The sequence below is a fragment of the Streptococcus sp. OMI870 genome (assembly GCF_047460295.1).
Lineage (GTDB): Bacteria > Bacillota > Bacilli > Lactobacillales > Streptococcaceae > Streptococcus.
Window position 1 is genome coordinate 1 of record NZ_JASHGM010000005.1, and the last position, 57,671, is coordinate 57,671.

The 57,671-nt window shown below is 37.3% G+C and carries 53 protein-coding genes, 4 tRNA genes, 1 rRNA gene and 1 riboswitch (1 of these 59 running past the window's edge); of the genes, 30 read left to right on the top strand and 28 right to left on the bottom strand.

The genetic code is table 11. The features are described 5' to 3' along the window. From QM968_RS08340 to ychF, 13 genes are all read right to left on the bottom strand, one after another. Positions 1 to 351: ribosomal RNA gene (locus QM968_RS08340) — 16S ribosomal RNA — on the bottom strand; the annotation flags it as partial. Between the two features lie 247 nt (positions 352 to 598). Further along, complete coding sequence (locus QM968_RS08345; RefSeq protein ID WP_009731945.1) at positions 599 to 1,078, bottom strand: hypothetical protein; 480 nt, start codon at positions 1,076 to 1,078, stop codon at positions 599 to 601. 157 nt (positions 1,079 to 1,235) lie between these two features. Beyond that, positions 1,236 to 1,307: transfer RNA gene (locus tag QM968_RS08350), tRNA-Glu, on the bottom strand. An 87-nt stretch (positions 1,308 to 1,394) separates the two neighbouring features. Continuing rightward, positions 1,395 to 3,368, bottom strand: a complete 1,974-nt coding sequence (gene ftsH, locus QM968_RS08355) for an ATP-dependent zinc metalloprotease FtsH (protein ID WP_414383488.1) — start codon at positions 3,366 to 3,368, stop codon at positions 1,395 to 1,397. A gap of 10 nt (positions 3,369 to 3,378) precedes the next feature. Beyond that, positions 3,379 to 3,921, bottom strand: a complete 543-nt coding sequence (gene hpt, locus QM968_RS08360) for a hypoxanthine phosphoribosyltransferase (protein WP_009731943.1) — start codon at positions 3,919 to 3,921, stop codon at positions 3,379 to 3,381. Between the two features lie 4 nt (positions 3,922 to 3,925). Further along, positions 3,926 to 5,200 (bottom strand): tRNA lysidine(34) synthetase TilS, encoded by a 1,275-nt coding sequence (gene tilS, locus QM968_RS08365; RefSeq protein ID WP_414383491.1) that lies wholly within the window; start codon positions 5,198 to 5,200, stop codon positions 3,926 to 3,928. Next, positions 5,200 to 6,465, bottom strand: a complete 1,266-nt coding sequence (locus QM968_RS08370) for a serine hydrolase (RefSeq protein ID WP_414383493.1) — start codon at positions 6,463 to 6,465, stop codon at positions 5,200 to 5,202. Before QM968_RS08370 ends, tilS begins: the two co-directional genes overlap by 1 nt. Then, positions 6,458 to 6,586: an SP_0009 family protein gene (locus QM968_RS08375; protein ID WP_269596042.1), complete on the bottom strand. Its 129-nt coding sequence runs from the start codon at positions 6,584 to 6,586 to the stop codon at positions 6,458 to 6,460. The genes QM968_RS08370 and QM968_RS08375 overlap by 8 nt, the downstream gene beginning before the upstream one ends. A 3-nt stretch (positions 6,587 to 6,589) precedes the next feature. Continuing rightward, a complete protein-coding gene (locus tag QM968_RS08380) occupies positions 6,590 to 6,958 on the bottom strand; it encodes a septum formation initiator family protein (RefSeq protein WP_009731940.1) in 369 nt (122 codons plus the stop codon). After that, positions 6,951 to 7,217: an RNA-binding S4 domain-containing protein gene (locus QM968_RS08385; protein WP_003002258.1), complete on the bottom strand. Its 267-nt coding sequence runs from the start codon at positions 7,215 to 7,217 to the stop codon at positions 6,951 to 6,953. The genes QM968_RS08380 and QM968_RS08385 overlap by 8 nt, the downstream gene beginning before the upstream one ends. A gap of 68 nt (positions 7,218 to 7,285) precedes the next feature. Then, positions 7,286 to 10,780: a transcription-repair coupling factor gene (gene mfd, locus QM968_RS08390; protein WP_414383495.1), complete on the bottom strand. Its 3,495-nt coding sequence runs from the start codon at positions 10,778 to 10,780 to the stop codon at positions 7,286 to 7,288. A gap of 4 nt (positions 10,781 to 10,784) precedes the next feature. Continuing rightward, positions 10,785 to 11,354: an aminoacyl-tRNA hydrolase gene (gene pth / locus QM968_RS08395; RefSeq protein ID WP_009731938.1), complete on the bottom strand. Its 570-nt coding sequence runs from the start codon at positions 11,352 to 11,354 to the stop codon at positions 10,785 to 10,787. 69 nt (positions 11,355 to 11,423) lie between these two features. Further along, a complete protein-coding gene (gene ychF, locus QM968_RS08400; protein ID WP_009731937.1) occupies positions 11,424 to 12,539 on the bottom strand; it encodes a redox-regulated ATPase YchF in 1,116 nt (371 codons plus the stop codon). Between the two features lie 177 nt (positions 12,540 to 12,716). Here ychF and QM968_RS08405 point away from each other — a divergent pair, with 177 nt between their 5' ends. After that, a complete protein-coding gene (locus QM968_RS08405; protein ID WP_414326977.1) occupies positions 12,717 to 13,214 on the top strand; it encodes a DUF1307 domain-containing protein in 498 nt (165 codons plus the stop codon). A 35-nt stretch (positions 13,215 to 13,249) separates the two neighbouring features. Here the strand turns inward: QM968_RS08405 and QM968_RS08410 are convergent, their stop codons facing one another. The 5 genes from QM968_RS08410 to QM968_RS08430 all read right to left on the bottom strand — a co-directional run bounded on the left by QM968_RS08410 (position 13,250) and on the right by QM968_RS08430 (position 18,392). Continuing rightward, positions 13,250 to 13,441, bottom strand: coding sequence for a DUF951 domain-containing protein (locus tag QM968_RS08410; RefSeq protein ID WP_003002008.1), 192 nt, complete (start codon positions 13,439 to 13,441; stop codon positions 13,250 to 13,252). Between the two features lie 15 nt (positions 13,442 to 13,456). Then, complete coding sequence (gene dnaN / locus QM968_RS08415) at positions 13,457 to 14,593, bottom strand: DNA polymerase III subunit beta (protein WP_009731935.1); 1,137 nt, start codon at positions 14,591 to 14,593, stop codon at positions 13,457 to 13,459. 159 nt (positions 14,594 to 14,752) lie between these two features. Further along, the gene (gene dnaA, locus QM968_RS08420; protein WP_414326981.1) at positions 14,753 to 16,111 is read right to left on the bottom strand and encodes a chromosomal replication initiator protein DnaA; all 1,359 of its coding nucleotides are present in this window, start codon (positions 16,109 to 16,111) and stop codon (positions 14,753 to 14,755) included. Between the two features lie 266 nt (positions 16,112 to 16,377). Continuing rightward, positions 16,378 to 17,139 carry a ParB/RepB/Spo0J family partition protein gene (locus QM968_RS08425; RefSeq protein WP_009731933.1) on the bottom strand — a complete coding sequence of 254 codons (762 nt, stop codon included), beginning with the start codon at positions 17,137 to 17,139 and terminating at the stop codon, positions 16,378 to 16,380. Positions 17,140 to 17,210: 71 nt separating this feature from the next. After that, complete coding sequence (locus QM968_RS08430; RefSeq protein ID WP_414326983.1) at positions 17,211 to 18,392, bottom strand: S1C family serine protease; 1,182 nt, start codon at positions 18,390 to 18,392, stop codon at positions 17,211 to 17,213. 204 nt (positions 18,393 to 18,596) lie between these two features. On the opposite strand from QM968_RS08430, the gene rlmH reads away from it, so the two are divergent. The 6 genes from rlmH to QM968_RS08460 all read left to right on the top strand — a co-directional run bounded on the left by rlmH (position 18,597) and on the right by QM968_RS08460 (position 21,831). Further along, entirely contained in the window at positions 18,597 to 19,076 is a 480-nt protein-coding gene (rlmH, locus tag QM968_RS08435) for a 23S rRNA (pseudouridine(1915)-N(3))-methyltransferase RlmH (protein ID WP_009731931.1), read from the top strand. Between the two features lie 42 nt (positions 19,077 to 19,118). Further along, positions 19,119 to 19,192: transfer RNA gene (locus QM968_RS08440), tRNA-Arg, on the top strand. Between the two features lie 339 nt (positions 19,193 to 19,531). Then, positions 19,532 to 20,872: a sensor histidine kinase gene (locus QM968_RS08445; RefSeq protein ID WP_414326984.1), complete on the top strand. Its 1,341-nt coding sequence runs from the start codon at positions 19,532 to 19,534 to the stop codon at positions 20,870 to 20,872. After that, the gene (locus QM968_RS08450; RefSeq protein ID WP_414326986.1) at positions 20,869 to 21,627 is read left to right on the top strand and encodes a response regulator transcription factor; all 759 of its coding nucleotides are present in this window, start codon (positions 20,869 to 20,871) and stop codon (positions 21,625 to 21,627) included. The genes QM968_RS08445 and QM968_RS08450 overlap by 4 nt, the downstream gene beginning before the upstream one ends. 50 nt (positions 21,628 to 21,677) lie before the next feature. Then, positions 21,678 to 21,749: transfer RNA gene (locus tag QM968_RS08455), tRNA-Glu, on the top strand. An 8-nt stretch (positions 21,750 to 21,757) separates the two neighbouring features. Next, positions 21,758 to 21,831: transfer RNA gene (locus QM968_RS08460), tRNA-Asn, on the top strand. Positions 21,832 to 21,920: 89 nt separating this feature from the next. Here QM968_RS08460 and QM968_RS08465 read toward each other — a convergent pair. After that, complete coding sequence (locus tag QM968_RS08465) at positions 21,921 to 24,494, bottom strand: YfhO family protein (RefSeq protein WP_414326533.1); 2,574 nt, start codon at positions 24,492 to 24,494, stop codon at positions 21,921 to 21,923. A 52-nt stretch (positions 24,495 to 24,546) separates the two neighbouring features. Further along, positions 24,547 to 26,169, bottom strand: coding sequence for an ATP-binding cassette domain-containing protein (locus QM968_RS08470; RefSeq protein WP_414383498.1), 1,623 nt, complete (start codon positions 26,167 to 26,169; stop codon positions 24,547 to 24,549). Between the two features lie 205 nt (positions 26,170 to 26,374). On the opposite strand from QM968_RS08470, the gene trpS reads away from it, so the two are divergent. Then, positions 26,375 to 27,403 carry a tryptophan--tRNA ligase gene (gene trpS / locus QM968_RS08475; protein ID WP_414383500.1) on the top strand — a complete coding sequence of 343 codons (1,029 nt, stop codon included), beginning with the start codon at positions 26,375 to 26,377 and terminating at the stop codon, positions 27,401 to 27,403. A 144-nt stretch (positions 27,404 to 27,547) separates the two neighbouring features. Continuing rightward, positions 27,548 to 29,029: an IMP dehydrogenase gene (guaB, locus tag QM968_RS08480; protein WP_009731925.1), complete on the top strand. Its 1,482-nt coding sequence runs from the start codon at positions 27,548 to 27,550 to the stop codon at positions 29,027 to 29,029. A gap of 45 nt (positions 29,030 to 29,074) precedes the next feature. On the opposite strand, the gene recF is transcribed toward guaB, so the two are convergent. Then, positions 29,075 to 30,169, bottom strand: a complete 1,095-nt coding sequence (gene recF / locus QM968_RS08485) for a DNA replication/repair protein RecF (protein ID WP_414383502.1) — start codon at positions 30,167 to 30,169, stop codon at positions 29,075 to 29,077. After that, complete coding sequence (yaaA, locus tag QM968_RS08490; protein ID WP_009731923.1) at positions 30,169 to 30,531, bottom strand: S4 domain-containing protein YaaA; 363 nt, start codon at positions 30,529 to 30,531, stop codon at positions 30,169 to 30,171. Before yaaA ends, recF begins: the two co-directional genes overlap by 1 nt. Positions 30,532 to 30,687: 156 nt before the next feature. On the opposite strand from yaaA, the gene yfmF reads away from it, so the two are divergent. From yfmF to QM968_RS08530, 8 genes are all read left to right on the top strand, one after another. After that, entirely contained in the window at positions 30,688 to 31,935 is a 1,248-nt protein-coding gene (gene yfmF, locus QM968_RS08495) for an EF-P 5-aminopentanol modification-associated protein YfmF (RefSeq protein ID WP_009731922.1), read from the top strand. Positions 31,936 to 31,943: 8 nt separating this feature from the next. Further along, positions 31,944 to 33,218 (top strand): EF-P 5-aminopentanol modification-associated protein YfmH, encoded by a 1,275-nt coding sequence (yfmH, locus tag QM968_RS08500; protein ID WP_009731921.1) that lies wholly within the window; start codon positions 31,944 to 31,946, stop codon positions 33,216 to 33,218. A 26-nt stretch (positions 33,219 to 33,244) separates the two neighbouring features. Continuing rightward, positions 33,245 to 33,643, top strand: a complete 399-nt coding sequence (locus QM968_RS08505) for a helix-turn-helix domain-containing protein (protein ID WP_009731920.1) — start codon at positions 33,245 to 33,247, stop codon at positions 33,641 to 33,643. 40 nt (positions 33,644 to 33,683) lie between these two features. Beyond that, positions 33,684 to 34,223, top strand: a complete 540-nt coding sequence (gene pgsA / locus QM968_RS08510) for a CDP-diacylglycerol--glycerol-3-phosphate 3-phosphatidyltransferase (RefSeq protein ID WP_009731919.1) — start codon at positions 33,684 to 33,686, stop codon at positions 34,221 to 34,223. Next, positions 34,224 to 35,048, top strand: coding sequence for an energy-coupling factor ABC transporter ATP-binding protein (locus QM968_RS08515; protein ID WP_009731918.1), 825 nt, complete (start codon positions 34,224 to 34,226; stop codon positions 35,046 to 35,048). It begins immediately after the preceding gene. Further along, on the top strand, positions 35,033 to 35,875 hold the full coding sequence (locus tag QM968_RS08520; RefSeq protein ID WP_414383505.1) for an energy-coupling factor transporter ATPase: 843 nt from the start codon (positions 35,033 to 35,035) through the stop codon (positions 35,873 to 35,875). Before QM968_RS08515 ends, QM968_RS08520 begins: the two co-directional genes overlap by 16 nt. Then, entirely contained in the window at positions 35,868 to 36,665 is a 798-nt protein-coding gene (locus QM968_RS08525) for an energy-coupling factor transporter transmembrane component T family protein (protein ID WP_009731916.1), read from the top strand. The genes QM968_RS08520 and QM968_RS08525 overlap by 8 nt, the downstream gene beginning before the upstream one ends. Positions 36,666 to 36,822: 157 nt before the next feature. Beyond that, positions 36,823 to 37,476 carry a LysM peptidoglycan-binding domain-containing protein gene (locus QM968_RS08530; protein ID WP_009731915.1) on the top strand — a complete coding sequence of 218 codons (654 nt, stop codon included), beginning with the start codon at positions 36,823 to 36,825 and terminating at the stop codon, positions 37,474 to 37,476. A 27-nt stretch (positions 37,477 to 37,503) separates the two neighbouring features. On the opposite strand, the gene QM968_RS08535 is transcribed toward QM968_RS08530, so the two are convergent. Genes QM968_RS08535 through sdaAB form a run of 3 tightly spaced genes read right to left on the bottom strand, consistent with a single transcriptional unit; the run spans position 37,504 to position 39,688 of the window. Further along, the gene (locus tag QM968_RS08535) at positions 37,504 to 38,133 is read right to left on the bottom strand and encodes an HAD hydrolase-like protein (protein ID WP_009731914.1); all 630 of its coding nucleotides are present in this window, start codon (positions 38,131 to 38,133) and stop codon (positions 37,504 to 37,506) included. Position 38,134: 1 nt separating this feature from the next. After that, entirely contained in the window at positions 38,135 to 39,007 is an 873-nt protein-coding gene (sdaAA, locus tag QM968_RS08540; protein ID WP_414383508.1) for an L-serine ammonia-lyase, iron-sulfur-dependent, subunit alpha, read from the bottom strand. Between the two features lie 9 nt (positions 39,008 to 39,016). After that, complete coding sequence (gene sdaAB, locus QM968_RS08545) at positions 39,017 to 39,688, bottom strand: L-serine ammonia-lyase, iron-sulfur-dependent subunit beta (RefSeq protein WP_003002135.1); 672 nt, start codon at positions 39,686 to 39,688, stop codon at positions 39,017 to 39,019. A 227-nt stretch (positions 39,689 to 39,915) separates the two neighbouring features. Between sdaAB and QM968_RS08550 the strand changes: the two genes are divergently transcribed. The 12 genes from QM968_RS08550 (at position 39,916) to rpsD (ending at position 52,139) form a co-directional block, all read left to right on the top strand. After that, a complete protein-coding gene (locus tag QM968_RS08550) occupies positions 39,916 to 40,458 on the top strand; it encodes a LysM peptidoglycan-binding domain-containing protein (RefSeq protein ID WP_414383510.1) in 543 nt (180 codons plus the stop codon). A 203-nt stretch (positions 40,459 to 40,661) separates the two neighbouring features. Beyond that, positions 40,662 to 41,783, top strand: coding sequence for a tRNA 2-thiouridine(34) synthase MnmA (gene mnmA / locus QM968_RS08555; protein WP_414383512.1), 1,122 nt, complete (start codon positions 40,662 to 40,664; stop codon positions 41,781 to 41,783). 137 nt (positions 41,784 to 41,920) lie between these two features. Continuing rightward, positions 41,921 to 42,376 (top strand): NUDIX hydrolase, encoded by a 456-nt coding sequence (locus QM968_RS08560; protein WP_414383514.1) that lies wholly within the window; start codon positions 41,921 to 41,923, stop codon positions 42,374 to 42,376. 8 nt (positions 42,377 to 42,384) lie between these two features. Continuing rightward, positions 42,385 to 44,286 carry a tRNA uridine-5-carboxymethylaminomethyl(34) synthesis enzyme MnmG gene (gene mnmG, locus QM968_RS08565; protein WP_009731909.1) on the top strand — a complete coding sequence of 634 codons (1,902 nt, stop codon included), beginning with the start codon at positions 42,385 to 42,387 and terminating at the stop codon, positions 44,284 to 44,286. A 204-nt stretch (positions 44,287 to 44,490) separates the two neighbouring features. Continuing rightward, positions 44,491 to 46,470, top strand: a complete 1,980-nt coding sequence (locus QM968_RS08570) for a DHH family phosphoesterase (RefSeq protein WP_414383516.1) — start codon at positions 44,491 to 44,493, stop codon at positions 46,468 to 46,470. Then, positions 46,467 to 46,919, top strand: a complete 453-nt coding sequence (rplI, locus tag QM968_RS08575; RefSeq protein WP_414383518.1) for a 50S ribosomal protein L9 — start codon at positions 46,467 to 46,469, stop codon at positions 46,917 to 46,919. Before QM968_RS08570 ends, rplI begins: the two co-directional genes overlap by 4 nt. Positions 46,920 to 46,944: 25 nt before the next feature. After that, positions 46,945 to 48,303: a replicative DNA helicase gene (gene dnaB / locus QM968_RS08580; protein WP_414383520.1), complete on the top strand. Its 1,359-nt coding sequence runs from the start codon at positions 46,945 to 46,947 to the stop codon at positions 48,301 to 48,303. Between the two features lies 1 nt (position 48,304). Continuing rightward, positions 48,305 to 48,577 (top strand): Veg family protein, encoded by a 273-nt coding sequence (locus tag QM968_RS08585; protein WP_003009183.1) that lies wholly within the window; start codon positions 48,305 to 48,307, stop codon positions 48,575 to 48,577. Between the two features lie 34 nt (positions 48,578 to 48,611). Continuing rightward, positions 48,612 to 48,713, top strand: a riboswitch (TPP riboswitch). 74 nt (positions 48,714 to 48,787) lie between these two features. Further along, complete coding sequence (locus QM968_RS08590; protein WP_009731905.1) at positions 48,788 to 49,546, top strand: ABC transporter permease; 759 nt, start codon at positions 48,788 to 48,790, stop codon at positions 49,544 to 49,546. Positions 49,547 to 49,602: 56 nt separating this feature from the next. Further along, complete coding sequence (locus tag QM968_RS08595; RefSeq protein WP_009731904.1) at positions 49,603 to 50,598, top strand: ABC transporter substrate-binding protein; 996 nt, start codon at positions 49,603 to 49,605, stop codon at positions 50,596 to 50,598. Continuing rightward, the gene (locus QM968_RS08600) at positions 50,591 to 51,322 is read left to right on the top strand and encodes an ABC transporter ATP-binding protein (RefSeq protein WP_009731903.1); all 732 of its coding nucleotides are present in this window, start codon (positions 50,591 to 50,593) and stop codon (positions 51,320 to 51,322) included. The genes QM968_RS08595 and QM968_RS08600 overlap by 8 nt, the downstream gene beginning before the upstream one ends. A 205-nt stretch (positions 51,323 to 51,527) precedes the next feature. Then, entirely contained in the window at positions 51,528 to 52,139 is a 612-nt protein-coding gene (gene rpsD, locus QM968_RS08605) for a 30S ribosomal protein S4 (protein WP_003002210.1), read from the top strand. A gap of 150 nt (positions 52,140 to 52,289) precedes the next feature. Here rpsD and QM968_RS08610 read toward each other — a convergent pair whose 3' ends face one another. Beyond that, on the bottom strand, positions 52,290 to 52,823 hold the full coding sequence (locus QM968_RS08610) for a TetR/AcrR family transcriptional regulator (protein ID WP_003001962.1): 534 nt from the start codon (positions 52,821 to 52,823) through the stop codon (positions 52,290 to 52,292). A gap of 133 nt (positions 52,824 to 52,956) precedes the next feature. On the opposite strand from QM968_RS08610, the gene QM968_RS08615 reads away from it, so the two are divergent. Further along, complete coding sequence (locus QM968_RS08615) at positions 52,957 to 55,752, top strand: YhgE/Pip family protein (RefSeq protein ID WP_414383522.1); 2,796 nt, start codon at positions 52,957 to 52,959, stop codon at positions 55,750 to 55,752. Between the two features lie 88 nt (positions 55,753 to 55,840). Here QM968_RS08615 and QM968_RS08620 read toward each other — a convergent pair whose 3' ends face one another. Both QM968_RS08620 and QM968_RS08625 read right to left on the bottom strand, forming a co-directional pair. Continuing rightward, positions 55,841 to 56,503: a DUF4947 domain-containing protein gene (locus tag QM968_RS08620; protein WP_414383524.1), complete on the bottom strand. Its 663-nt coding sequence runs from the start codon at positions 56,501 to 56,503 to the stop codon at positions 55,841 to 55,843. 92 nt (positions 56,504 to 56,595) lie between these two features. Next, positions 56,596 to 57,671: the 3' portion of a carbohydrate-binding domain-containing protein gene (locus QM968_RS08625; RefSeq protein ID WP_414383608.1), read on the bottom strand. The gene runs 172 nt beyond the window's last position; the window shows 1,076 of its 1,248 coding nt (coding positions 173-1,248); the start codon falls outside the window, past its right edge; the stop codon is at positions 56,596 to 56,598.

A 57,671-nucleotide genomic window follows, 5' to 3' on the forward strand; every position in this document is an offset into this window, starting at 1 on the left:
GTAGGAGTCTGGGCCGTGTCTCAGTCCCAGTGTGGCCGATCACCCTCTCAGGTCGGCTATGTATCGTCGCCTTGGTGAGCCGTTACCTCACCAACTAGCTAATACAACGCAGGTCCATCTGGTAGTGGAGCAATTGCCCCTTTCAAGCAGATATCATGCAATATCTACTGTTATGCGGTATTAGCTATCGTTTCCAATAGTTATCCCCCGCTACCAGGCAGGTTACCTACGCGTTACTCACCCGTTCGCAACTCATCCGCTCGGTGCAAGCACCAAGCTTCAGCGTTCTACTTGCATGTATTAGGCACGCCGCCAGCGTTCATCCTGAGCCAGGATCAAACTCTCATTAAAATAATTGTTTGTCTTAAACTCATTCTGTCACTGACAGATTTATTGTTTTTTTATTGTTCAGTTACTATAACTTCCGTTATAGCGCCCTGCACATTGGTTCGTCTTGTTCAGTTTTCAAAGGTCTTTGTCGCTCTCTCGCGACAACTATATTAGTATATCACGTACACTTTTACTTGTCAATAACTTTTTTTAAAAAATTTTACTTTTTTGAAAAAATCTTAATTTTACGCCATTAACTATATGCTTGTTAAATGGAGTTTTTAAAATCTTTCAAATAATTTTCTAATTTCTTTTTCATCTTCGTTTTTCCTAGACATCTTCTATTGGCTAATAACGATTCATATTGTTCTTTTTCTTCTATTGTTAAATTCTCCTTAAATCGTTTTAAGGAATCTCTTAATACTACAAGTTCATCTAGATATATTTTTCTTGATGAAATTCTGTGGCTAATTTCTCCAATTTCAACATACGGCATTCTGTTGATTTTTCGTTTATCGCTTTCTTGCTGTCTTAACTTATCTTTAATGTGATTCCTAAATTTTGTTTTAAAATACTTATATAGTAATTCTTCATTTGTTCCTATTTCAGGATTTTTCTGATAAAGCTCAAAGAGTGTTAGTTGGCCTTCTTGTTCCCAATCATCTTTTTCCCACAGCTGGATATAGTATTCTTTTTCACATTTTCGAACAATAAATTTTACTTTTTGATACATCTTGTTAAATTCCATAAGCTCTCCTTTACTTTCATATATGTATTTTATAAAAGTAAAAAAGGTTTTAGGAGTTTTTTTCTATTCTGCTCGTTTTTTAAACTATTCGGTCATTATTTTTAACTATACTGACTGAATGCACAAAAAAAACTGCCACTCAGTGACAGTCTATCGATAGTCCGTACGGGATTCGAACCCGTGTTACCGCCGTGAAAAGGCGGTGTCTTAACCCCTTGACCAACGGACCATTTTTACAACATAATCTATTATACAGAATAATTTTTCCCTGTCAATACTTTTTTAAAAAAAGAAGGAAAAAATTTCCTTCTTTTGATTAGTTATTTTCTTCTAATTTTGATTTAATTTCATCATATGATAGAGGTTTGGCTTCTTCTTCCAATTCATGCTCTGAATTTTCAGGCATTTTACCTGTTTCATACAATGATTTAATTTGAACACTATCCAAGGTTTCATATTTTAATAGAGCTTCAGCAATAAGTTTATGTGTTTCTCTATTACCTTGAATAATTTCTGCAGCTTTGTTACGAGCTTCATTCAAGAGAGCACGGACTTCTTCATCGATTTCATAAGCAGTCCTTTCTGAAATCATTTTTTGTGGACTTTGAGCTCCGAACATGGCATGATTTCCTTCATATTGAACAGGTCCAAGCTTTTCACTCATTCCATATTCTGTCACCATTGCACGCGCCATTTGAGTGGCTTGTTCAAAGTCATTTGAAGCACCTGTTGTTTGTGAATTAAAAATAATTTCTTCCGCAACACGTCCTCCCATGAGACCAGCTAATTGTTCTTTCATATCTTCTTTAGAAAGTAACATTTGATCTTCTTTAGGAAGGGCAATCATGTAACCGCCTGCGCGACCACGAGGAACAATAGTAACCTTATGAACCACTCGAGCATTTGATAAAACCAGACCAACGATCGTATGACCTGCTTCATGATAAGCGACCATTTCACGTTCTTTTTGCGAAATCGTCCGATCTTTCTTAGATGGTCCTGCAATAACACGATCTTCTGCTTCATCGATATCAGCAGCATCAATCACTTTTTTATTTCGACGAGCTGCAACCAAGGCTGCTTCATTCAAAACATTTTCAAGATCGGCACCGACAAATCCTGGTGTCTGTTGTGCAACCAATTTCAAATCTACATCTTGAGCGAGTGGTTTGTTCTTAGCGTGAACTCGAAGAATCGCTTCACGACCTTTCACATCTGGACGCCCAACCAATACTTTACGGTCAAAACGGCCAGGACGAAGAAGGGCTGGGTCCAGAACATCTGAACGGTTAGTAGCAGCAATAACAATAATTCCTTCATTGCCTTCAAAACCATCCATCTCAATCAAGAGCTGGTTGAGGGTTTGTTCCCGCTCATCATTTCCACCGCCAAGACCTACACCACGTTGGCGTCCAACAGCATCAATTTCATCGATGAAAATGATAGCTGGAGCAGCTTTTTTAGCATCTTCAAAAAGTGAACGAACCCGGCTAGCGCCGACTCCGACAAACATTTCAACAAAGTCCGACCCTGAAATACTGAAGAATGGTACTCCAGCTTCTCCAGCTACTGCTTTTGCTAATAGGGTTTTACCTGTTCCTGGAGGGCCTTCAAGAAGCACTCCTGCTGGAATTCTTGCTCCCAATTTAGTAAAGCGTTTTGGATCTTTTAAAAATTCAACCACTTCAACGAGTTCTTGTTTTTCTTCTTCAGCTCCTGCTACATCCGAAAAACGAACTTTTATATCTTCTTTATTGGCAGCACGCGCTTTGTTACGACCAAAGTTCATAGCACCGCGGGCACCACCGCCACCACCTTGATTCATCATGGAGAAGAAGAAGAACATCACGATGACAAATGGAACAATGGAAGTTAGAATGGTAATCCACATCCCACTTGAACTTTCACGTTTGATGGTGATTTCTGCTTTGTGGTCAGCGGCTAATTTTTGTAATTCATTGACAGTAATATCAGATGGAAGGATGACACTAGTAAAGCGAGATACTTTTTGAACACTTGGGGTAAAAAATTGAATGCCTGTATCTTCTTTTGATTCTTTTGCTTTATTATAGGTACCTGCAATTTCAATCACACTACCATTCGGTTGGTAACTAATTGTCTTTACATTGTCATTTTTAATTTCCTTGACCAATTCTGTATAGTTGATCTGCTGACTTTGACCAACTCCATTACCTGCAAAAAAGTACTGGAATCCTGTCACAGCCGCTACAATAATCAACAAATACAGAAAAGGATTTCGAACAAAACCGTTGTTTTTTCTGTTATTCATCTAGTCTCCTCTATTTTGAGTACACTTCTTCCTTTAATACACCTACATATGGTAAGTTACGATAATTTTCATCATAGTCTAAACCATATCCGACAACAAACTCATTAGGAATCGTAAAGCAGGTATAATCTGCTTCGATCTCAACCAAACGTCCTTCAGGTTTATCCAATAATGTCGCAATCTTCACAGATGCTGCATTTCGTTCTTCAAAGAGTTCTTTTAGACTCTTGAGTGTTTTACCTGTATCGATAATATCTTCCACAAATAAAATATCTCTACCTGTAATATCCTGATCAATATCCTTGATAATATTAATGATACCTGAGCTTGCTGTACCACCATGATAACTTGACACCAACATAAAATCTAACTCAATATGAGTATCAACATGGTTGATTAATTCTGCCATAAATGGAACAGAACCCTTCAAAATACCAACGAAAATAGGATTTTTCCCTTGATAATCTTTTGTTAGGGTTTCACCCAATTTTTTAGCTGCTTCTACAATTTCATCATGTGAAACCATTACTTTTTTTATATCTTTTTCTAACATTTCGTTACCTATCTATTTTTTGAATATAAAGTCTATCTTTTATTATAGCACTTTTTGAGGGCTTACTCAAATCACTCGTTGCTAATCCTACTACAGAAAGAATGTTATGATTCTGTTCTATAATGAGAGCTTCCTGTCGAATAGAAATTGGAATCTTATGATTGATAAACCACCGTCTTAATTTTTGATGGTGGCCATTAACAAGCAACTGATCTCCTTCTTTTCTCCTTCTAATCAGAATGGGTGTTTCGCGTGAAATAGAAAGTATTTCTACATTTTTTCCTTCTAAAGGGATTCCAAAAGATAGTTTATAATTTGCAATCTCAAATATATTCCCAAATTCTAACAAAAATGGGAGGACTTGGCCATCCGACTTTTGACTGATTTTTCGTATTTCAAAGAAATCATATTCTTGATCTAGCTCATAATTTGATTTTAAATAATGAACGCAATTTCTTTTCTTTCTTAGTAAAACTAATAATTCTTGAAACTGGACCCTTCCAAGTTGCAAATCTGGAAATTGTGCCAAATACTCTTCTAATAAGAAGGACTGTACAGAATGAGAATATGTTCTAAAAGAAGCTAAATCTTGAATGGTTAACTCGCTAGTTAATTCTTTCAGTGCTTGGTGCCAATGATTCACTTCCTCTGCTAAATAGCAAAGACTTGCTTGCATTTGAGGATTTTCTTTTTCAAATTCTGTAAGGTATTGATGGCGTACACGATTTCGGAAAAAATCCTGTGAGTGATTGCTACTGTCTTCAAAATGAGGAATTTCCATCAGTTCATTTTTTGTAAAAGCTAATAAAGGGCGAATTAACTCACCCTTCCCAAATGGTTGGCGTACAGGAATACCACTTAAGTGACGTAATTTAGTTCCTCGTATCAAGCGCATGAGAGTTGTTTCAGCTTGATCATTGGCGTGATGACCTGTTACTAAAGCGGTGCAATCCTCTATCTCCATAATCTGTTTGAAAAAATCATAACGAAAGGTACGAGCTTTTGCTTCTGTAAAAGCTCCCGAATAGTAAGCAACGTGGATACGTGTCTCTCGCTTTTCAGCCAGCTTTCGAAGTTCACTTTCCTCAAAATCCGATTCTGGTCTTTGTCCATGATTGACATGAGCGAGTACCAATTGAATCCCCAATCGTTCTTTGTTCTTCTCCAAAAGTTCATATAGATTCATGGAATCCAATCCACCAGATATGGCAATTAAAATACGGCAATGGGAAGTGAATAGATCTTTTTTTTCACAAAACTCTAAAAATTTCTTTTCCATTATTTCAATACCTCATAGATGTCTTTTGAAATTTTGGAAATCGTATCATAATCCGAATGATCTGTAAAAATCGCGATGACATAAGGCGAATTGGTGTATACAATCGCAACATCATGTCTAAAATCATAGGCATCCCCAATTTTATGAGCAACCTTTACTGGAAGATCACGCGCAATTCGTTGATCATCATATTTTGTAGAGGATAGTGCGTCAATAATAGAACCGTTCTGCTGATAAACAGCTTCCATCACATTTCCAGCCATTTCAGCAGATGCCTCTCTTTTTTCAACATCCCAGTGTTTTTTGGCAATTTTATCCAATGTTTTTTGAAAATCTTGATCCGATTGATGGGTAACATAATAATTTAAAATATTATGTCCAACATTATCCGATTCTTTTGCAATCTTATCTACTAATTCTTGGACGCTGTATTCCTTGCCATCTGCTGCCTTTGAAAGACTACCACTTCCTTCTGGTTCATAGCCACCTTTGAAGTCATTAACTTCTGGAATATACTTATAGACTGTCGTTGGAGAAATAGCCTTTTTATTAAGCTGTTCTTGGACATAGTACAAATAGGGTAATTTCGTCACACTAGCAGAATACATTTCTTTTTGGGGATTGATTCCAGCAGTATTTCCTGTCTCTAATTGTTTTACATAAATTCCATACGAAGGAGAATTATATTTACTATTGAGTAAGTCCTGGACTTTTTCCATTCGATTATCTGTTTCAGTGATGAATGCTTGGTTAACCCATCCTTGGCCCTCAATTTCCACAAACTCATCTCGTAAAGTCTGAGCTGTGCGTAAAACGGTCACTTTTGTATAAGAAGAAAGGGAGGTGTTTTTTTCTTTCGCACCATTTATTAAGGGTCGATCATACACTTTAAATCCAGGTTTTAGCCATATGTCTTGTTTTTTTTCTTGTGTTTCTTGTACAACATCAGAAAAAATGACAGAAGAATCTGCTAGCACATATCCTTTATCTGCTATTTTAAATACAGACTTTCCATCATCGTTTACAAAGAGTTGTTCAATTGTAAACGGTGTATTAGGAAGAATTTCTCCTTTTTCTTTTTTCAACTGAGGATCAGAAAAAACAACAATTTTGCGATAGACATTAGGGTTTGCTGGAATTGAAGAAAAATAAAGTTCTGATGGATAAGCAATTGTCTGAGAGGACTCAGATTGCTCAATACTCGCTGCTTGAGGTCCCAAAAATAAAATTGGGACTAGCAGTAGGAGCAGAAATCGTTTAGACACCTGTATTCCTTTCCTTTTCATCCTTTTGAAGTTTGAGTGTTTGGTTTTTCTTTTTTAATTCCTCTAATTTTTCATCCGAAAATTCAAGGAATTGTTTAACTGTTTGTAAGATATTTTCCATTGATTATTGGGGAAGTAAATCTGGGATGGTGTAAACAAATTCACCATCTTTTGAAAAAGAATATTTAGCGCGTGCATATTTTGTTGCATAGTCATCGTCTTTTAATTTTTTAGCGATGTCTTGCTGGTATTCTTTTTGTTCACTTGTTTCCTTATATTCTTTTTCCAACTGTTTGTATTGTTCTTTTTTGTCTTGTAGTGATTGATAGCTCTGGGCCAAGTTATAAGTTGGAAGAATAAACAGTAGTATAACTAGAATCAAGACAAGTCCCATAAAGCGATTACGTTTTTTTCTTTCTTCTTCTAAAAAACGTTTTCGCTGACCTTCGTCTTTGATATATTTATTGTTCATTTGAACGATATTTTTAGGCATCTTCTTCTATCCTTGTTTCACTAATTATTTCGTACATTTTGGATGCATCTTCTTTTTTTGTACTATCCAACATTTCCAAGACTTTAACCGTCAATACTTTATTTCCAAAACGAACTTCAATTTGATCATTCACTTTCAAATCCGTTGAACTTTTGGCTAATACTCCATTGACTTTAATTCGCCCCTTATCTGCAACTTCCTTTGCGACAGGGCGACGCTTGATAATGCGAGAAACTTTTAAATATTTATCTAATCTCATACTGTCACCTCTAACATAGTATTGTATCATTTTTTATCCATAAAATGCGAAAAATGAGCTAAGAACTGCTAGTTCTCTTCTTTTTCCTGTTTAATTTCCAATAAGGTTTGACCAAATTGCTTCAGAGCTTCTAGAATTTCAAAATCTTTCTTATTTCGAACATCAAAGATTACTTCAATTAATCCCTTCTCTTCTGCAAGCTGAGCTTTTAACTGTGTCATTGACAGAGCTTTAAAATAATCCTGTGTCAAAAACAGTTGTTTGGCAATTGGTTCAAACTTCACTGCCACTTTTTGTTGCTTTCTCTCCACTAAACGAACAAATACTTGATCCAAGTAAGCTTTTACTATACCAATTTCAAGTAGGTAGGCGACAACATCTGGGTATTCTCCAAAACGATCCATCAGTTCGTCTTGTAAATATTCATAATCTGCAGCAGAATTCATTTCACGGATTTGTTTGTAAATTTCAATTTTTTGACGTTGATCCGAAATATAATCATTTGGTAAATACGCATCTATTTGTAGGTTCAACTCCGCATTGCTCTTTTGTCGACGATGCTCTTGGCCTTGTTTTTTAGCAATAGCTTCTTCTAACAATTGGGAATACATTTCAAAACCAACTGAATCGATGAAACCAGATTGAGAAGCACCCAGAATATTTCCTGCTCCACGGATTGATAGATCTCGCATCGCAATTTTAAATCCAGACCCCAATTCAGTAAAGCCTTTAATAGCTTCTAAACGTTTTTCAGACACTTCTGTAAGAGATTTGTCTGGACGATACATCAAATAAGCATAAGCAATTCGGTTGCTTCGTCCCACACGACCTCTTAGTTGATAAAGAGTTGAAAGTCCCATATGATCCGCATTTTCAATAAAGAGCGTATTGGCATTTGGAATATCTACACCTGTCTCAATAATGGTTGTCGTCACTAAGACATCGTATTCGCCATTAATGAAATCCAACAAGGTATTTTCCAGGCGAACTTCACTCATCTGGCCATGAACAAATCCAATCGAAGCCTCTGGAATCAACTCTTTTAACTCGGATACTTTTTGCTCAATCGTATCTACCTTGTTGTAAAGATAATACACTTGACCTCCACGATCCATTTCCCTCAATACAGCATCTCGAATAATGGTTGGATTGGTCTCTAGTACAAAAGTTTGCACTGGATACCGATTGGTCGGAGGGGTTTCAATGACAGACAAATCTCGAATTCCCAGCATAGACATATGAAGAGTTCGAGGTATAGGGGTAGCTGTCAAGGTAAGCACATCCACCTTTTTTTTCAATTCTTTCAAGGTTTCTTTGTGCTTCACTCCAAAACGTTGTTCTTCATCGATCACGATTAAGCCTAAGTCTGAAAAAACAACATCTTTGGACAATAACCGGTGAGTTCCAATAATAATATCCACTCGTCCTTTTTTCAATTTTTCAAGCGTTTCTTTCTGCTCTGCCTTACTCTGGAAACGACTTAAAACAGCAACCTCTACTGCAAAAGATTCAAAACGCTCCTTAAAATTGGCATAATGTTGTTGGGCAAGAACAGTTGTAGGAACCAGCACTGCTACTTGTTTATGATCATTTACTGCCTTAAAGGCTGCTCGCATAGCAACCTCTGTTTTCCCAAAACCGACGTCTCCAACCAGCAATCGGTCCATCGGACGATTTGATTCCATATCTTTTTTGATTTCTTCAATGGAACGTAATTGATCATCTGTTTCAATATATGGAAAATCTTGTTCAAATGCTTCTTGATTTTCATCATCTTTGGAATAGGCAAAACCTTCTAATTGACTACGTTCCGCATAAAGTTTTATTAAATCATCTGCAATGTCCTCCACCTGGGTCTGAACCTTTTGCTTCGTTTTTTGGAAACGCCCATCATTTAACTTGTTAATTTTTGGCGTTTTTCCATCACTTGCAACGTATTTGGACAACATCTGAATCTGATCGACAGGAATCGAGATGCGATCTCCATTTTGATATTGAATCGAAACATAATCACGATGGACACTAGAAATTTCAATCGTTTCAATTCCCAAATATTGGCCAATACCATGAACTTGGTGAACAACATAATCCCCTTTTTCCAGTTCATTATAATTTTTTAGACGTTCTGCATTGGAAATATTTTGTCTGCGAATCTTTCGCTTGATCTTTTTCTGATAAATCTCTGATTCTGTAATGTAGACAATTTTTTCATCAACAAATTGGAAACCGTGAGCTAGTCCTCCAACAATTAATTGACTAGCTTGAGGGATGATCGCATCCCCATCGATATAATCTAATCGAATTCCATACTCTTCTAAATTTTTATGGAGCTGTTGAAGATTGTGATGAGAACTTGCTTGGACAATAACAGTATAGTTTGATTTTCGATACCGTTCAATTTCCTCTTTTAGTAAATCAAATTGTCCAAAAAACTCCTGCATTGGGTATTGATTAAATTGATACAAATGATCAAACCTCAGATTTCCCAAACCTTTTTGAAAGTTTGAAAAATAAGTTGCAGGTGTATATTTTCTTAATATTGTACTGGTATCACCAAAATACACTTGACGAGAAGAGGCTCGATTTTTATGTAAATCTTCCGTCAAGAGATTAGCTGCATCTAGTTCAAATCTTGCTATTTGATCTGCTATTTTTTGATAATCATCTAAAAAAACTGGAGTATGTTTAGGAAGATAATCAAATAGGGTATATTGTTTCTCATAAAAGAAACTAATAAATTTTCTAAGATCCGGATGAAGTTTCCTTTGAGAAATATCCCCTAGAATTTCGGCTAGATAAGATTTAAATGCTTCATTCGTGCTCTGTTCTTGCAATTGTTCTATTTGATTCTGACCACGGATAAAATCTTCCTCTTGCAATAATAGATCACTCACTGCTTTGAGTTGAATTCTTTCGACATTTTCAACAGAACGCTGGCTTTCTGGGTCAAAGATTCGGATTCCATCAATCTCATCTCCGAAAAATTCAATCCGATAAGGTTGGAGTTGTTCGATCTCAAAGATATCTAAGATATCTCCTCTTAGACTGAATTCCCCTTGTTGCAAAACCTGGCTCACCTTTTGATAACCAATCTTCTGTAATGTTTCACTCAGGGTAGTTAAGTCGATTTCTTGACCAACCTTCAATTTAAAAATACTAGATGCAAAAACTTTAGGAGAAGGTAATAGTAGTTTGATACCACTCACATTGGTCACAAGGATACCTTGACGATCCTCTTGACATAAAAAGTTCAAAGCCTCTAATCGTGCAAATTGCCTTTCTTGTGAAGCAAAAACAAATTCTGCTAAAGGGTTATCATCTCCCAAAAATGTATGGACTTTCTCTTCTCCAAGTAAGGCAATAAAATCACTGGCCAATCGTTCTGCTTCGTTATAACTGGAAGTGATGAGGACTGCTTTTTCAATAGAATCAAAGGCTGAAGCCATTACAATAGCCTTTGTGGTCGCAGACAATCCTAAGATCAATTCCCTATTATTTTTTTGCAAACCTTGTTGCCAGGATAGAAGGTTGGAGTTTTGACTCACTAAATCAATTACATTCATCTACTTACCCGTTGTATTTCTGCATGCTTCTTTCAAAATTTTCTTCTACCAAGTAATCGTTAACCGCTTCTTCTACTCGATCGATTGTTTGTAGAATAGTGATGTAATCGTCTTTATCAAATTTTCCTAAGACATGATGAACAACTGACATGCCCTGCTTAGGTCTTCCAATTCCAATCTTAATTCGATAAAAAGTCTGAGTTCCAATATGATTAATAATCGATTTGATTCCGTTATGACCTCCAGCTGATCCTTTAGCTCGAAGACGAATCTTGCCAACTTCCATATCTAAATCATCGTAAATAACCAAAAGATCTTCAATATCCAGACCATAATAAGTCAGAAGGGCATGGACTGCTTTTCCACTCTCATTCATGAAAGTGGTTGGCTTTACAAAATAGACCTTTTCGCCATTTAAAAATGTTGAGGCAATATCAGCTTGAAAAATCTTATCATGGGAGAAAGTAAGATTTAAAGACTTTGCCATTTGATCAATTAACATAAAACCTACATTGTGTTTCGTTTCAAAATACTTATCACCTGGATTTCCCAATCCAACAATTAATTTCGTCATCTCTTTCCTTTCAAAACACTAAAAGGGTTGGAAATATTTTTTTCCAACCTTTACATTTTTTTAACTATCTTACACATTAAAACGGAATTCCATGATGTCCCCGTCTTGGACAACATATTCTTTTCCTTCTTCGCGCAAGCGTCCTGCTTCTTTTACAGCCTTTTCAGAACCGTATTTGACCAAATCATCATAGGACATGGTAACGGCACGAATAAATCCTTTTTCAAAATCAGAGTGGATGATTCCAGCTGCTTGAGGAGCTTTCATGCCACGTTTGAAGGTCCAAGCACGCACTTCTTTTTCACCAGCTGTGAAATAAGTGCCAAGTCCCAACAAGTGGTAAGCTGCACGCGTGAGTTTATCAACTCCAGACTCTGTTAGCCCAATCGCCTCTAAAAATTCTTGTTTATCTGCATCATCTAGCTCAGAAATTTCTTCCTCAGCACGCGCAGAAATCACCACGACTTCCGCATTCTCTGTTGCCGCAAAGTCACGAATTTGCTTCACATAGTCAATAGAGTCTGGATCTGCAACAACATCTTCATCCACATTTGCTACATAAAGAACTGGTTTGGTAGTCAAAAGGAAAAGTCCTTTCACCACTTTTTGTTCTTCCTCTGTGAATTCGATGGTTCGAGCTGATTTGCCATCTTCAAGAACCGGTTTAATCTTTTGAAGAACATTAAATTCTGCAACGGATTCCTTGTCCTTTTGCGTACGGGCCATCTTTTCTACACGCGCATATCGTTTATTGACAGACTCTAAATCGGCTAAAATTAATTCTAAATTGATAGTATCAATATCTGCTAGTGGATCAACAAAGGCATCTTCACGACCTTGCTCCCGCATGACATTTTCATCATCAAAAGCACGCACTACATGGACAATAGCATCTACTTCACGGATATTGGCCAAGAATTTATTACCAAGTCCTTCCCCTTTAGAAGCTCCTTTCACAATCCCAGCAATATCTGTAAATTCAAAAGTAGTCGGAACTGTCTTCTTAGGAGTGATCATTTCCGTTAATTTTTGGAGACGTTCATCTGGAACTTCTACCATCCCGACGTTTGGATCAATGGTCGCAAAGGGATAGTTTGCAGCCTCTGCTCCTGCTTTTGTAATTGCGTTAAATAGGGTTGATTTACCAACGTTTGGTAAGCCAACGATACCTGCTGTTAATGCCATTTTTCTTTTTCTCCGTTCACATTTCAATCTCTCTTATTATAACACAATTCAAAAGACAAGTGATGAAAAATAGACTATTTCATTTCCTTTCAAAACTAGTTTTTTCCTCAAACTATAATGTATGAAAATGAAAAATATGGTATACTCTATTTAAAAAATCACAAAGGAGTTTTTCTGATGAAAAAACAAACATGGAAATCTATCCTTCTTTCCTTTATTGCTATTTTTACTCTCTTTCTTCTTGGAGCTTGTGGAAAACAATCTGTTCAAAAATCCTATCTTCAGGGAATCAACCAAGAGAAGAAAACTGACGTTCGTATTACAATCGAACATAAAGGGGATAAAGCGATCAGTAACCAAACTATCACTACTGTTTATTACAAAGAGGCTGGAGTTACGAAAGATCAATTAAAGGAAATAATCGATAAATACGATGAAGACTACAAGGATGTCAAAGGATTCACACACTCTGCTGAATACAAAGACGATTATATGGTTGAAAAAACAACCCTAAATTATGAAAAGGCAGACTTAGATCAGTTAATTGAAAAGAAATTAGTAACGACACAAAAAGATAAAAAAGTCGACTATATCAGCTACAAATCAACTGTTGATATGATGAAACAAAGTGGTTTCAAAGAAGTTAAAAATGGAAAATTTGAAGAATTAAAATAATATAAAAGGTTCAGTCACTTTTGTGACTGAACCTTTTATAATACTTTCTTCATTTTCTGTTCAAAATCATGGCGACTCATCATGACCACATGATCACAATTACTACACTTAATTTTTATGTCTGCACCAAGTCGTGTAATTTCCCAACGATTTGCCTTTTTTCCTGTTTCTTTTATCACACAAGCATGAGGTTTCTTCATTTCTACAAAATCACCTAACGTATACATGATGATTCACCTTTATTAATTTGTGCGAACTGGCGTAATCAATTGAATGAACCCTTGTTCATTTCCTTCTGGAACCAATGTAAACGGTCTAACAGAAGAAATAAAACGAATAACAACTTGTTCACTGTCAATAGCTTTGAGCGCTTCAATCAAATAAGTTGGATTAAAACTGATGGACAAATCCTCTCCTGAAACAGTGCTAGTATCGATCTCTTCATTTACTCGTCCAACTTCTGGTGAATGAACGTGGGCAGAAACCACTCCATTTTTGAATTCTAATTTGACCGTTCCATTTTGAGTTGCATTTGAAAGAAGACGTGCACGCTCCATGGCAAATCGAAGGTTAGCAACATTAAAGGTTGCCTCTGTATTGAATTCTGTTGGAATCAGACGATCTGTATCAGGGTAATTTCCTTCTAGCAAACGGGTATAGAAACTAATGTGTTCACTTCTAAAGAGGATTTGATTATTGGCAAAGAAAACTTCAACTGTTTCAATATCATCAGAAAAGACAGAGGTGAATTCACGAAGAGAACGACTTGGGATGACGACATCAAAGTTGTCTCCATTTTTCTCCAGTGTAATCACTTTTTGACTCATACGGTGAGAGTCTGTTGCTACTGTTTTTAACTCTGTATGATCTGATAAAACAAAGTGAACGCCTGTCAAAATTGGACGACTCTCCTGTACACTTGCTGCAAATGCCGTTTCATTAATCAATTGTTTTAATAATTTTGTTTCCAAAACTAATGGATTACTTGCAGTAATTTCTTGGATACGTGGATATTGATCTGCATCTTTTCCTTTAAGTGTAATTTCTGATTTACCACTTGTTAAGAGAACTTGTTTTTGTTCAATCTCTTTAAAATCTAAAGTAACATCTGGTAAACTTGAAATCACATTAATAAAGAAAGTTGCTTCTAATAAAATGGAACCTGGAGAAGTCACCAACAAACCAGCATTTTCATCTTTGATAGAAATAAAGTTTTCAATCGAAATTTGGCCATTGGATCCAGACAGGGCAATTCCTTCTGGAGTGACATCTATTTTGATTGTTGAAAGGATTGGGATAGCATTTTTTGAACTGATGGCTCTTTTGGTAGTATTTAGTGCTTGTAAAAATAAAGTTTTGTTAATAGAGAAATTTATCATGGTCATTCCTTTTATTTATTTTATAATTAGTAAGTTAATAGTAATAGTAGAGTGTGTGGAAGTTGTGGAAAACTCTCAGAATCCTGTCTACGACTTGAAAAGTTACTTGTTTAAAATTTGTGCATAACCCCTAGAAGTTTAGAGAAAGTTATCCACAGATTAATTTAATTTTTTCTTGATACTTTGAATTTCCAGTCGAAGATTATCATCTGTATCGACCATACTTTTTATTTTTTCATAAGCATGAATCACGGTCGTATGGTCTTTCCCACCAAATTCTTTTCCAATTCGAGGAAGGGAGTTGTCTGTCATTTCCCTTGAAAGGTACATGGCAACTTGTCGTGCTAAGACGATATTCTGAACTCTTCGTGAACCTTTAATTTCTTTTACACTGACTCCATAGAAAGCGCCTACAGCCTCCTGAATTTTTTCAATTGGGACGACAAGCATTTGGTTGCTATCGTTTTTACGAGCTCGAATAGCTTCAGCAGCTACATCGATCGTAATTTCTTTGAGTTTTTTAACCTTTGCCATCAAAGAAATATCATTTAAGGCACCCTCTAAGTCTCGGACGTTGGAATCAAACTGGCCAGCTAGATATTCCAGCGTATCGTTAGGAAAAATATAGTCTAGATCTTCAATTTTATTCCGTAAGATGGCGATCCGAGTTTCAAAATCAGGTGGTGTAATATTTTGCGTCAATCCCCACTTGAAACGAGTAACTAATCGCTCTTCAAGACTATCCAAATGATCTGGACTTCGATCGCTAGTTAGGACGATTTGTTTGTTATCGCTATGGAGGGCATTAAAGGTATTAAAGAACTCCTCTTGAGTGGTGACTTTTTTCCCACCAAGAGATTGAATATCATCGATCAATAAAAGATCAAGACTTCGATAGGTATTTTTAAACGTCTTCATCTCTCCTAATCGAAGGTGTTCTAAAAACTCATTAATAAAGGTTTCTGCTGGAACATATTTCACTCGAGCATTGGGAATATTTTCTAGAATTTGATTTCCAATTGCATTCAATAAATGAGTTTTTCCAAGCCCTGGTCCACCATAGATAAAAAGAGGGTTGTATGTTGTTGCAAGATTTTCAGAAACTGCAAGCGCTGCTGCTTTCGCCCAAATATTTCCATCTCCTTGCACAAAATTATCAAAGGTGTACTTTGATTTCAGACCTGTATCAATTTTAGGTAGCGGTTGATTCGCTATATTAGATGGAGAAAGTCTCCTGATTTCACTGCTATGACTATTCGGAAGTTCTTCGATATCTTCAAAAATAAATTGGAATTTCAAATCCGTATTGTAGATTTCAAAACTGGCGGTGATCAAAGCATTTTTCAGATTTGTTTCCCAAAATAATTCTTTATAATTTCCATCGAGATAAATGGTAGCTGTTTCTCCCTCGATTTTGACTAATTTTGAATCTGCGACAAAAAAATCATATGCACTATCTTTTAGTTGTAATTGGGCTAATTCTAAAAAACGAGACCAAAATTGTTCTTCTTGTGTCACTATCAGACTTCCCTCCTTTTCTTGAATTGTATCAAATCATACTTAATCCTATTCTACCACAAACGAAAATAGTTTTCCACAGGCTAAATTTCAAGAAAGTAAATTATAAAAGTAAACTTTTCCACAATCTGTGGAAACTAATTCACAGTGTTTCTAACAGTTATCCACAAAGTGGGGATAACTAGAAAATATCCTGATTTTGCTAGCATTTGTTAAAGGTTTTTGTGGTGGAAAAGCTTGTCAATAGAAAAATAAAAATAACAGCCTTATTTTAGGCTGTTGATAATTCGTTGGTATTCATCAAGACTTGAAAAAGAAATTTGGATAGTTCCTTTATGTTGCGAAGAGGAATGTATCTTAACTTCTGTCCCTAATATTTTTTTCAGTCTTTTTTCCTCTTCTAGTAGGAAAGTTTCCTTAGATTTCTTCTTTTTTTGCTTTCTTTTCGAACTGATTTTGTTCTCTAATGTCCGAACATTTAAATGGTCCTCTTTGATTTTCTTCAACCAAAAACCTTGCTCTTCTTCATCAAGAGGAACGAGAACACGCGCGTGAGCCGAAGAAATATCATGTTGAATCACAGCTTCTTGAACAGAGGGAGATAGCTGTAACAAGCGGAGCATATTGCTAATATAGGGTCTGGATTTCCCCATAAATTGAGCGATTTGGTCGTGCTTATAGCCGTGATCAACTAACTTCTGGTAGGAGATAGCTTCTTCAATTGGATTGAGATCTTCTCGTTGAAGATTCTCGATAATGGCTTGTCGCATCATTTCTTGATCCGTTAACTCTTTAATAATCGCAGGAACCACTTCTAATCCAGCAATCTTCGAAGCTCTAAAACGTCTTTCACCTGCAAGTAATTCAAAACCAATAATCGGAGATTTTCTGACAATAATAGGTTGAATCAAGCCATTTTCCTTGATTGAATGAGCTAATTCTTCTAATTTTTCTTGGTCAAATACTTTTCTTGGTTGGAAAGGATTGGTTCGAATCTCCTTTACCGCTATATGTTCTAATTTTTCCATCTTATGAATAGAATAACACACCTTTACAATTTCGTAAAGTTGTGTTTACAAGTATGTCAAGAAGACAGAGTTTACTCACTTAGATCATCAGTTGATTTTGTCAACTTGATAGAAGTTGTTTGTTGTTTTCCATCACGATAGAAAGTGACCTTGATCGTATCATTGATTTGGTGAGAATAGAGGGCAGATTGTAAATCTGCAGTTGACTCTATAGTTGTATCATCAATTTTTGTGATCACATCGTAGCGTTGTAATTTATCTGAAGCAGGCATGTTTTCAAGGGTTGAACGAACCAGTACTCCTCCAGAAATTTTTTCAGGAAGTTTTAATTGGCTTAAATCAGAAGTTGAAAGATTGGAGAGATCCAACATTTGGATTCCGAGAGCTGGTCGAACCACTTTCCCTTTTTCTTCTAGTTGCTTGATAATATTGACAACATCATTCGCAGGGATTGCAAATCCAATTCCTTCTACTGAAGTTTGCCCGTTATTTGAAATTTTACTTGAGGTAATCCCAATGACCTGTCCTTGAATATTGATTAACGGACCTCCAGAGTTTCCTGGGTTGATGGCTGCATCTGTTTGTAAAGCTCGTGTAGAGATATTTTGACCATTATCAGCTTTCAATTTTACATTGCGACCTTGGCTAGAAATAATCCCTTGGGTAACAGAATTGGCATAATCTGTTCCAAGAGGGCTACCGATTGCAATCGCAGTCTCACCTACTGTTAATTGGTCGGAATCTCCGAATTCAGCTACTGCCTTTGCCTTGTCTGCACTAATACGCACCACAGCAATATCAGAATAGACATCTGAACCAACTACTTCTCCAGGGACTTTATTCCCATCTGCTAAAAGAATATCTACTTTTTTAGCTCCATTGATCACATGGGTATTGGTAACAAGGTAGGCATATTTTCCTTCTTTTTTATAAATGACTCCAGAACCTTCACTAGAAATTTGTGAGTCAGAATTGTCTTCTTTTTCAAACAAACCTTGATTTGAAGAATCAGAATAAGTGATCACAGAAACCACAGCATTTTTCACTTTATCGACAGCTTCACTGGTTGAGGTTGTATTTTTGTAAGCTGTTTTAACAGTGGTTGAGTGGACTTGCTTACTTTCAGTATTTGAAGTAGAAGAACGAGATGTTTGTAAGGTTAAAAAGGTTCCAAGAATCCCACCTAGAAGACCTACAATAAAAATAAGGGCTATATTCCCAACTTTTTTTAGTAAATTGAATGAAGATTTCATATTTTCCTCCTAAGAATATCAAATTGTCTAGAGTATAGAAAAACTTTCTTAATTATAACTTAAATAAATAAAGTTATCCACAAAATGTGGATAACTTGTAGAAAACAGTTGATCATTGGCCTTAAAATAGTCTTTAGAGAAGGCTTTCCCTTTCTATTTCTGTGGATTATTTGTGGAATTGAAGAAATATGCTACAATAGAATGATGAAAATCAAATTGATAACTGTTGGAAAATTAAAAGAAAAATATCTAAAAGACGGCATTGCAGAATATATAAAAAGACTTGGTCGATTTGCAAAAGTAGAACAGATTGAATTAGTTGATGAAAAAACGCCTGATCGTGCTAGTCAACTTGAAAATCAACAAATCCTTGAAAAAGAGGGAGAACGGATTCTTTCGAAAATTTCAGATAAGGAATATGTAATCGTCTTGGCCATCGAAGGAAAACAATTTCCCTCAGAAAAATTTAGTCAAACAATCGACCAGATCATGACATCAGGGTATTCAAATCTCACGTTTGTCATCGGTGGCAGTCTTGGTTTGTCTATAGAAGTGAAACAAAGAGGCAATCTCTTAATGAGTTTTGGACAGCTTACTCTTCCGCATCAGTTAATGAAATTAGTATTGGTTGAACAAATTTATCGAGCATTTATGATCAAACAGGGGAGTCCCTACCATAAATAACCTTGACGCTCCCTTCTTTTTCTGCTAAAATGAAGTATGCTTGGTCCCATAGCTCAGCTGGATAGAGCATTCGCCTTCTAAGCGAACGGTCGCAGGTTCGAATCCTGCTGGGATCAGATGAAAGATGTAGTTTTTGACTACGTCTTTTTTTGTATAAAATGTATATTTTTTCATTAATGCTAATTTTTTGTACTTCTTTGCTATCAATGAAATAAATTTATTGGAATCATGCTAAAAAATAATCAATCATCTCGATATAGTGCAAAATATAGATTATATGAATTATGTAAAATAGTTTTCAATCCTGTAACAAAAACATTAAAAAGATTACAATTTTATCTATTCCCTTTAATTTTAGGCTATTTTATATTATAATTTTTTGTATATAAAATTTTATTTTTTTATAATAATACTAAAGTATAATAAAATAGAAAATAGAGAGTGGGAGAGTTTGAGTGATTCAGTCATTAGTTTTGTCTTTTCTTTTAGGAGGGATCATTGTTCTGACGTTTGCATTAGTGGACGAAAAAATCTATCAGGAACATCAATTTTCATTTATCTTTCTTTTAGGTACCTTTGTTCTTCTTTTTGAAAGTCTTCTAGTATTTTTAGATGTGACTCTATTTTCAAATATTCAACTCTCCGATTTAAATATGCTCTTGTGGCCAGCTTATTTGTATCCTTATTATCATTATGCTAATCGAACGAATCGCTTGTGTTCTATTTTTTATTCTTTTTTTACTTATTTAGCAGTTGAAGGAACAGCAACCTTTTTGACGATTATTGTCTCTTCAGTTTTGGGAGATGCTTTTGTAGCAGCGTACTCGATAGTCTACAATATGTTTATTCGTTTAGTTTCTTTAGTAATCATTTTGAATTTAATTGACTTATTTGAATTTGATTTTACTCCTTTTTATGAAGAGGAATTTGAAAAGTATTTAAAGAGATTAATTTATGTTTATTTTGCCATATTTGTAGTGATCAATTTTGCTTTATGGATTAGTGAACAAGCGCAATTTAAAAATTTTGGGAGTATGTTGGCAACGATTTGTTTTTTCTCTTTTGTAGTCAGCTTATTCCATATGAAAATCGAGCGAGATCAGTACCGTAAAAATTTAGAACTGGAGTATAAAGAATTTTCTGAGCAACAAATGAGTCGCTATATGGCTGAAATTCAAAGTCTCTATTCTATTGTCAGGGGATTTCGTCATGATTTGGGAAATTTAGTTATTTCTATGTCCTTAGCCATTGAGGAAGAAAATATTCCAGAAATACAGAGAATTCATAGAGAAGTATTGGAAAAAGGTTATAAAAAGATAAACACAGAAGAATTATCAGGATTCAACTTGGTCAATATCAGAGATTCTGCTTTACGAAGTATTTTGATTCGAGGTTGGTTGGACGCAAGAGATGCTGGGGTTGAAATGACTTTTGAAACGAGTGAGCCAATTGAGCAGCTACCAGTCGATTTATTAGATATCGTGAGAATTGTTGGAATTCTGGTAACAAACGCTTTGGAAGCTTCAAAAGAAGCAGAAGAAAAGAAAGTTCATATTGCTATTTTCTCTATTTCAAAGATTGTTTACTTAGTGATTCATAATACAACCAATGAAATCACTTTTGATGTTAGAAAAATATATGAAGAAGGCTATTCGACAAAAGGAGAAAATAGAGGCCTAGGATTAAATAATGTGAGAAAAATCTTAGCAAATTATGGAACGATGTTTTTAGAGACAGAATTGCAAGGAAATCGTTTTTTACAAGTTTTAAAGATCGGAGGATATGAACAAGAATGAAGATTTTTTTATTAGAAGATGAACTATCTCAACAGATACGGGTAGAAAAACATATCGAAGAAATTGCTAAGGAATTGGAAATAAAACTTGAAGTGATTTCTACTGGTAAAATCACAGAATTTGAAAATTATATCCATCATTCGGATATCCACCAATTATATTTTTTAGATATTCATATCCAAGACAATGAGTATTGTGGTCTGGAAATTGCTCAAAAAATACGAGAAGCAAATCCTTATGCTATTATTGTTTTTATAACTACAAAATCGGAATTTGCTTCTATTACCTATCGTTATAAAGTATCTGCTTTGGATTTTATTGATAAAAATTTGAATGAAGATCTATTTCGATCAAAATTAAAGGAGTGTATTGAGTACTTGACAAGCATTCAAATTAGGAATGATGATTTAACAGATTATTTTGAATATAACTTTAAAGATAAAAAAATTAAAATTCCATTTAAGGATATTCTTTATATTGAGACTGTAGGTTCAGCTTATAAATTAAACTTGGTTGGGAAAAATTTTCAAAAAGAAATTGCCGGAAGTTTATCAGATGTCTTGGAGAAAGATGTGGAAAATAGATATTTTAGCCCCCATCAATCTTATCTTGTGAATAGAAGTATGATCATTGGCATGGATAAGAAAAAGAAACACCTGCTGTTGAAAGAAGGTTATTCTTGTCCGATTTCAAGAAGTAACATCAAACGTGTCAAAAAATTAATTGAAGAAGAAAATTTAGAATTTAGTGCTTGACAATTAGTTAAATTCTGATATAATGGGATATGTTCTGTTAATGAATATATGGTCCGTTGGTCAAGGGGTTAAGACACCGCCTTTTCACGGCGGTAACACGGGTTCGAATCCCGTACGGACTATATCTCATTCCGCCATAGCTCAGTTGGTAGTAGCGCATGACTGTTAATCATGATGTCGTAGGTTCGAGTCCTACTGGCGGAGCTAGTATAGCACCCATTTGGGTGTTTTTTATTTTGAAAAAGCTAGGATAGCAATTATCCTAGCTTTTTGTTTATCAGTGAATCATGTTTCTACTTCTCAGTTTTTCGCTTTTTTATTTGTCTCCATTCATAGAGGAAAAAGAGAATAATTCCAACGAAAAAGGCAATGAGTCCCTCTATGAAGCCTTGAGGAACAAATGTTAAAGTAACTGTTCCTGATCCTTTCGGAACACGAACTCCCATCAATCCTTTCTGGATACGTTGAATTTTGATAGGTTTTCCATTTTGTTTAGCTGACCAACCTTTATCATAAGGCAATGTAAAAATAAGGGTAGTATCTCTATTTGCGTTATAAGCTGCTACCACTTTATTCTTCTTTTTGTGAATAGCAACTTCTTGCTGACGAATGGTGGTGATAGCTTGTGTATATTGGTCGAGATTTAGAGCAAAAAATTCTGGTGTATCAAAGGAAACCGTCGAATTTTCTGGAAAACTTATACGAATAGTAACCGTTTCCTCTGTGTCAAAATGGCCAATAGAAAAGAATGGAAAGGCATTATCAATGGTATAGCGTTGGGTCTGTCCATTGTAGCTGATTTCAATATCTTTTCGATCATCATTTGAAAAATGTAAATTTGGAACATTGACATACAGTTGACTATGGGCAGGAACCGTTACTTCATATTGAATACTTGCGTAAGATAGATGACTATCTTCTTCAATTTTTGCAGTTTGCAACGAAGATGTAGTATTTTGTGAAGTATGCGAGAGAATATTTAATTTCTTATAAAATTTATATTTTTCATCTGTGATTTGGTGGATGAATCGTGTTTGGTTATCAAGTGTTAAATTTGTAAAGGAAGTATGTTGATAAGGCTTAGCTGTCAAAAATGCGATTGGTAAGGCATATTCATTTTCTGAAAGTGAGATTCCATTTTTCGTTGCAATCTCTTTAAATCCAAATTTTTGAACAGGTTGTTGGCTTAAGTTATAGCGAACACCAAATAGACTATCCATTAAAATGGAATTGTTTTGGTATCGAAGGTTGAGGTTGGTTCCTTCAGATTTAAATCCAAGCTTGTCCAATGTTGAGCTAGTATCCGTATTTCGTACAGATGAAAATTGAGAGATACCATTATAACCATACTTCATACTATCATTACCAGTTTGGGGATGTAGAATCTCAGTCCGATAGTTTGAGTCTGTGTTCCCACTTACCAAGGTTTGAATAGATTTTAAGTCGCGATCGTAGGATGATCGAGAAGCAAATACCCATTCGTTTGCAATACCTTTCATTTGATAATAGCTATTTACCGATAATTCAAAGATGGAGAAAAAAAGAATCGAAAGATAGAAAAGTCTTGGTGGTATTTTTTTAAGAATGAATCCTAAACAGACTAAATAGAAGGCGACTAAAAATTCAAAAGTAACAATGAAATTGACAGCATCCAAAAATTTATAGTGATTTCTGTAAAGGACAGTTGCTCCAAATCCTAGGAAGAGGACAAAACTAGCGAGACTAAACCGAATCCAGGTAAGCTCTTCTATTCGATTTAAAACTTCTCCTGCCATCAGAATAATCGTTAAAGAAAAGATCCAGGAGTATCGATGAAGAAACATATTTGGCGCGTGCATACCTTGCCAAAGGAGATCTAATAATTGAAAACGAAAACTCAAAATAAGAATGGTCAAGAGTATAAAGTAAGAAAGTTTCACGTGAAACTTGATCGACTTTACAAAGAAAAAGGTAATCGCTAGTAAAAGCGGGAATAGTCCCACATAGATCATTGGGATTGATCCATATTTGGTAGTGTCAAAGCTGCCAATAAAATTTTTAGCAAAGACGTCGAGATACCAGCTTTTTTCTGTAAAGATAGTGTCAACCTTTGAAAAATTTTCTCCATGAGTTCGTAAATCTAAGAAGGTAGGATATAACATTACTAGACTTGTGATAACCGATAAAAGGGATACCATCACAAAGTGAAAGAAACGTTTCCCAATTTTTTTGATATGCCATGACAATTGTGTCAAGTACCATAAAATAAGAAAAATAGACATCATGAATCCAAAATAATAATTTTGGATAAACAAAATAGTCAAACTAACAAAGTAGAGAATCTCTCCTTCGCTATAAATTAGTTTTTTGAATCCATAAAGAATTAATGGTGCTAGGATAAAAACATCTAACCAGGTTTTTATTTCAAGCTGACTGATAGCAAAGCTCATCAAAGCAAATGATGTTGAAAGGGTAAGAACCAGGAATCTAGGGATTTTAGAAAACATTCCATGTAGACTAACATAGGTGCTTAACCCAATTGCTCCAAATTTCAGAAGTGTGACGAGATAAACAGCATCTGGCATGGATTGCGCATCAAAGAAGTATACAAGAGGAGAAAAGAAACTTCCTAGATAATAGCTACTGAGTGCATAGAAATTAATGCCTAATCCACTTTGAAAACTGAAAAATAGGCTATCTGTCCCATGTAAAATATTTCGAAGTGTGGTATCAAAAATGACATACTGATGATACCCATCTCCTAATAATGGGGATGTATCACTGTTCCAGTAGATTCCTTGTGAGAGGTAAATAAAGAACATAATAATAGCTGGAATCAGGAAAGAAGATACTATAAAAAGGGATGTTTTTAGCTTTGTTTTATTCATATATTTCTACTGAAAGAGCCTGAAATTATTATTTCAGGGCTCTTTATTTTTATTATTGACTCCAAAGTTCTTTCACTTTTGCTTGAACTTCTTCATTTTCAAGAAACTCATCATAGGTTTCATCAATGCGGTCAATCACACCATTTTTTGAGAGAACGATAATGTGATTGGCAAGTGTCTGAATGAATTCATGGTCGTGGCTGGCAAAGATAATGGATTCTTTAAAATTCTTTAATCCATCATTCAAACTTGAGATAGACTCCAAATCTAAGTGATTGGTAGGATCATCTAAAACTAGAACGTTTGATTTAAGGAGCATCAATTTTGACAACATGACACGAACCTTTTCTCCTCCTGACAAGACGTTGACAGACTTGTTAACTTCGTCACCAGAAAATAGCATGCGTCCTAGGAAACCACGAAGGAACGTGTTGTCATCTTCTTCTTTACTTGCAAATTGACGAAGCCAATCGAGAATGCTTTCTCCACCCGCAAAGTCTCGACTATTATCTTTCGGTAGATAAGATCGACTAGTAGTGACTCCCCACTTGACAGTTCCCTCGTATTCAATATCATCCATCAATGCACGGATTAATGCAGTTGTTTGAATATCGTTTTGTCCGATTAGAGCAGTCTTATCACCAGGACGTAAGATAAAGCTGATATTGTCAAGGATGGTTTCTCCATCGATCTTGACAGAGAGATTTTCAACTGTCAAGAGATCATTTCCGATTTCTCGTTCCGCTTTAAAGTTAATAAATGGGTATTTTCGACTAGATGGTACAATCTCTTCTAGTTCGATCTTGTCAAGCATTTTTTTACGCGATGTTGCTTGTTTTGATTTTGAAGCGTTGGCCGAGAATCGTGCGACAAACTCTTGCAATTGTTTAATTTTTTCTTCGGCTTTTGCATTTCTATCTGCTTGTAATTTAGCAGCCAGTTCAGAAGATTCCTTCCAGAAATCATAGTTTCCGACGTATAGTTTAATTTTTCCAAAGTCTAGATCCGCCATATGGGTACAGACTTTATTCAAAAAGTGACGGTCATGGGAAACAACGATAACAGTATTTTCAAAATCAATCAGAAAATCTTCTAACCATGTAATAGACTGAATATCCAGACCGTTGGTCGGCTCGTCCAAAAGAAGGACATCTGGTTTACCAAAGAGGGCTTTAGCTAAGAGAACTTTCACTTTTTCACCATTTGCTAACTCACTCATAGTCTGATAGTGAAGATCTTCAGAAATATTTAGATTTTGTAGCAATTGAGAAGCTTCGCTTTCCGCTTCCCATCCACCAAGTTCTGCGAATTCACCTTCAAGTTCAGCTGCACGGACGCCGTCTTCATCAGAAAAATCTTCTTTCATGTAGATAGCATCTTTCTCTTTCATAATGTTGTAGAGCTTTTCATTTCCCATAATGACAACATCGATGACCCGTTCGTCTTCATAGTCAAAGTGATTTTGACGCAAAACGGACAAACGTTCATCTGGACCAAGAGAAATATGACCAGTGGTTGGTTCGATATCTCCAGCTAAAATTTTTAAAAAGGTTGATTTTCCGGCACCATTGGCCCCAATGAGACCGTATGTATTTCCCTCTGTAAAGTTGATATTGACATCGTCAAACAATTTTCGATCACTAAAACGTAGTGAGACGTCTGATACTGTAAGCAATGATTTTCTCCTCTTTCTATAATGTCTTCATTTTACTAGAAAAAAGAGGAAAATTCAACTTTTTTACTGTCAATTTATTTTTACAACTTTGTAAATTTAGTTGACAAGATAGTAAAGTGTTGTTTTGTCACAAACATAGAGGAGAGACTAACATTTTCAACTAGAAAGTGCTATAATGATAAGGATAACGATTAAGGAGAAGAGTATGACAAAACCCATCATTTTGACAGGAGATAGACCAACAGGAAAACTTCATATTGGCCACTATGTTGGTTCTTTAAAAAATCGCGTTTTACTACAAAATAAAGATGAATATAATATGTTTGTTTTTCTAGCAGACCAGCAGGCTTTGACAGATCATGCAAAAGATCCAAAAACTATAGTAGAGTCTATTGGCAATGTTGCTTTAGATTATCTAGCTGCTGGCCTAAATCCTGAAAAAGTAACGATTTTTATTCAAAGTCAGATTCCTGAATTAGCAGAATTGACCATGTATTATATGAATTTGGTATCTTTGGCGCGACTTGAAAGAAATCCAACTGTAAAAACCGAGATTTCTCAAAAAGGTTTTGGTGAGAGTATTCCTACAGGATTTTTGGTATATCCTATTTCGCAAGCAGCTGATATTACAGCATTTAAAGCGAATTTTGTTCCAGTAGGAAATGACCAAAAGCCAATGATCGAACAAACTCGTGAGATTGTTCGTTCCTTTAACCATGCATACAATACAGATACTTTGGTGGAACCTGAAGGAATTTATCCCGAAAATGAAGCAGCAGGACGCTTACCTGGTTTAGATGGAAATGCTAAAATGTCTAAATCCTTGAATAATGGAATCTACCTAGCTGATGATGCGGATACTTTAAAGAAAAAAGTGATGAGTATGTATACCGATCCTGATCATATTAAAGTAGAAGATCCAGGAAAAATAGAAGGTAATATGGTGTTTCATTACTTGGATGTATTTGGTCGACCAGAAGATGCAGATGAAATTGCAGAAATGAAAGAACACTATCAACGTGGTGGACTTGGTGATGTAAAAACTAAACGGTATCTTTTAGAAATTTTAGATCGTGAATTAAGACCGATTCGTGAAAGACGCCTTGAGTTTGCAAAGGATATGGGGGAAGTATACTCTATTCTTGAAAAAGGAAGTGAGCGCGCTCGAAATGTAGCAGCTCAAACGTTAGATGAAGTAAAATCTGCCATGGGTATTACGTATTTCAAAAAATAGTTACTCTAAAATGTTATAGAGTTATATTCTAGCCGGTTCCTTTGTAATTTGCCAATAAATGATTGACAAATTGCGATAGAATGGTATGATATTAACAATAAAAATTCGAGCCTTGCTCAAAAAAAAGAAAAGAGGATCCAGCTAATGTCTAATTGGGACACAAAGTTTTTAAAAAAAGGTTTCACATTCGATGACGTGCTTTTGATTCCAGCAGAAAGTCACGTATTGCCTAATGATGCAGATTTAAGTACACAATTAGCAAGTAATTTACGCTTGAACATCCCAATCATTACTGCTGCTATGGATACAGTGACGGAAAGTCAAATGGCAATTGCTATGGCACGTGCTGGTGGACTTGGTGTGATCCATAAAAACATGTCAATTGAGCAACAGGCAGATGAAGTACGGAAGGTAAAACGTTCTGAAAATGGTGTTATTATTGATCCTTTCTATTTGACCCCGTCTCATACAATTTCAGAAGCAAATGAGCTTATGGGACGATACCGAATCAGTGGTGTTCCAGTCGTTGAAACACTTGAAAATCGTAAATTAGTTGGTATTCTTACGAATCGCGACTTGCGTTTTATTTCTGATTACAATCAACCTATTTCAAATCACATGACAAGTGAAAATTTGGTGACTGCACCAGTTGGTACTGATTTGGAAACAGCTGAGCGTATTCTACAAGAACACCGCATTGAAAAATTACCATTAGTAGATGAAAATGGTCGTCTTTCTGGTTTGATTACGATCAAAGATATTGAAAAAGTTATTGAGTTCCCAAATGCAGCTAAGGATGAATTTGGTCGTTTGCTTGTAGCTGGTGCCGTAGGGGTTACTTCAGATACCTTTGAACGTGCAGAAGCCCTTTTTGAAGCAGGTGCAGATGCAATTGTTATCGATACTGCCCATGGACATTCTGCTGGGGTTCTTCGTAAAATTGCAGAAATTCGTGCTCATTTCCCAAATCGTACCTTGATCGCTGGAAATATTGCAACAGCTGAAGGCGCTCGTGCGTTATTTGATGCAGGGGTAGACGTTGTTAAAGTCGGAATTGGACCAGGTTCTATCTGTACAACTCGTGTTGTAGCAGGGGTTGGTGTTCCTCAAGTGACTGCAATTTATGATGCAGCTGCCGTAGCTCGTGAATATGGTAAAACTATCATTGCTGATGGTGGTATTAAGTATTCAGGAGATATCGTCAAAGCTCTTGCAGCTGGTGGTAATGCGGTCATGCTTGGATCAATGCTTGCAGGCACAGATGAAGCACCAGGTGAAACAGAAATCTTCCAAGGTCGTAAATTTAAAACCTATCGAGGTATGGGTTCTATTGCAGCAATGAAGAAAGGTTCGAGTGACCGTTATTTCCAAGGATCTGTCAATGAAGCCAATAAATTGGTCCCTGAAGGAATTGAAGGACGTGTTGCTTATAAAGGTTCCGTAGCAGATATGGTCTTCCAAATGATCGGTGGTATCCGTTCAGGTATGGGATATGTTGGTGCAGCAACTATTCAGGATTTACACGATCATGCTCAATTTGTTGAAATGAGTGGCGCAGGATTGAAAGAAAGTCACCCTCATGATGTACAAATCACAAATGAGGCACCTAACTACTCAGCACAATAAGTTTACAAAAATGTAAATATAATTAACAACACCTTGACAATATTGTCAAGGTGTTGTTTTGATATGTCCAGATTGAATGGTGAAAATTTTTAATTCTTCGGGTAGCTCTTTTAAATGATCAAGAGTTGTCGTTGTAATAAATGTCTGAATACTATTGGAGATAGTTTCAAGAAGTTGAAGTTGACGATAATTGTCAAGCTCACTCATAACATCGTCAAGTAGTAAAATTGGCTTTTCTCTAGTGATTTCTTCCATTAATTCGATTTCTGCTAATTTTAAAGAAAGAACAACACTCCGATGCTGGCCTTGACTACCAAAATTTGCATTCATTTCATTAATAAAGAATGCCAAATCATCTCTGTGGGGTCCAATGCTTGTTGTTTTTCTAAAAAGGTCCTTTTGGCGATTTTTTTTCAACATACGGAAAAATTGCTCTTCTAAATCATCTATTTCTTCTGAAAAAACAGTTGACTGATATTGAATTGTCAGGTCTTCCTTGTTGTTAGAAAGTAGAGCGTGTTTTTCTTTGGATTTAGCTTGTAATTTTTGTATAAAATCCAGTCGATGGTGGATGACGCGACTTCCAAAACTAGCGAGTTGTGAATCTAATACGTCCAAAAATATTTCATCAATTTTTTCGGAATTTTTTAGATAGCTATTTCTTTGTTTCAGAACATGGTTGTATTGAGATAAATCGGATAGATAAATAGGTTTCATCTGTCCCAATTCAATGTCAATAAATTTTCGACGTCCTGCTGGAGCCCCTTTGATTAACTGTAAATCTTCCGGTGCAAAAAGGACGACATTCATATGACCAATATAGTTTGATAATTTAGCTTGTTTTAGATGGTTGACTTTAGTCATCCGACCTTTTGGTGTTAAGGAAATTTCTAATGGAAGCGGTCCAGTTTCTCTTTGTAATAGACCAGAAACTTTAAAATCTGTGGATTCGAAGTAGACGAGATCTTTATCATTTCGTGTTCGATGGCTTCTGGTTAAGGCCAGAAAATAAATCGATTCGAGAATATTGGTTTTTCCTTGAGCATTTTGTCCTAAGAAAATATTCAAGCCAGGATGAAATTCAACTTCAAGTTCTTGGTAATTACGAAAATGTTGAATGGATAACTGTTTTAACCACATTACGAGATACCAGGAAAGCGAATTGCTTTTTCTTTTTTGTTAGTCTTTGTCGGTTGTTTTTTTTGTTGTTGATTGAGTTGCTTGACAAGTTTAGCCACACGTTCCTTTTCTTCCTTCTCTTTAAGATGCTCTTCTATTTCTGCTGGAGAAGGTTGGAGAATGGTGATAATAATGTTCAGTTCAGGGATGTCAATTTTATCATTGACACGAAGTTTACGGCCTCTCCGTTGTTCTAATTCACCATTAACAAAGACTTCTTTTTCTTGAAGAAAGGCTTTGATTGCACCACCACTCTGTATAATACCGAGTTCTTTTAAGATTGCTTGTAATGTAATAAAGTCATCAAATAATTTGTAATTCATAGTTCACCTCTTTGCGTGTTATTATACCATATTTTTAGTTTTTCTAGGGTAGAGAATCTTGAGTGAAGTGAGAACCTTTTTTCTCAGTTTGAATTAGGATTTTAGCGTGATTTCGTGTTATAATGAAAGTTACTATTGATTAGAACGAGGATGAAAATGGAATTAGTTAAGGGTGTGAATCTTCACTTTCTTCAGTCGAAAAAATTTAAAACAAATAAAATTAAGGTCCGGTTTACAGCGCTATTGAATGAAAATACAGTGGCTGCACGTGTTTTAGTAGCTTGTATGATGGAAACTGCAAACCAAAAATATCCAACCTCACAATTATTCCGTGAAAAATTAGCGAGTCTGTACGGAGTAGAATTGTCTACTTCAATTTCTAAAAGAGGGCCCGTTCACTATGTCGATTTGAATATTTCCTTTGTACGCGATGATTTTTTGAGTAAGAAAAATGTACTGACAGATGAGATTTTGGATATTCTAGAAACTGTCTTCTTTTCACCTTTAGTAGTAGATGATCACTTTGATTTTGAGACTTTTGAAGTTGAAAAGAAAAATACGATTTCAGACTTGGAATCTGAGATTGAAGAGCCTTATTATTATGCGCATGGACAATTGAATCAACTATTTTTCGAAGATGAAACTATCAGAATGTCAAGATTGGGAAAAGTTGATTTAGTAAGACAAGAGACCGCTCAAACCACTCTCTCACAGTTTCATCAGATGCTTCATTTCGATAATATTGACTTCTTTTTCGTAGGTGATTTTAATGAAGTTGCTATTGTGGATCGAGTAAACCAGTTTGAATTCAAACCACGTGATAACAACTTGTCTATCAACTATCAACAAACTTTTTCAAATGTAGTTCGCGAGAAATTAGAGCAAAAGCAAAATCAACAATCTATTTTAGAATTAGGCTACCATTTTTCTACCCAGTATGGAGATCCTCTTCATATTCCCTTAGTTGTGTTAAATGGGATGTTGGGAGCTTTCTCGCACTCGAGACTTTTTCAAATAGTTCGTGAAAAAGAAGGTCTTGCTTATACCATCTCTAGCCATTTCGATATTTTTACAGGCTTTATGAGAATTTTTGCTGGTATTGATAAAGAACATCGCACCAAGGTAATGACCATGATTATGAGGCAGTTGAATGATTTAAAACGAGGAAAGTTTACAGAATCTGAACTTCAATTGACAAAAGACATGTTGGTGAATACGACTTTATTAGCCCAGGATCGACAAAACACATTAATCGAAAGAGAATACCTGAAAACGATCCTAGGAACAAAGGTTCTTTCTTTAGAGGAATGGTTAGAAGCTATCAATAAGGTTAGTAAAGAAGAAATTATCGAAACGGCAAAAACAATTAATTTGCAGTCGGTTTATTTTATGGAAGGAAAGTAGTGTAAAGATTGAAAATTAAAGAAAAATATTATGAAGCCGTAGGTGAGCAGGTTTACTTTACACGTTTGTCAAACGGCTTGACCATTCATTTAATTCCAAAAGAAGATTATTATGAAACCTATGGGATGCTTACAACCAAGTTTGGTTCGGTGGATACACGAATTTTAGTTAATGGTGAAGAAAAACAATATCCTGCAGGAATTGCTCACTTTTTGGAACATAAAGTGTTTGAAGATGAGAAAGGTCAAGATTTTCTAAAAAAATTCGTTCAATTAGGATCGGAAAGTAATGCCTTTACAAGTTTTACAAAAACCAGCTATCTTTTCTCAACAACCTCAAGGGTCTCTGAAAATATCAAGTTGTTATTGGAGATGGTCTCAAAAGCTTCTTTTACAGAAAAATCAGTTGCTAAGGAAAGAGAGATTATTCAACAAGAGATAGGAATGTATCAAGATAGTCCAGATTATCGATTATTTTTTGGTGCCTTAGAAAACCTATATCCTGGAACACCGTTAGCAGATGATATTGCTGGAACAAGAGAGTCAATTTCTGACATTACAATAGACAATCTCCGTGAGAACTTTGATTTATTCTATCATCCAACTCAGATGCATCTATTAGTGATTGGAAACTTTGATCTTGATGCAGTATTACAAGTTGTAAACGAATATGATCAACTTCCCCTTCAGCCTTCAATCCAGGTAGAACGATTTCCTGTAGAAAAAAACGAAGTAAAATTGAATCAATCCTGTAGAATGGACGTTGCCAGTCCTAAGTTGGCAATTGGAATTCGAGGGAATGATGTCATCAAGGAAGAGGAAAAATTTCGTTATAAATTAATGCTGAAATTATTATTTTCGATGATGTTTGGGTGGACTTCACAACGTTTTCAAAGTTTATATGAAGCTGGTAAAATTGACAACTCCTTGACACTAGAAGTAGAGGTTGAGGAAGTCTTTCATTTTGTTATTTTGACAATGGATACCCAAGAACCAGTTTCTCTATCTCATCAATTTAGGTCAGCCATCAAACAATTTGATAAGGATCCAGATGTGAATCAGGAACATTTAGATACGATTAAAAGCGAAATGTTTGGTGATTTTTTACAGGGTTTAAATTCGCTTGAGTATAGTGCGACTCAGTTTGAATATTTTTCAGATGGTAGCACTTCCTATGATCTTCCAAAGATTTTACAGGGTATTAGTTTACAAGATATTATCAAATTAGGACATCAATTCATTGATCAGTCTGAGATGGTTGACTATATGATTTTTCAGAAGTAGTAAACAATGTGTCAAGAAGGGAAAATATGAAGAAGAGAACGATTGGTCAAGTGTTGAGATTGTCAAGAGTTAATTTACATTTAAGTTTACAGGATGTGTCAAAAAAGACAGCTATAGAAGCTCCTTATATAGAAGCGTTGGAAAACGATGAGTTTGATTTACTACCGAGTCCCTTTTACGCCCAAATCTATTTAAAGAAGCTATCGTGGGCTTTGGGATTAGATGAATCCATTTTATTGACAGCTTTTCGTGAAGGAAAAGAGTTGTTATTTGATGAGGAAATCTTAGTAGATGATGAAGAGCTTCATTCAAGAAAATTAAGGCAGAAAACAAGCTGGTTACCGATCTTGTATTATCTACTAGTTAGCTTTGCTATTCTTGGATTTGTGATTTATATCGTATATTTTTATAAGTTTACAGCGTGAGTAAAACAGCTGTAAAGATAGTTTATTTTTTGGAGGAAGTATGAAAAAAGAAAATATTCCTAATGCGTTGACATTAATTCGAGTTGTGATGATTCCTATTTTTATTGCCATTTTAAGTCTAAGCCATTCTTATCTTGGCCATATTGTAGCAGCAGTTATTTTTGCAATTGCAAGTATTACAGATTATTTAGATGGCTTCCTTGCACGAAAATGGAATGTGGTTAGTAATTTTGGGAAATTTGCCGATCCAATGGCAGATAAATTATTGGTTATGTCAGCCTTCATCATGATGATCGAATTAAAAATGGTTCCTGCTTGGATTGCAGCTGTTATTATTTGTCGTGAGTTAGCTGTTACTGGTTTGCGTCTTCTGCTTGTTGAGACAGGCGGTACAGTGCTTGCCGCAGCTATGCCAGGTAAAATTAAGACCTTTAGCCAAATGTTTGCCATTATCTTTTTGCTTTGTCACTTAACCCTTCCAGGACAAGTATTACTTTATATCGCACTGATTTTTACAATTTATTCTGGTTATGACTACTTTAAGGGAAGTAGCTATCTCTTTAAAGACACATTTAAGTAAATGAAACATATTATAAATCTAAAAAATGTATCGTTTCGATACGATAAAACAGTAGAAGAGTATCAAATTGATACTGTTTCGTTTCACGTGAAACAAGGGGAGTGGCTTTCAATTGTTGGGCACAATGGTAGTGGGAAATCTACCGTTGTACGCTTGATGGATGGTCTCTTAGAACCTGAGTCTGGTGAGATTTATATTGATGGGCAACAGTTGACTCGTGAAACGATATGGGAAATCCGCAGTAAAATTGGGATTGTATTTCAAAATCCGGACAATCAATTTGTCGGTGCAACAGTGGAAGATGATGTCGCCTTTGGCTTGGAAAACCAAGGAATTCCACGGGAAGAAATGATTCAACGTGTAGAGAAGGCTATTGACCAAGTTGGCATGCTAGAGTTTAAAGATAGGGAACCCTCTCGATTGTCGGGTGGTCAAAAACAACGAGTAGCCATAGCGGGTATTATTGCCTTGCGACCAAATATTATTATCCTTGATGAAGCAACTAGTATGTTAGATCCAGAAGGCCGAGAGGATCTAATGGCAGTAATGAGAGAACTCCAGAAAAAGTTTCAATTAACGATTATCTCCATTACTCATGATTTAACTGAAATCGCCCTAAGTGACCGAACCCTAGTGTTTCAAAAAGGAAAATTAGAGTCTTCCATGTCGCCGAGGGAATTGTTCTCAAGAAATGATTTGCATGAGATTGGACTAGATAAGCCGTTTAGTAAGCAAGTCCAAGAATCTCTCAGCTCGCATTTTCCGCTAAAACAGGATTATTTAACAGAAAGTGAGTTATTAGACCAACTATGGGAATTTCTTTAAAGAACGTCTATTATACTTATCAAAAGGGAAGTCCCTTTGAAGGACAAGCGCTTTCTGATATATCTTTGGAAATACAGGACGGCTCTTATACTGCCATCATTGGGCATACTGGTAGTGGAAAGTCCACTTTGTTACAGTTACTAAATGGTTTACTTCGTCCGACTAAAGGAACGATTCAATTTGAAGATTTTGTTTTAGATAATCATTCTGAGCCAAAAGAAATGAAGTACCTGAGAAAAAAAGTCGGTTTGGTTTTTCAATTTCCAGAAAGTCAGCTATTTGCGGAAACCGTTCTAGCTGATGTAGCATTTGGACCACAAAATTTTGGGGTACCTAAGGAAAAAGCGGAGGAAATAGCCAAAGAAAAATTAGCGATCGTTGGTTTAGAAGAGTCTATCTATGATAAAAGTCCATTTGAACTATCAGGTGGACAGATGAGACGGGTTGCAATCGCGGGTATTTTAGCTATCGAACCAGAGATTTTAGTATTGGACGAGCCGACAGCAGGGCTAGATCCTGCTGGAAGAAAGGAATTGATGGCGCTGTTTGAGACGTTGCATAAAAATGGGATGACTCTTGTTTTGGTGACTCATATGATGGATGATGTAGCAAACTTTGCTGATACTGTATTTGCTTTGGAAGCGGGAAAACTTGTCCTAAACGGATCCCCAAGGGAAGTGTTTCAACAGGTAGACTATTTACACAAACTTCAATTAGGAGTTCCACAAGTCACGAATTTTGCTCTTCAATTGAAACAAAGAGGAATGGATCTAGAGAGGTTACCAATCAAAATTGAGGAATTAAAGGAGATGTTACTTCATGAATAATATGATTTTAGGAAGGTATATCCCTGGAAATTCTATCATCCATCAACTGGATCCTCGTGGAAAATTGCTCTCGATGTTTTTGTTCATTTTTCTTCTTTTTTGGGCTAATAACCTGCAGACCAATATTCTTCTCTTTTGTTTTATCTTTGTTTTAATGTATCTAACAAGGATTTCTATCGGTTTTTATGTCAAAGGCCTAAAATCAATGATTTTTATCATTGCGTTTACAACTGTTTTCCAATTATTTGCTACCTCTCAAGGAACATTGTTATATCAATGGTGGTTTTTTAAATTAACAGATCAAGGATTGGCACAAGCTGCAATCATATTTTGTAGATTTATCTTAATTATTTTTTATTCGACGATTCTAACCGTGACAACGACACCATTAAGTTTAGCAGATGCTGTTGAAAAGATCCTCACACCACTAAAAATTATTAAGGTTCCGGCTCATGAGATTGGGTTAATGCTATCTATGAGTTTGCGCTTTGTTCCAACCTTAGTAGATGATACGAATCGAATTATGAATGCTCAAAGGGCGCGTGGTGTTGATTTTGGTGAAGGAAATCTATTAAAAAGGATCCGTTCCTTTATTCCTATTCTCATTCCTCTATTTGCTTCTAGTTTTAAACGAGCAGATGCATTAGCAATTGCGATGGAAGCGAGAGGTTACAAAGGTGGGGAGGGACGAACACGCTATCGGATACTTCAGTGGGGAGTGAAAGATACCCTAGCATTGCTCGTTATTCTGTGTTTAATGTTATTCGTTTTTTATCTAAAAAATGGATAGAAAAGCTCCTACCGGTTCAAAAATAAGGAAAAAGCGCTACACAAAGCGCTTTTTACATTAAATTCACATATTCTTGTAATATTTGTAATACATTCTACAAGAAACTGTAACATTTTGTGTGTATGATAGAATTATGTTCGAAAGGAGAATAAAATTCATGAACAGTAAAAAGTTCCAATGGACAGTCACTTCCTTGCTTTCAGCAGCATCGCTTTTCATTTCTGGTATTGCTACAGTGAATGCTGAAACTTACGAAGTGAAGTCTGGAGATACTCTATCAAAAATTGCACTTGAAAATAACACTTCAGTAGAAAATATTATTGCATCTAACAATTTGACCAATGAAGATTTAATTTATGCAGGTCAAATTATTGAGTTGGGGGAGCGTTCTAAATCAATGCTTGATAAAATTGCTCCACAAGAGCAAGCAAAACCTGCTGAAAGTGCAACTCCTGTAACTGAAGCAACCGCACAAACTGCTCAAAAACAAACAACTTATGCTGCGAATGCTACAGTCACTTCTACGCAACCAACAAGTGGTGGAATTGTTTTAGCAAATGGGAATACTGCTGGTGAGCAAGGCTCTTATGCAGCTGCTCGTATGGCTGAAATGACTGGCGTACCCGCTTCTACTTGGGAAGCAATCATTGCCCGTGAATCGAATGGACAAGTGAATGCAGCAAATGCTTCTGGTGCAAGTGGTTTATTCCAAACAATGCCAGGTTGGGGTTCAACTGCAACAGTTGATGATCAAATCCAGGCAGCATACAATGCATATAGCTCACAAGGTTTATCAGCTTGGGGTTATTAAAAAAAATAGGTTTACAAATTTGTAAACCTATTTTTTAAATGTTGAGAGGATATCAAGTGGAGATTGACAAATATAATCCGGTGAGTAAAGGAGTAATTCTTCAAGATTTCCAAAACCCCAAGTGACTGCCATGGTTTTAATTCCAACTGTTTGACCTCCAATAAGGTCAAATTTCGTATCTCCAATAATCAGAGCTTCCTCTTTTGGAATGTTATTGATTGACAAGGTGTGTTGAATAACATCGGCTTTATGGACGCACACAGGACTTGAACCATAAATTCCATTAAAGTAGTCAGCTATTCCTAGATCTTGACACATTTGTAAAGCTACGGGTTCATATTTTGAAGTAGTTACATAGAGCTCAAAACCGTTATTTTTTAGAGATTCTAAGGCATCTACTATCTGAGGAAAGAGGGTTGTTTTGTATTGGCCCTTTTCATGATAATACTGGCGATAGATGGTGACTGCTTGATCTACTAAGGTTTCAGGAAGAGTAGCCTCAAAACTAGAAATTAAAGGTGGTCCCATAAAACTTCGGATAGTTTCAAGATCAGGTTGGGAAACCTTTAAGGTGTCAAATGTGTGTTGAAAACTTTCTGCAATTCCTTTAGAACTGTCTACTAATGTCCCATCTAAGTCAAAAAATAAGGCTTGCATGTTATTCTCCAAATATCTCTTTCTGTAGGTTGCGTCCAGTAGGAGTCGCTGCCAATCCTCCTTCAGCTGTTTCTCTAAAGGCAGTTGGAAGACTAGAGCCAACTTGGTACATGGCATCAATGACTTCATCGACAGGAATTTTTGATTCAATCCCTGCTAAGGCCATATCAGCCGCAACAAAAGCATAGCTGGCTCCCATTGCATTTCGTTTGACACATGGGACTTCAACGAGTCCCGCTACTGGATCACAGATGAGGCCAAGCATATTTTTGATAACGAAACAGACGGCTTGACTGGCTTGATAAGGAGTTCCGCCAGCAGCTAATGTCAGTGCAGCAGCACTCATAGCTGAAGCAGAACCAACTTCTGCTTGACAGCCACCTTCTGCACCTGAAATAGAAGCATTGTTAGCGATCACTAAACCGAATGCTCCAGCTGTCAGTAGAAAATCTAATTGTTGCTGATGGTTTAACCCTAATTTTTGAGTTGCTGCAGTAAGTACGGCAGGAAGACATCCTGCAGATCCTGCTGTAGGTGTTGCACAGACTAGCCCCATTTTGGCATTGTGTTCGTTGACAGCAATGGCGTTTTTTGCAGCGGTCAAGACGGTTAAGTCAGATAAGGTTTTACCAGATTTGATATAGCGATCTAATTTTGCAGCGTCTCCACCTGTTAATCCACTACGAGACTGATTTTCATTTAACCCTAACCTTACAGAATCAATCATCACTTCTAAATTACGGGTCATTAATCGTAGGACTTCTTCGCGTTCACGACCTGTTAACTCGAATTCAGTAGCAATCATTAACTCTGCGACGTTTCCTTCGTATTGCGTACTTGCTTGTTCTACGAGGTCTACAATTGAATAAAACATACAAACTCCTTATTTGAAAAAGTTGACATTATGAAGATGAGGAATTTTACGAATATCTTCGATAGCTGCTTCACAACTTCTTGAATCAACTTCAATAATCATAATGGCTTTTTCTCCAGCTTTTTCCCGCGTCACATTCATTTGTGCAATGTTAATATCATAGCGAGAAAGGGCTTCTGTTACATGAGCGATCATTCCAGGGACGTCTTGGTGCACAATGATAATGGTTGGAGTATTCATATTTAGCGAGATGGCAAAGCCATTTAACTCAGTAACCTGTATGTTCCCACCACCAATTGAGATTCCAGTGACAGAAATCGTTTTATGATCATTTTTTACAGTAATGGTCGTTGTATTTGGGTGAGGAGCATTGCTCTCTTTTTGAATAGACCAAACAATCCGAATGCCTCGTTCATGTGCAATTTTTAGACTATCTGGGATTCTAGGATCATCTGTGTCCATTCCTAAGATGCCCGCGACTAAGGCTAAATCTGTTCCATGACCACGATAGGTTTTTGCGAAGGAATTAAATAATTGGAACTCAACCTCTTTGGGCTCTTCTCCAAATATAGAAGAAACAATTTTACCAATTCGAACAGCACCTGCAGTATGGCTACTAGATGGGCCTATCATCACAGGTCCAATGATATCAAAAACTGATTGGAATTTTAAAGAGTTCATTCTTTGCTCCTTTGCGATCACTTTACTTCATTATATCAGATATGGCTGATGATTTCTTGTATTTCTCCCTAAATATGGTAGAAATCTTAAAGGGTGCTTAAAGCATTTATATTATCCTGAAATTTTAGTATTTCTAACATCTGATTGCAATAATTGACACACGATTTCAATAAATATGAAATATTTCTTTTGTAGGATAGAGTTATACCAATTAAGGAGTAAAAACAATGAATAAAAAACAGATGATGAAACAGATGGTTGGAATCGGATTACTTGCAGGACTTTTCTTTCCAATTGCAGTAAATGCGGATTCTTATACTGTAAAGTCAGGTGATACCTTATCAGCTATTGCTAAAGAGAAGAATACAACGGTTGATGCGATTGCTAAGAAAAATAAGATTAGCAATGTAAATCTCATTACAGTTGGTCAGGTTTTAGAGATTGAAGATGAGAAGGCAACAACTAATACTACAGAGCAAGCTGCGACTAGTAAAGCTAACACTACACAAGCAACAACTACGGTATCTGCTTCAGATGGCTTGAGTTCCGAAGATGCAGCGGCTAAAGAATGGATTGCCCAGAAAGAATCAAGTGGCAGTTACACAGCGCAAAATGGCCAATATTATGGTCGTTATCAGTTATCCCTTTCTTATTTAAACGGTGATTTATCCGAAGCAAATCAGGAAAAAGTAGCCAATCAATATGTTGTCAACCGCCATGGTTCATGGTCGGCAGCTAAAAACTTCTGGCTGGCCAATGGTTGGTATTAAAGTAGATGAAAGAGTTCAGCAATTGGACTCTTTTTGATTTACATACTTGTAAACGTCTAGATACAATAGTCAATAAGTAGAATGGCATGATGCTTGTTTTCTACTATAAAGCGTGTTACAATTGATAATGCTCAAAACGACCTTCAATCGTTGAAGCAAACCACGACCTTCAATCGTGAGAAACGAAAAGATGGGAGAAACCTATGAGTGATAACTCGAAAACACGTGTTGTTGTTGGTATGAGTGGCGGTGTCGATTCATCTGTAACGGCTTTGTTGTTAAAACAACAGGGCTACGATGTCATTGGCATCTTCATGAAAAACTGGGACGACACAGACGAAAATGGCGTCTGTACAGCTACGGAAGATTACAAAGATGTAGCAGCAGTTGCAGACCAAATTGGCGTTCCTTACTATTCTGTCAACTTTGAGAAAGAATACTGGGATCGTGTCTTTGAATACTTCCTTGCTGAATACCGTGCAGGCCGTACACCAAATCCGGATGTCATGTGTAATAAGGAAATCAAATTTAAGGCCTTCTTGGGTTATGCCATGACACTCGGTGCAGATTATGTAGCAACAGGGCACTATGCGCGCGTGGCGCGTGATGAGGATGGTATTGTCCATATGCTACGTGGCGTTGACAATGGAAAGGATCAAACGTATTTCTTAAGCCAATTGTCACAAGAACAACTTCAAAAAACCATGTTCCCATTGGGACATTTGGAAAAACCTGAAGTTCGCCGTTTAGCAGAAGAGGCTAGATTGGCTACAGCTAAAAAGAAAGATTCCACCGGGATCTGCTTTATCGGCGAAAAGAATTTCAAAGAGTTTCTCAGTAACTACCTTCCTGCCCAGCCAGGCCGAATGATGACTGTAGATGGACGGGATATGGGCGAACATGCCGGTTTGATGTATTACACAATCGGTCAACGGGGTGGTCTTGGAATTGGTGGTCAACAAGGTGGGGACAATGCCCCATGGTTTGTAGTTGGTAAAGATCTGAGTCAAAATATTCTGTATGTCGGTCAAGGTTTCTATCATGAAGCACTGATGTCAACAAGTTTACAAGCTAGTCAAGTTCACTTTACACGAGATATGCCAGAAGAGTTTACACTGGAGTGTACAGCTAAGTTCCGCTATCGCCAGCCAGATTCCAAAGTGACGGTTCATGTCAAGGGTGACCAGGCTGAGGTCGTTTTTGCAGAACCTCAACGGGCCATTACACCTGGGCAAGCTGTTGTTTTTTACGATGGTGAAGAGTGCCTCGGTGGTGGTTTGATTGACAATGCCTACCGAGATGGAGAAGTTTGTCAGTATATTTAAATTGACAAATGTTCTCAATTTGCTACAATAATAAAAGCAATAGAAATGATGGTCAAAGCTCATGGATGTTGCAGGCTTTTTTGTCCTGCACTTCTCAGAGTTTTGACTATTTTTGTGTCGTTTCGAAAGGAAGTAAAATGCAAAAACGGGATTTTCGGACCAAGTTGAATCAGACGGTTTTTGGTGTGAGAGCCACTGCTTTGATTGTAAAAGATAATCGTTTGTTAGTCGTAGAAGATGAGGATGGTTTTTATACGATTGGAGGTGCCATTCAAGTGGATGAAGCTACTGAAGATGCTGTGGTTCGAGAAGTAAAAGAAGAACTTGGCGTTGCATCTAGAGCAGGTCAGCTAGCTTTCATTGTTGAAAATCGCTTTGAACAAGATGGGATTCACTACCATAATATTGAATTTCATTATTTGGTGGACTTGCTGGAAGAAGCACCGTTAACCATGCAAGAAGATGCGAAGTCATTACCTTGCAGATGGCTTGCTTTAGATGATCTACATACTGTAAATCTGAAGCCGGCATTTTTGAAAACTGCCTTACCAGATTGGGACGGACAATTACGACACATCCATCTTGAAGAATAGGAGAAAAAATGACTTATAATTTTATAGAAGAATACGATATTATTGTAATCGGAGCGGGGCATGCTGGGGTAGAAGCCTCCCTTGCTGCGAGCCGAATGGGTTGTAAAGTTTTACTTGCAACCATCAATATCGAAATGTTGGCGTTTTTGCCATGTAATCCTTCGATTGGTGGTTCTGCAAAAGGGATTGTTGTCCGTGAGGTAGATGCTCTCGGTGGAGAGATGGCCAAGAATATTGACAAATCCTATATTCAGATGAAGATGTTGAATACAGGAAAGGGACCAGCTGTTCGTGCGCTTCGTGCTCAAGCAGATAAAGAGCTCTACTCTAAGGAAATGCGTAAGACAGTTGAGAACCAAGAAAACTTGACCCTTCGCCAAACCATGATTGATGAAATTTTGGTAGAAGACGGGAAGGTTATTGGTGTTCGAACTGCGACTCACCAAGAATATGGGGCCAAGGCTGTTATTGTGACGACAGGAACAGCTCTCAGAGGGGAAATTATTATTGGGGATCTTAAGTATTCGTCAGGACCTAACCATAGCCTTGCTTCTATTAATTTGGCTGAAAACCTCAAAAATCTTGGACTAGAAATTGGACGGTTCAAAACGGGTACGCCACCACGTGTAAAGGCATCGTCAATCAATTATGAAGAAACGGAAATTCAACCTGGTGATGAGAATCCAAATCACTTTTCTTACAATTCGCGTGACGAGGATTATTTAAAGGATCAAATCCCTTGTTGGTTAACCTATACCAATAGTCAAAGCCACGAGATCATCAACAGCAATTTACACCGGGCCCCTATGTTTACAGGTGTTGTAAAGGGTGTTGGCCCTCGTTATTGTCCATCTATTGAAGATAAGATTGTTCGCTTTGCTGACAAGGAACGTCATCAGCTTTTCCTTGAACCAGAAGGACGCAATACAGAAGAAGTCTATGTCCAAGGCTTGTCAACCAGTTTACCAGAGGATGTGCAACGAGATCTTGTCCATTCTATTAAGGGATTGGAAAATGCTGAGATGATGCGAACGGGTTATGCGATTGAGTATGATATGGTTCTTCCACATCAATTGCGGGCAACTTTAGAAACCAAGAAAATTTCAGGTCTCTTTACAGCAGGCCAAACCAATGGAACATCTGGCTATGAGGAAGCTGCTGGCCAAGGAATTGTGGCAGGGATTAATGCTGCCCTAAAAATTCAAGGAAAACCAGAGCTCATCTTGAAACGGAGTGATGGTTATATTGGAGTCATGATTGATGACTTGGTAACCAAAGGGACAGTTGAGCCCTATCGTTTGTTAACAAGTCGTGCTGAATATCGTTTAATTCTTCGTCATGATAATGCAGATATGCGCTTGACAGAAATCGGTCGCGAGGTTGGTCTAGTTGATGACGAACGTTGGGCACGTTTTGAAACCAAGAAGTATCAGTTTGAAAATGAAATGAAGCGCCTTGACAGTATTAAGTTAAAACCTGTAAAGGAAACGAACGAGAAGGTTGCAGCGCTAGGCTTTAAACCATTGACAGATGCTGTCACAGCCAAAGAATTCTTGAGAAGACCAGAAGTATCTTATCAAGATGTTGTTAACTTTATCGGACCAGCTGCTGAAGAGTTAGATGATAAGATTATCGAGTTGATCGAAACTGAAATTAAGTACGAGGGTTATATCTCAAAAGCTTTAGATCAGGTTGAAAAAATGAAGCGAATGGAAGAAAAACGAATTCCTGCCAATATTGACTGGGATGATATTGACTCCATCGCAACAGAAGCTCGTCAAAAATTCAAGTTGATTAATCCAGAAACGATTGGTCAAGCTAGCCGGATTTCAGGTGTCAACCCAGCTGACATTTCTATCTTGATGGTATATCTTGAAGGCAAGAGTCGGAGCATTTCAAAAAATAAATAAAATTACTAATCTCATGGGGCTGAAATAGTTTTTCAGCCTCAATTTTATAGTTTGCAATCCTTTCTGTTTGTTGACAAGTTTGTCAATGAGGTTTACAGATAAGTGGACTGTGAAAAAGCTTTTTGCCTGTCTATCTTCTCTTTAATATTAAAGAGAAACCTCGCTTTTTACCTCCATTTATGGTATAATTCCGTGAAGAGGTTTATGATGAAAAAATTTCGTTTATCGTTCATCCATTATGTGTTAATTGGTTTTATTTCATTTGCAATTTTAGCAATTTTTTTAAGAATCTTTGGCAAAGGCTATGTAACTCTTATTGCAATTTTTCTAGTCTTAGCTGCTTTGATTGCTTTATTTGAATACCAATTACAGATTTCAGAGTTAGATGAACTCGAACAAATACAGTATGTTAACCATCAGGCAGAAAGTGGATTAGCATCTCTACTTGATAAAATGCCTGTAGGTGTTATTAAGATTAATAAAGAAACTCAGGAAGTCGAGTGGTTTAATCCCTATGCAGAATTGATTTTTTCAACAGATGATGGTGATTTTAACGTTGAATTATTGAAAAAACTACTCAACACCTTGTTTGAAGATAAAGGCCATTATGTCACTGTAGCCGATAAGAAATATTCGGTTTACTTTGATCAGACATCAAGTGTTGTATACTTTTTTGATGTTTCAAGTGAGTATGAAGCAACTGTCGGATTAGTGACGACTCGGCCAGTGATTGGTATTATCTCTGTTGATAATTACGATGATCTAGAAGATGTCATTTCTGATTCGGATATTAGCAATATCAATAGTTTTATTGCTAATTTTGTGGAAGAGTTTACAGCTCACTACCATATGTTTTACAGACGTGTGGGGATGGATCGTTTCTATTTGTTTACGGATTACACGGTCTTGGAGCAATTGATGGAATCGAAATTTTCTGTTATTGATCAATTTCGTGAAGATGCCAAAAATCGTGAACTACCTATTACCTTAAGTATGGGATTCTCATATGGTGATGGAGAGCATGATGGTATTGGTAAAGTGGCTCTATTGAACCTGAACCTTGCGGAAGTTCGTGGTGGGGATCAAGCAGTTGTCAAGGAAAATAATGAACAGAAAAATCCTATTTTCTTTGGTGGGGGAACGGCCTCGGCTGTAAAACGCACTCGAACTAGGACACGCGCTATGATGACAGCCATTTCTGATAAGATCAAATCTGTTGACCAAGTCTTCATTGTTGGGCATAGAAATTTAGATATGGACGCATTGGGTGCCTCTGTGGGAATGCAATTTTTCTCTAGTAATATTTTGGCCTCATCCTATGTTGTTTATGACCCACATGCGATGGCCAGCGATATTTCACGAGCGATTGAGAAATTAGAAGATGAACAAGTTACGAAAATCCTTACCTTAGAGGAAGCCATGCAAATGGTAACGGATCGCTCCTTGTTGATTATGGTTGACCATTCTAAGACAGCCTTGACTCTCTCTAAAGATTTTTATCAACAATTTCAACAGATTATTGTCATTGATCATCATCGTCGAGATGATGATTTCCCTGAAAATGTTCTGATCACCTATATTGAAAGTGGAGCAAGTAGTGCGAGCGAATTGGTAAGTGAACTTATTCAGTTCCAGAAGTCGAAGAAAAATCGATTGACGAAGATTCAAGCTAGTGTCTTAATGGCTGGAATCATGCTGGATACTAAGAACTTCTCCACACGTGTTACAAGTCGGACCTTTGATGTGGCGAGTTACCTTCGCTCAAGAGGTAGTGATAGTGTAGCCATCCAGGAGATCTCTGCTATTCAGTTTGACGAGTACCGCGCAGTGAACGAACTGATCTTGACTGGTGAAAAGATTTTGCCGCATATCATCGTAGCTTGTGCCAATACGACTAAAGCCTATGATTCAGTAACCATTAGTAAGGCTGCTGATAGTATGCTAGCCATGTCTGAGGTAGAAGCAACCTTTGTCATTGCTTGTAATCAAAGTGGGACTGTCTCGATTTCTGCACGAAGTCGAAGCAAAGTCAATGTACAGCGTATCATGGAACAGCTTGGCGGAGGAGGTCATTTCAATTCGGCAGCCTCTCAAATTGAGGGTCAAGATTTGATGAGTATTCGTCAACAACTGATTGAGACGATTGAAAACGAAGTAACTATTGAAAAGGAGAATGTAGAATGAAAGTTATTTTCTTAGCGGATGTAAAAGGTAAAGGTAAAAAAGGCGAAATTAAAGAAGTGCCTACTGGTTATGCACAAAACTTTTTGATCAAGAAAAATCTTGCGAAAGAAGCCAATGCCCAAGCAATCGGTGAACTTCGTGGAAAGCAAAAGTCAGAAGAAAAAGCGCATGCTGAGTTGTTAGCAGAAGCGCAAAAGATTAAAGCGAAATTGGAAGAAGAAGCAACTGTTGTTCAATTCACTGAAAAAATTGGGCCAGATGGCCGTACTTTCGGCTCTATTACTAATAAAAAGATTGCAGAAGAACTTGAGAAACAATTTGGCATTAAAATTGATAAACGTCATATCCAAGTTGCCTCCCCAATTCGTGCAACAGGTTTGATTGATGTCCCTGTAAAAATTTATCAAGATGTTACAAGTGTGATTAATATTCGTGTAAGCGAAGGGTAAACACGATCGATAGAAAGGTTTTTTTATGGCTGAGATAGAGGAATTACGAACACAACCTCAAGATATCCAAGCTGAACAATCAGTGTTGGGAGCCATCTTTATTGATGAGGGAAAATTGGTCTTTGTTCGTGAATATATCGAACCTGGCGATTTCTTTAAATATTCGCACCGTTTGATTTTTAAAGCCATGATTGATCTAGCTGACCGTGGGGATGCGATTGATGCGACGACTGTTCGAAATATTTTAGATAGTCAAGGAGATCTCCAAAATATTGGTGGTCTCTCCTATTTGGTAGAAGTCATTAATTCGGTACCAACTTCAGCTAACGCGGAGTATTACGCGAAGATTGTAGCCGAAAAAGCTGTCCTACGTCGGTTGATCTCTCGATTAACGGAAAGTATTAATCAAGCTTATGATGGCGCGAGTCCTTCAGATGAAATCATTGCGGGTGCTGAAAAAGCTCTGATTGATGTTAGTGAAAACGCAAATCGTAGTGGATTTAAAAATATCCGAGACATCTTGAATAGTAACTTTGGTAGCTTGGAAGCCCGCTCGCTTCAAACCTCTGATATCACGGGTATTGCGACAGGCTATCGCGATTTGGACCATATGACGACGGGGCTACATGAGGAAGAGTTGATCATTTTAGCAGCTCGTCCTGCAGTAGGGAAAACAGCCTTTGCTCTAAATATTGCACAAAATATCGGAACCAAGTTGGATAAGACAGTGGCTATTTTCTCATTAGAAATGGGTGCTGAAAGTTTGGTCGACCGGATGTTAGCAGCTGAAGGCTTGATTGAATCCCATTCGATTCGTACAGGTCAATTGACGGATGAAGAGTGGCGAAAGTATGCCATTGCTCAAGGAAATTTGGCCAATGCGAGTATTTACATCGATGATACGCCAGGAATTCGGATCACTGAGATTCGTTCGAGAGCAAGAAAATTAGCGCAGGAAACAGGCAATCTCGGTCTTATTCTGATTGACTACCTGCAGCTGATTACAGGGACTGGAAGAGAAAACCGTCAACAGGAAGTTTCAGAAATTTCCCGTCAGTTAAAGATTTTGGCCAAGGAACTAAAAGTACCTGTTATTGCTTTGAGTCAGCTGTCACGTGGTGTGGAACAGCGCCAAGATAAACGTCCTGTTCTTTCTGATATTCGTGAATCTGGATCCATTGAGCAGGATGCGGATATTGTTGCCTTCTTGTATCGAGATGATTATTATGATCGGGCTGGTGAAGAGGAAGAAGATGGTATTCCCAATAATACGGTTGAAGTGATTATAGAGAAAAACCGTTCAGGTGCGCGTGGAACAGTAGAATTAATTTTCCAAAAGGAATACAATAAATTTTCAAGCATTTCAAAGAGAGAGGATCAATAAGATGAGTGATGCATTTACAGATGTTGCAAAAATGAAAAAAATTAAAGAAGAGATCAAGGCTCATGAAGGACAAGTGGTTGAAATGACACTTGAAAATGGACGGAAACGTCAAAAAAATAAATTTGGACGCTTGATTGAGGTCTATCCTTCTTTATTTATTATCGAGTATACGAACGACAATAGCTTACCAGGTGAACCGGCCAATACATACGTGGAGTCTTACACCTATTCAGATATTTTAACAGAGAAGAATTTAATTCGTTATTTGGATTAATTTCTTGCTTTTATCGTCTAAATCAGTTATTATAATAAATACATATGGGAGTCTGTGTACAGTCTGAGAGGAAGTGTAAGCTTCGACCGCACCTGATCTGGGTAATGCCAGCGTAGGAAACAAATGAAATTTATTTTTCGTTTTAAGTGACCTTGTGCAATCCGTCTCCTATTTTGGAGGCGTTTTTTATTTGTGAGAAAGGAGGTTACGATGTCTCTTGTAAATAGATATTCAAAGCAGTTAATAGGGATTGCAGGATTTACTGCTCTTCTTGTTTTATGGCAGTTGGCAGGAGTTTTAAACATCTTACCAAAATTTGTATTGCCGACGCCACTTGAAATTGGGACTGCCTTTGTGCGAGATCGAGTGCTTCTGATGCATCACAGTTTGTCTACCCTTCAAGTGGCCTTGATCGGACTTGTTATAGGGGTTCTTTTGGCTGCTGGCTTAGCAATTCTCATGGATAGTTTTCAATGGGTGAATGATTTGGTCTATCCCTTTATGGTTGTTATTCAAACCATTCCGACGATTGCCTTAGCCCCCATATTGGTCCTTTGGTTTGGGTATGGTATGCTTCCAAAGCTTGTCTTGATTATTATTACGGTAGTGTTTCCCATTGTAGTTAGTTTCTTAGATGGCTTTCGACATTGTGATCAAGACATCTTGAGATTGTTTCAGATTATGCAAGCCAACCGTTTTCAGACCTTAGTCCACTATAAAATTCCTGCAGCACTTCCTTATTTTTTTGCAGGTTTACGCGTAAGTGTCTCCTATGCCTTTATCAGTACGGTTGTTTCAGAATGGTTAGGAGGGTTTGATGGATTGGGAGTTTATATGATCCAATCGAAGAAGTTGTTTCAGTATGATACAATGTTTGCGATCATTGTATTAATTTCTGCTATTAGTTTACTCGGTATGTTTCTCGTTGACCAATTAGAAAAACGCATTTTGAAGTGGAAAAAGGGTTGACAAACTTGTAAATAGTGTAAAAATAAATTGACAATAATGTAAAAGAGGTATTTCTTATGAAGAAGCAGTTAGCTTTGGCTTTATCAATTATTTGTGGAGTTGTTTTTTTGGTTGCTTGTCAAAATTCTGTCAAAAAATCGTCAAGTAATGAAACGAAGATTGATTTTATTCTAGATTGGACCCCGAATACCAATCATACAGGTCTCTATGTAGCAAAGGAAAAAGGCTACTTTAAAGATGCAGGACTGGATGTAGATATAAAACTTCCCCCGGAAGACAGTAGTTCTGATTTGATTATCAATGGGAAAGCTCCATTTGGTATTTATTTCCAAGATTCTATGGCCAAGAAATTGGATAAAGGTGCGGGTATTACCGCTGTTGCAGCTATCGTCGAACACAATACGTCAGGGATTATTTCAAGAAAAGATGCAGCGATCACAAGTCCAAAAGATTTGGTTGGTAAGCGGTATGGCACCTGGAATGATCCAATTGAGTTGGAAATGATCAAATCGATGATGAAAAAAGAAGGGGCTGATTTTAATCAAGTAAAATTGGTTCCAAATAGTGATTCAAATTCCATTACTCCGATTGAAAATAAGCTCTTTGATGCTGCTTGGATTTATCATGGTTGGGATGGAATTTTGGCTGAGCAAAAGGGAATGAAGACGAATTTCTTCTATATGAAAGATTTTGTTCCTGCATTTGACTACTATTCGCCTGTTATTATTGCTAACAATGACTATTTGAAGTCTCATAAAGAGGAAGCAAAAAAATTCATTCAAGCGGTGAAAAAGGGCTACCAATATGCTATAGAGCATCCAGAAGAAGCTGCGGATATCTTGATCAAACAGGCCCCTGCCTTGGCAAATCAGCGTGATTTTGTCCTGGCTTCCCAAAAATATCTTTCTAGTCAATATGCTTCAGACAAGGACAAGTGGGGGCAGTTTGATCCTAAACGTTGGAATGCTTTTTATGCTTGGGCAAAAGAGCAAGGATTGGTTTCAAATGACTTAAGAGACAAAGGTTTCACAAATGAATTGGTAGGTGACTGATATTTTAACAGTAAAAGATGTAAGTTTCACATTTGGAGATAAAGCAGTTTTAAATAATGTATCACTAGAAGTGCAAAAAGGAGAAATCGTATCTATTTTAGGTCCCAGTGGGGTTGGCAAATCAACCTTGTTCAATTTAATTGCTGGGATCCTTCCCTTGCAAACGGGATCTATAGAAGTAGATGATGCCCCGATCTCTTTTGGGAAAGTCAGCTATATGTTACAAAAGGATCTTTTGTTAGAACATAAGACAGTATTGGGAAATATTATTCTTCCCCTTCAATTAAAAAAAATTCCTAAGGAAGAGGCGACATCTACAGCTCTAAAATTGTTAGAGGAATTTAAGCTAAGAAGTATCGCCAACCTTTATCCCAATGCGCTGAGTGGGGGGATGCGGCAACGGGTGGCGCTATTGAGAACCTATCTTCTGGGCCATTCTGTCTTTCTACTAGATGAAGCTTTTAGTGCTTTAGATGAATTGACAAGGCAGGATCTTTATCAATGGTATCTGGAAAGCAAGGAACGTCTTGGTCTCACCACTCTTTTGATCACTCATAGTATCGAAGAAGCTTTGACATTGAGTGACCGGGTCTATATCTTGAATCATAATCCTGGAGAAATTGTTGCAGATCTTCCTTTAAAATGGGATCCAGCAACGGATAGAGACTGGCAACAATTGCAATATAAAAAACGAATCATAGAATTATTGTCTGAATTTCATTGAAATTGTTTTGAAGTACTTTACAAAGTCTCTATTCCGTGATAAAATAGAATTTGTGCGAAATGACAGCAGGACAAAATGAAGCTCGTCAACAGGAAGTCAGCTAGAAAAGTAACCTTTGCTGTTTGGGCGAAGGCTTTCTGAACGAATCAGGTTTGTCTAAAACGTTATTTCCTACAAAAATTATTTTTATAGGAGGACATTTCACATGTCACGTTATACAGGACCATCTTGGAAACAATCTCGCCGTCTTGGCTTGTCACTTACAGGTACAGGTAAAGAATTGGCACGTCGTAACTACGTACCAGGACAACACGGACCAAATAACCGTTCAAAATTGTCAGAATACGGTTTGCAATTAGCTGAAAAACAAAAACTTCGTTTCTCTTACGGACTTGGTGAAAAACAATTCCGTAACTTGTTCGTACAAGCTACTAAAGTTAAAGAAGGAACTGTCGGTTTCAACTTTATGCTTCTTTTGGAACGTCGTTTGGACAACGTTGTTTACCGTCTTGGACTTGCGACTACTCGTCGTCAAGCTCGTCAATTCGTTAACCACGGTCACATCCTTGTTGATGGAAAACGCGTTGATATCCCTTCATACCGTGTAACTCCAGGTCAAGTGATCTCAGTTCGCGAAAAATCAGCTAAAGTTCCGGCTATCCTTGAAGCTGTTGAAGCTACAGTTGGACGCCCAGCATTCGTATCATTCGATGCTGACAAACTTGAAGGTTCATTGACTCGCCTTCCAGAACGCGATGAAATCAACCCAGAAATCAACGAAGCACTTGTCGTTGAATTCTACAACAAAATGCTTTAATTTTAAGATATATCTTACGAAAAGCCCATGGTTGTGGGCTTTTTGTTTTGTCTTAAATCCTTGATTTCTAGGTTAGCTACCCTTTTTGTTTTCTTAAAACCTAAAACTGCTAATAAAAAAATCCTGATCTATCTAGATCAGGAGGCACTGTTACCGTAACATTTTCATTAAAAATTCAGCCATTTGTTGAGGGCTTTCTTTTTTTCCGCGAGAAACCCACATTTGACAGACTCCGAAGAAGGCATTGGTCAGATAGACAGAACTGTAGACTCTTTCAATATCTGTTAATGATTTATGACTATAGCGCTCTTGCAAACTATCAACCAGAAGAATCTGCAATTTATGTCGTAAGAAGGTTTGAATCTCCTTGGTTCCATTCTCTGTCAGAAGAACCGCAAAAAGGGGCTCCTTGGTTAGAAATTCAAACACCTCTGTAATCGCTTGGCGCTTGTCATCTTGGTGTTTGTCAAAGATGTATTCAAGTTTGTGAAAGAGTGCTTGTTGGTAGCGCTCGATCATGTCGTACTTGTCTCGATAATGGGTATAAAAACTAGAGCGACTAATACCGGATTCTTGCGCCAACTCAACCGTTGTGATTTGGTCGAATGATTCCTTTTCGAGTAGTCGAACCATCGCTTCTTCAATATTTCGTTTTGTTTTTAATCGTTTATTGCTCTCAGTCATCTGTTAATCCTTTTTGCACAAAATTATACACAGTGTCCAAAAAATAAAATTCCTACTTGTGAAAATTTCTAGAAACTGTATAATCTATTATATCAGAAATTTAGACAATGTGTATAAAAAGGAGACAAAAAATATGATGAAAGAATGGAAGGCTATTCTTAAAAAGCCAACATTTATTATTGTCATGATTGGAGTTGCGTTGATTCCAGCTCTTTATAATATTATTTTTCTATCTTCCATGTGGGATCCATATGGCCAAGTTTCGGATCTTCCTGTAGCGGTTGTCAATAAGGATCAATCTGCTACATATAATGGACAAAAAATGGAAATCGGGAAAGACATGGTGTCCAATTTGAAGGACAATGATTCGCTTGATTTTCATTTTGTAGATGAGAAAGCTGCGAAAGATGGTCTAAAAAATGGCGATTATTATATGATTGTAACGCTACCTGAGGATCTTTCAAAAAAAGCTAGCTCCATCTTAACCAATCATCCGGAACAGATGACTATTGATTACCAAACGTCCAGTGGTCATAGTTTCATTGCAGGAAAAATGAGTGACTCTGCGATGACAAAAATGCAGCAGTCGGTGGCTGAAAAAGTGACCAATACTTATACAACTGCTTTATTTTCCAAAATGGGATCGCTTAAAACTGGTATGGGGACAGCGGCAGATGGAAGTGCTAAATTAGCAGATGGTGCAACAAAGTTGGAAAACGGTGGGCAAACACTGACCACTAATTTGAATACCTTAGCTAGTTCCAGTTTAACATTTTCAGATGGTGCAACCACCCTTCGTACGGGTCTAGCAGCCTATACAAATGGTGTTGGTCAATTAGGAAATGGTCTTAATCAAATGGCTGGTCAACTTCCAAACTTGGTATCTGGAGTCAATCAATTAAATAATGGGTTTGGTACTTTTAATACAGGTTTGATGGCTTACGCTACCGGAGTGGATCGATTAGGAAATGGTCTCAATCAAATGGCGAGTCAAACCCCTCAGTTGGCCTCAGGAGTTGGTCAGTTAACCAGTGGTATGGGGACACTTAATGACGGTCTTGGGAATTATACCAATGGCGTGCGTCAATTGAATTCGGGTCTATCTAACTTTTCAAATGGTTTAGTGACCTATACAAATGGAGTCGCTACTTTATCAGAGGGAGCTGGTCAATTAAGTAGTCAATCTGCTACCCTTCGAAATGGGATTTCACAATTAGAATCAGGTATTCAAACCTTATCAAGCCAGCTACAAGCTTCTACAAGTCAATCCGCTCAGATTGATCAATTGGCAACTGGTTTAAACCAATTAAATGCAGCGATTCAAAATGCTTCAGTAGATACCAGCCAACTTTCATCTGGCTTGACGAGCATTGTAGATTCAGCCCAAGCGATCCTTGCTTCAGCTCAGGCAGATCGAGCAAATGCCCTTGCAAGTGTGCAAGGGACAGCAGCTTATCAAGCAATGACAGCTGATCAACAAGCGGAAATCAGTGCGGCGATCTCATCGAGCCCAAGCTCGAGTGAAACAGCAGCTCAAGGGATCTTGACAACGATCCAAACGATCCAAGGTAGTTTGAATACAGGAAATAGCTTAACACAGCTGCAAACTGCAGCCAATCAAGTTTTACCAACAGCTTCTTCTACCTTGACAGACTTGTCAAGTGGCTTGTCTAAGATCCAATCCGCAGTTAGTGGACAATTGTTGCCAGCTAGCCAAACCATTAGTCAAGGGATCGGCGCTTATACAGCTGGTGTTGATAAAATCGCTAGTGGGGCAAGCCAACTTCAGACCAATAGTAACACTTTAACAGATGGTGCTAGTCAGTTAGCAGCAGGTGTTGGCCAACTAGATAGTAAATCATCGGAATTGCTTGCAGGAAGCAATCAATTAACTTCTGGACTAGGTGAGTTAAATGGTAAGATGCCTGCTTTGACATCAGGTATGAATCAACTGACTTCAGGAGCGACACAATTGACAAGTAAATCTGGTGAATTGATTGCTGGTGCTGGAAAATTAGCTGATGGTGTAGGGCAATTGAACAGCAAAACTCCAGAGTTGGCAGGTGGTGTCAACAAACTTGTCACAGGTGTCAACCAGTTGACAGAGAAATCAGGTCAATTGGTGACGGGGGCTGATAAACTAGCTGACGGAGCAAATCAAATCTCAGAAGGATCCAGCAAATTAGCAACGGGTGGCCAAACATTGACAAACGGTTTAGGTGAATTAGCAACAGGAAGCCAAACCTTGAGTCAAGGATTAAACGATGCTAAGGGACAATTGAATGTGGCTACAACTGAAAAAGAAAATGCAAAAACCTTAGCCAATCCTGTTACGACTTCTAAAACAGACCATGATAATGTTCCTGTGAATGGTGTCGGAATGGCTCCTTATATGATCTCGGTAGCACTCTTTGTTTGTGCCTTGTCAACCAATATGATCTTTGCAAAATTGCCATCCGGTCGTCATCCTGAAAGTCGTTGGGCATGGTTTAAATCTCGCTTTGAGGTCAATGGAACCATTGCGGTGGTTGCAGGAATCTTGGTCTATGGTGCTGTTCACTTGATTGGTTTATCTGCCAATCATGAGATGGCTACCCTCTTCCTTTGTGTGATCGGTAGTGTAGCCTTCATGTCTATCGTGACCGCTTTAACAACATGGCAAAGAAAGGTCGGTGCTTTCCTCTCTTTGATCCTCTTGCTTTTGCAATTGGCTTCTAGTGCAGGAACTTATCCTCTTGCTTTGACAAATGGATTTTTCCAATCCATTCATCCATTCTTGCCAATGAGCTATACCGTCTCTGGTCTTCGTCAAACGATTTCGATGACAGGAGAAATTGGAAATCAAGTCGTCTTTCTTCTGATGACTATTGCTCTTTTTGCAGGTCTCGGAATGTGGTTTTATAATCCCAAAAAATATGAAGAGGACTAATCTTCAGGAACTCCCAACAATGAATGTGTTGAGAGTTTTTTGTTTCATGTGAAACAAAAATTCTCGCTTAAACAAGCGAGAATATTCATTATTTAAAGAAGACAACATCAGGATTTGGCGTAATATAGAGGAGTTGGTCGTTTTCAAAGACCAATTGGATGGTGTTGTTTTTATAGGTGTAAATGGTGTAATCTACTCCAAATTTAGAAGCTTGTTTCAGATCAACGGCTCCCAATAAAAAGGCATGAGCTTGTTCTTCTGTAATTTTCCCCTTATGGTAGAGATTTTTAATATTTTCTAGTTCAATATTTTGAAAAGATTCGCTAATATAAGCAGGGTCTGTTAGTTGTTTCTCTGGATTTCCAAGGATTTTTTGGACAAGAGCAGTGGTATACCCTTCATAATCCGGCGTTTGTACAAAAATATTGTCGTCATTTCTAGAGTAGGCTACTTTTAAGTTCCCTGTTGCATAAATTTTATTCTTGGGTGCTTCTTGGGCATTTCTAGGGAGCCCTTCGGTTGTGATGATGTCAGAAGTGGTCTCCGTAGTAGTTGAGGGAGAGCTAGAGGAATTACCTGTGCTAGTTGAGCTAGTTGAACGACTTGAGCTACTTTTTTTAGTGGTTTTCTTTTTTGAGCTGGTAGTAGTAGGCTCTTGTTTAAAATTGATCTTAAGGTCCGGCACACAGGCTGATAGAAAAAGAAGAGACAGCAAGAGTGTGAAGAAAAGAGGTAGTATCTGTTTTTTCATCATGTTCCTTTCAACAAGTTGATTGATTTTCTATTCTATCATAAAAAGAATAACAAAAAAAGGTCAGGAAGAAATCCTGCCTTTATTTGTTATTATGGATGTCCGCCTCCAGGTCCACCACCTTGAGGCCCGCCACCGCCGGGAGCACCACCGCCTCCAGGCATGGAATTGACAATTTCTGTTTGTTTTTCACCGTTGATATAGATATCCCCGCCAGTATAGGTGGCTGTTCCATCAAAGTCAAAGCCGGATTGCCCCGTCAAATTGATGGTTCCTCCAGTCACAGTGACATTGCCGTTAGAGTCGATTGGATCGGTATCCCCTTGGCCAACTTCAACGTTGAGAGTTCCACCGTTCATGGTGAAGAAAATTTCATCTTGGTTAGCATTGGCATTGGCCGCATTGACACCGTCATCGGTTGAGTAGATGGTGATATCTCCTCCGTTGATTGTGATCGATTTTCCTTCGAGACCTTCGACAGACTCGCTTACCTTGTAGGTTCCGCTATCGATAACCAGATCACCAGAAGCATGGATACCATCGTCCCCTGCTGCAATGGTCATGGTATTGTCAGACAGATACATGGTTCCGACAGATGTATCTTCATCGTTATCCACCTTGACCGCATCTTCATCTGCATCGATGGTCATCGTCGTACCGGTGATATTGAGCTCATCATTGACATTGAAGGCATCTCCTACAGCCGTGATCTTATAGGTTCCGCCTGTGATGTGGAGAGTGTCATTGGCCTTGATCCCGTTGTTCTTCTTGGCATCAATATTGAGCGTACCCGAACCATTGATGGTGAGATCCCCTTTAGAGAAGATGACCGCATCGGCATCTTCATCATTGTTTGAACTTGAATCAGACAAGGTATTGGTCGTGCCATCTGCTAGAGTCAGGTAGACATGCCCTGCTTTCGTAGCAGAGATTGGCGCGTTGGTGTTGGTCATGGTAACCCCTTTTAAGACGATATGAACATCATCTGAATCACCTGCTTCGACCTTGATTTGAACCCCATTAGATTCACCAGAGATGACATAGGTTCCGGCCTTCGAGATGGTCACGGTGGATCCAGAAACGGCTACGCCATCACCTGCTACACTTGCAGAAGATCCAGACAGTTTGACAGTAGAGGCGGTACTTTCATCATAAGAGGTGTCCTTGT

Excerpts from the sequence above, each read along its gene's own strand:
- yaaA (WP_009731923.1), bottom strand. The coding sequence starts at position 30,531 with ATGAATTACAAATTATTTGATGACTTTATTACATTACAAGCAATCTTA.
- ftsH (WP_414383488.1), bottom strand. The coding sequence starts at position 3,368 with ATGAATAACAGAAAAAACAACGGTTTTGTTCGAAATCCTTTTCTGTAT.
- hpt (WP_009731943.1), bottom strand. The coding sequence starts at position 3,921 with ATGTTAGAAAAAGATATAAAAAAAGTAATGGTTTCACATGATGAAATT.
- QM968_RS08590 (WP_009731905.1), top strand. The coding sequence starts at position 48,788 with ATGTCTCTTGTAAATAGATATTCAAAGCAGTTAATAGGGATTGCAGGA.
- dnaB (WP_414383520.1), top strand. The coding sequence starts at position 46,945 with ATGGCTGAGATAGAGGAATTACGAACACAACCTCAAGATATCCAAGCT.
- dnaN (WP_009731935.1), bottom strand. The coding sequence starts at position 14,593 with ATGATAAATTTCTCTATTAACAAAACTTTATTTTTACAAGCACTAAAT.
- yfmF (WP_009731922.1), top strand. The coding sequence starts at position 30,688 with ATGGAATTAGTTAAGGGTGTGAATCTTCACTTTCTTCAGTCGAAAAAA.
- QM968_RS08570 (WP_414383516.1), top strand. The coding sequence starts at position 44,491 with ATGATGAAAAAATTTCGTTTATCGTTCATCCATTATGTGTTAATTGGT.
- QM968_RS08560 (WP_414383514.1), top strand. The coding sequence starts at position 41,921 with ATGCAAAAACGGGATTTTCGGACCAAGTTGAATCAGACGGTTTTTGGT.
- QM968_RS08595 (WP_009731904.1), top strand. The coding sequence starts at position 49,603 with ATGAAGAAGCAGTTAGCTTTGGCTTTATCAATTATTTGTGGAGTTGTT.
- QM968_RS08405 (WP_414326977.1), top strand. The coding sequence starts at position 12,717 with ATGAAAAAACAAACATGGAAATCTATCCTTCTTTCCTTTATTGCTATT.
- QM968_RS08525 (WP_009731916.1), top strand. The coding sequence starts at position 35,868 with ATGAATAATATGATTTTAGGAAGGTATATCCCTGGAAATTCTATCATC.
- QM968_RS08465 (WP_414326533.1), bottom strand. The coding sequence starts at position 24,494 with ATGAATAAAACAAAGCTAAAAACATCCCTTTTTATAGTATCTTCTTTC.
- QM968_RS08380 (WP_009731940.1), bottom strand. The coding sequence starts at position 6,958 with ATGCCTAAAAATATCGTTCAAATGAACAATAAATATATCAAAGACGAA.
- QM968_RS08615 (WP_414383522.1), top strand. The coding sequence starts at position 52,957 with ATGATGAAAGAATGGAAGGCTATTCTTAAAAAGCCAACATTTATTATT.
- pgsA (WP_009731919.1), top strand. The coding sequence starts at position 33,684 with ATGAAAAAAGAAAATATTCCTAATGCGTTGACATTAATTCGAGTTGTG.
- QM968_RS08375 (WP_269596042.1), bottom strand. The coding sequence starts at position 6,586 with ATGGAAAATATCTTACAAACAGTTAAACAATTCCTTGAATTTTCGGAT.
- QM968_RS08505 (WP_009731920.1), top strand. The coding sequence starts at position 33,245 with ATGAAGAAGAGAACGATTGGTCAAGTGTTGAGATTGTCAAGAGTTAAT.
- QM968_RS08535 (WP_009731914.1), bottom strand. The coding sequence starts at position 38,133 with ATGCAAGCCTTATTTTTTGACTTAGATGGGACATTAGTAGACAGTTCT.
- pth (WP_009731938.1), bottom strand. The coding sequence starts at position 11,354 with ATGACGAAATTAATTGTTGGATTGGGAAATCCAGGTGATAAGTATTTT.
- tilS (WP_414383491.1), bottom strand. The coding sequence starts at position 5,200 with ATGGAAAAGAAATTTTTAGAGTTTTGTGAAAAAAAAGATCTATTCACT.
- QM968_RS08520 (WP_414383505.1), top strand. The coding sequence starts at position 35,033 with ATGGGAATTTCTTTAAAGAACGTCTATTATACTTATCAAAAGGGAAGT.
- QM968_RS08550 (WP_414383510.1), top strand. The coding sequence starts at position 39,916 with ATGAATAAAAAACAGATGATGAAACAGATGGTTGGAATCGGATTACTT.
- mnmG (WP_009731909.1), top strand. The coding sequence starts at position 42,385 with ATGACTTATAATTTTATAGAAGAATACGATATTATTGTAATCGGAGCG.
- trpS (WP_414383500.1), top strand. The coding sequence starts at position 26,375 with ATGACAAAACCCATCATTTTGACAGGAGATAGACCAACAGGAAAACTT.
- QM968_RS08430 (WP_414326983.1), bottom strand. The coding sequence starts at position 18,392 with ATGAAATCTTCATTCAATTTACTAAAAAAAGTTGGGAATATAGCCCTT.
- QM968_RS08410 (WP_003002008.1), bottom strand. The coding sequence starts at position 13,441 with ATGTATACGTTAGGTGATTTTGTAGAAATGAAGAAACCTCATGCTTGT.
- sdaAB (WP_003002135.1), bottom strand. The coding sequence starts at position 39,688 with ATGAACTCTTTAAAATTCCAATCAGTTTTTGATATCATTGGACCTGTG.
- QM968_RS08425 (WP_009731933.1), bottom strand. The coding sequence starts at position 17,139 with ATGGAAAAATTAGAACATATAGCGGTAAAGGAGATTCGAACCAATCCT.
- QM968_RS08345 (WP_009731945.1), bottom strand. The coding sequence starts at position 1,078 with ATGGAATTTAACAAGATGTATCAAAAAGTAAAATTTATTGTTCGAAAA.
- mnmA (WP_414383512.1), top strand. The coding sequence starts at position 40,662 with ATGAGTGATAACTCGAAAACACGTGTTGTTGTTGGTATGAGTGGCGGT.
- rplI (WP_414383518.1), top strand. The coding sequence starts at position 46,467 with ATGAAAGTTATTTTCTTAGCGGATGTAAAAGGTAAAGGTAAAAAAGGC.
- QM968_RS08585 (WP_003009183.1), top strand. The coding sequence starts at position 48,305 with ATGAGTGATGCATTTACAGATGTTGCAAAAATGAAAAAAATTAAAGAA.
- guaB (WP_009731925.1), top strand. The coding sequence starts at position 27,548 with ATGTCTAATTGGGACACAAAGTTTTTAAAAAAAGGTTTCACATTCGAT.
- QM968_RS08385 (WP_003002258.1), bottom strand. The coding sequence starts at position 7,217 with ATGAGATTAGATAAATATTTAAAAGTTTCTCGCATTATCAAGCGTCGC.
- QM968_RS08620 (WP_414383524.1), bottom strand. The coding sequence starts at position 56,503 with ATGAAAAAACAGATACTACCTCTTTTCTTCACACTCTTGCTGTCTCTT.
- rpsD (WP_003002210.1), top strand. The coding sequence starts at position 51,528 with ATGTCACGTTATACAGGACCATCTTGGAAACAATCTCGCCGTCTTGGC.
- QM968_RS08530 (WP_009731915.1), top strand. The coding sequence starts at position 36,823 with ATGAACAGTAAAAAGTTCCAATGGACAGTCACTTCCTTGCTTTCAGCA.
- mfd (WP_414383495.1), bottom strand. The coding sequence starts at position 10,780 with ATGAATGTAATTGATTTAGTGAGTCAAAACTCCAACCTTCTATCCTGG.
- QM968_RS08515 (WP_009731918.1), top strand. The coding sequence starts at position 34,224 with ATGAAACATATTATAAATCTAAAAAATGTATCGTTTCGATACGATAAA.
- QM968_RS08450 (WP_414326986.1), top strand. The coding sequence starts at position 20,869 with ATGAAGATTTTTTTATTAGAAGATGAACTATCTCAACAGATACGGGTA.
- ychF (WP_009731937.1), bottom strand. The coding sequence starts at position 12,539 with ATGGCATTAACAGCAGGTATCGTTGGCTTACCAAACGTTGGTAAATCA.
- QM968_RS08610 (WP_003001962.1), bottom strand. The coding sequence starts at position 52,823 with ATGACTGAGAGCAATAAACGATTAAAAACAAAACGAAATATTGAAGAA.
- recF (WP_414383502.1), bottom strand. The coding sequence starts at position 30,169 with ATGTGGTTAAAACAGTTATCCATTCAACATTTTCGTAATTACCAAGAA.
- sdaAA (WP_414383508.1), bottom strand. The coding sequence starts at position 39,007 with ATGTTTTATTCAATTGTAGACCTCGTAGAACAAGCAAGTACGCAATAC.
- rlmH (WP_009731931.1), top strand. The coding sequence starts at position 18,597 with ATGAAAATCAAATTGATAACTGTTGGAAAATTAAAAGAAAAATATCTA.